This is a genomic window from Oceanobacillus luteolus, assembly GCF_023715655.1.
GTDB lineage: Bacteria > Bacillota > Bacilli > Bacillales > Amphibacillaceae > Oceanobacillus > Oceanobacillus luteolus.
Map to the genome: position 1 here is coordinate 1 of NZ_JAMBON010000027.1, position 49,309 is coordinate 49,309.

Consider the following 49,309-nt stretch of genomic DNA (forward strand, 5'->3'; position numbering starts at 1 on the left):
CTCAAGTCTAATTGTATATTGTAAAAAAAATGAATGGAGCCACCTTTAGTTGGGTATTTACTTTTTTGGCTCTAATAGAAAAAAGATTAAAACTGAAAATTCTGGTATTATTTATGCAACGCTAGTGGTATCACATATATTAAATGGAATCAAAGTGCCCTAAAGCCACACTTGTGTCAATAAGTAACTTTACCACCAAAGTAAAAATCAGTTTGCACCAAACCAAATGTTGTTTGGCACAAACTGATTTTGTTTCCTAACCCAGCTACGATGAAGGTTCATACCCTATCCATAAAAGATTGTACCTCTGATAGACTAGGTAATGCTTGTATCGCCCCTTCTTTTGTAGCCACGATTGCCGCAGTAGCATGTGCAAATTTACCAATCTCCATTAATTGTTCTTTCGTAAGTTGAGAGATATGCTTATCGAGTTTCGACAAACGAGATAAGAAGGCTCCGACAAAAGAATCTCCTGCTCCAGTAGTATCGATTGCTTTTACTTCATATCCCTCTACAAAAACCTCTAAATCTTTCTTATAAAAAGTAGCACCCTGCTTTCCACGAGTCACAATGAGCAAGGAGATCGGTTGCTCCAAAAGGTACTGTATCGCTGCTTCTTCCGATTCCAATCCCGTTATAAAGGCAAGTTCATCATCACTTACCTTCAGCAGGTCTGAATAAGGAAGGAACTGCTGGATGGTCTGTTGATAAGCAGCCAAATCATCCCATAAACTTTTACGAACGTTAGGATCAAAAGAGACAATGCCCCCGGCTTTCTTAATTTTACGGATTACTTCGTGATGAGCATACTTTACGTCTGCTTCAACCAAATCGACCGAGCAGAAATGTAAGATATCCATTGGTTTAAATGAGATACCTTTCACATCTTCCGGACTCAACAACATATCAGCACTTGGTTTTCGATAAAATACAAACTCCCTCTCCCCATCATCCTTTAGTGCGACAAAGGCAAGTGCGGTATTTGCTTGATTTGTATGCTGCATATGACTTACATCTACCCCGATAGCAGCCAAGGTGCCCCTTAAATAATATCCAAAATGATCTTCACCAACTTGTCCGATAAAGCTGCTTTCTCCTCCAAGTTTAGCGACCGCAGCAGCAACGTTTGCTGGTGCCCCTCCTGGCATTTTTTTAAAACTGACAACCTCATCAATCGGTACGCCGATTTCATGAGGAATGAAATCTATAAGCGCTTCACCTATCGTATAGACTTTTCTCATATCTACTTTCAACATCCATTCCTTAATTATTTTCTAACGAAGAGGATTTCTTGTTCTCCCGCTTTCACTTGCTTTTCGGATTTCTTCTCTATTTCACTCATTTCATCACTGTTGGTAATAATAATTGGAGTGATTGCGCTACTGGCTTTTTCTTCAATTATATTCAAATCCACCTGCATAAGCGGATCTCCCTGTTTCACCCTATCACCTTTTGCCACATTTACCGTAAAGCCTTCTCCTTGCAAACTTACCGTTTCAATTCCAATGTGTATTAATATTTGTGCATCATTGTCACCAAGTATTCCAATTGCATGTTTTGTTGGAAACACTTGAATGATTTCTCCATTCACAGGTGATACAACTGTTCCATCCGTCGGTATTACCGCTATACCATCCCCCATCATTTTTTGTGAAAATACTGGGTCTGGAACTTCCTCTAATGAGATAACCTCTCCACTCATTGGTGTGACAAGGGAGATTTCTTTGACTTCTTGTTTCTTAAATAATCTTCCAAACATCCTTTCACCCTCTCATTAATATTCTGTTACTTTCTTTAAATTCCATTTCGTTACATCGAGTTTAACTTGCCCTTCCTCTGCATGAAAGTATATCTCTTCTCTATTCAAGTCATGGAAAACACGCGAAGTGAAGACTTCTTCCCCATCATTAAGAAAAATCTCAACAGACGAGGTGTCCTTGAAGATGCGAATCGATTCCAGTTCTTCCAAGGTGCATTGCCTTATCTCTTTACCTTCTCCGGAAAATTTCAATCGAGTAAACGTTGCAATCTTTTTTTCTATATTATAATGAAAACTACTTTCTCCAAAATGAATGGAAAACTCTTTTGCTTGAAATGCATGGACGTCTACTTTGACTTCAAATACGCTACCATGCACTTTTGGGAGAAGCAGTTCATCCTCTGTCACGACGACCGCCACGTGTCGGACTTCTTCTTGACGTAATTTCTCCAGTTCCTTAACAGGTTTTTGTATTAATCTCCCACTTTTCCATTCCAGTACTCTAGGAAGAGTAAGGCAGTGAATCCACCCATTATTTTCAGTAGGTTGTATACTCCCGATTTCTTCTGCGTTTCCCATCCATCCAACTAATAGTCTTCTACCATCTGGAGCTTCCGTCGTCTGGGCAGCATAAAAATCAAAGCCACGGTCCATTTCCACAAAGTCTCCATGAGAGAATGTATGCTGCTTCCAATCAACCTCTCCTGCAAAGTATCCTGACTGAAAAATATTTTGATACAACATACCTTGAGGTGACAAGCCTTGCGGACATACTAGCAACAAATCTGCTCCATTCAGTTGAAACAAATCGGGGCATTCCCACATATATCCGAAGTCGTAAAGCTCGCCAACATCACTGCCGGCAATGGGCCCTTGAAAATTCCACTCTCTTAAATCAGGGGAAGTATATAATACTACTTGCCCTTTCTTTTCCATTGTTTGTGCGCCGAGCACCATATACCATGTATTATCCTTCCTAAAGACTTTCGGGTCACGAAAATGTCCCGTATAACCATTTGGCACATGAATGATTGGTCCTTGCTTTTCAAAATGTATACCATCCTCTGAGATTGCCAAACATTGATAAGACTCTCGTTCTCCTTGCTCATTTTTTACATTCCCCGTATAAAACAAATATAATTTTTCTTTATTGACGATAGCACTGCCTGAATAACATCCGTTCTTGTCGTACCATTGATCTGGTGCCAAGGCAATTTCAGCCTGGTGCCAATGAACGAGATCCTTCGAAAATACATGCCCCCAAAACTTTGCCCCATGAGTGGTAGCGAAAGGATTCCACTGATAGAATAAGTGATAATATCCATTAAAATATACAAATCCATTTGGATCGTTCAATAATCCGACAGGCGGCATGATATGATAATCGAGTCGATAAGGATCATTCGCAACTAATAATTTCATCTCGTTGATTTTCTCTTTTGCTTGTTGTATTAATGCTTGTGATGATGATTTCATTTCCATCTCCTATGAAACATGTTCTTTTTCCGTAATTTTATCTGAGTAGCCAAACATCCAAGTTAACGCAAATGCAACTGCGATTGCTGTAAGGTTCACTAAAATGTAAAGGAAAAGTTGGCCATCTAAATATAATAATGTTCCTGGAATAACTGTAATCGCCATCCCAGAACCCGCAAGATTAAGGATAGATGCTAGGAATCCACCTACACCTCCACCGATCAATCCCATTAAGAATGGCTTACCGTATCTTAAGTTAACACCAAAGATAGCTGGTTCAGTAATTCCTAAAAACGCAGAAAACGACGATGGCATGGCTAATGCTTTTAACTTTTTATGCTTTGTTTTCAAACCTACTGCCAGCGCTGCTCCACCTTGAGCCGCTACTGCTGATGTCACAATTGCGTTGTACGGATTGCTTCTTAAACTCTCCAATAATTGAATCTCCAATAAATTAAAGATATGATGTACACCTGTAATTACAATAATTTGGTTAAAGAACCCGAGCAGAATTCCCGCCAATCCAAACGGAAGTTCTAATACAAATAATGTGATATCCAAGATGTAACTCTCCACACTGTGGAAAATCGGTCCAATGATAAACAGAGCAGCTATACTCATAAAGAGTAAGGTAAGAAATGGAGTTAAAATTAAATCCAGCGTCTCTGGAACACGCTTACGAATGGCCCGTTCTAATTTCGCTCCAATGATCCCAGCGATAAATGCCGGTAATACTGCTCCTTGATATCCTACAACTGGAATAAAACCAAAGAACACTAGCGGGTCTGCACCAGAAGCTACACCCCATGCATTGGGCAGTTCCGGACTAACGAGCATCAACCCTAATACAATTCCGATAATTGGAGTACCGCCAAACACTCTAAATGTCGACCAAGCAATTAATGCCGGCAGAAAAATAAATGCCGTATCCGTTAAGATCTCTGTATAAAGTAAAAAATTGCTGGATATATCATCTACCGTCAAACCAAAGATAGCTAAGACTTGTTCCTGCATCACGAGGCCGCGCAGCCCCATAAATAAACCTGTTGCAACGAGTACTGGAATAATTGGAACGAACACATCACCAAACGTGCGTATCGCCCGTTGGAATTTACTTCCCTTCTTCGCCGCTTCTTTTGTTTGTTCCGATTTGCTAGCAGTTTTTAAGTTCATTTTTTCTATTTCCTCATAGATACGATTTACTGTACCTGTACCAAATATAACTTGATACTGTCCCGAATTGAAAAAAGCACCCTTCACTTTGTCGATCTCTTCAACTTGTTCTTTATCCACCTTGTCTTCATCTCTAATTATAAATCGCATTCGAGTGGCGCAGTGGGTAACCGATTCGATATTATCCGACCCACCGACTGCTTCAATCAATTCTTCTGCAATCCGTTTGTTCTCTGCCATTTCTCTACACTCTCCTTTTTAGGGAATCGATTCCACATGAGGGGAAAAATATGAAATCGATTCCACATTGTTGTTATTTTTTTGTGTAATCGCTTTCTCGTTAAGGAATATTATACACTTTCACGAATTATTAGTCTATAGTCCATTACAATTTTTTTCGCAACTTGCTGTGAATCCATTGAAGCCAATAGTTGTTTGGCAACTTCCTCCCCTGCTTTTTCATTCTCATAATCAATCGTCGTTAAGGGTGGATTCAAGTGCTGAGACATTTCAGAATTACCAATTCCTGAGATAGCCATATCGGTAGGAATGTTGAAACCTACTTCCCTTAAATAACTCATCGCACCGATTGCCAACCGATCCGTTACAGCAAGCGTTGCTGTTGGTTTATTATTTGTCTCCAATATTTTTTGCATAGCCTCATAGCCAGAATGAATATTAAATACTCCCTTTTGAACCCATGACTGCTCCACACTTAATCCATTAGCAGCCATTTCATCAAGATAACCTCGTTTACGCTCATAACCAACAGCCCTGTCGGATTCATCTACACCAATAAAAGCAATTTTTCTATGGCCTTTGTCAATGAAATATTTTGTCAACTCCCTTGCAGATTGATAATCATCATAAGTTACACATAGTAAACCTTCTACTTCCTGTCCGACCACAACTACAGGAATATTTAATTTCTTTATGGCCTCTATCAGTTTTTTATCGGTATTAGTTGCTAATAGTACAATCCCATCCACTTGATGGATTTTCAAAACTTGTAAGTACTCCATTTCCTTTTCCTTTTGATGATCCGTATTGGCCAAAAGTATTTGATAACCATGTTTAGAAAGTTCACGTCCCAATCCTGTTACAATTCTGCTAGGCGTTTCCGTTTGAATTGTCGGCAGAATCACGCCGATCACTTTCGACTTTTTTGTTCGTAAGGCCTTTGCATTCGTACTAGGGACATAACCTGTGTCTTTTATAACTTGTTCAACACGCTTCCTCGCATCCTCACTAACATAACCTGAATTATTCAATACTCTAGACACGGTTGACCTTGAAACATTCGCCATTTCTGCTATATCCTTAATCGTTATCATTCCAAGCCCTCTTCTCCGTACAAATCGTTCATTTTCAAACCATATTATAGCATGAAACCCTCTCTGTTTATAGAATATTACATCTACTGTATGAATTATAGTAGTAGATTTACTAAACTTAACCAAAAGAAAAGCACCTCTAAATCATAGATAATATCTATAATATAGGGTGCAGTTCAGCTCTGATTGTCTCTCTTCTTTATTTTTCGGCTGCATGCAACGAACTTGGATCCATCTTTGTGAGTTTCGCGTGAACTACGAATCTACCTTTATGTTTATCCAGTTGATAATCACAAGTGGATAGGGTGAGTATGTGATCATCGGCACTTACTTCTACATCAGTCTCATAAAGTGCGCGCTCATCAATTTCATCCAGTAACAGCTCAAAATTTTCATCGCCGGTAAAATCCGTTTGTATATAGTTGAAATCGGTCGTTGTATTATAAACAGCGAAAATTTCCGCTTCATAACTTTCGTATAACGTATCAAAGGTAAATGTTTTATGTTCCTCGTAAAATTCCTTATCTTCGAAATACGTTAATCCTTCAAACATGGATTGATCCTTCGTGCGATGGCCGTAAACAATCGTATTACGTCCTAAAGAAGTTACATCATTCCGGAAATCCATAAAGATGCTGCCGAGGATATTATAATCCTTGTAAAAGTCACGTCGTAAGTAATCATTATTATTTTCTGCTTGTAAAATTGGATAATCAATCTTCGTTCCATCGATTGTTATCCAACCAACAAGTTCATCATTTTCACCAAGTAAAATATCGAAACCAGAACGCACTTTCAGCTCATCACCATCATTATCGGCAAATTCTGTGACACCTCCCCCTTGGTAGAAGGTTTCTTGTAGATCATTCATCGTTTGTTTATTGTTCTGGTAATCAAGAAATGTACTGATTAAACCATGTGCTGCATATACGAAAACACCGACACAAACTAAAGTAAACACAACGGATAGTACGCGTTTTATTTTGTTCTTCATCCACTTCACCCCATCCAAGTTCCTATATACCTATTGGCACCATATACATTCCAAGTTCTGGATCTTGTTTTATAACAACATTCACATTATAAACTTCCTGCATTAATTGAACTGTAATGATTTCTTCCGGTACGCCATGTGCAATGATTTCTCCATCTTTCATCGTGATAATCTCATGACTATATTGAATCGCCTGGTTGATATCATGAAGCACCATGACGATGGTTAAGTTCTCTTCCTCACAGAGCTCCTTCACTAACTCCATAATTTCATATTGGTAAAATATATCCAAGTTCGAGGTTGGTTCATCTAAAAATAGATATGGTGTATCTTGCGCTAATGCCATCGCAATCCATACCCGCTGCTGCTGTCCACCAGAGAGAGCATCCATTGGAGTATGGCGCCTTTCATAAAGTCCAACCCGTTCCAATGCCCATTTAACTTTTGCATCGTCCTCTTCTCCATGTTGATTGAATGGTTTCTTATGAGGCAAACGGCCATAATAGACGAGTTTTTCAACCGTCATATCATGTGGTGCGCTATTTTGCTGGTGAACAACACCAAGTTTTTTCGCAAGTTCCTTTGGCTTATACTTGTCAATGGTTTTTCCTTCAAGAATGACACTTCCCTGTTGTGGTGCCAAATTATTCGTCAAAACACCTAACAATGTGGATTTACCAGAACCATTTGGACCGAGTATCGTTGTTATTTTCCCAATCGCAATCTCTGCAGCAATGTTGTGCAATCTTTTTATGTTGTCTTGGTAAGCAAAGGTTATATCTTTAATTTCCATAAATGCGATCACTCTTTCTAAGTAGGAATATCAAGAAAGGTCCACCTATGACTGCCATAATAATCGATGCAGGTATTTCGATTGGTGAGAGAATCGTTCTTCCTATTGTATCTGCCACTAGTACAAGCAGCGCTCCAGCAATTGCAGAAAATGGAATCAGGAGTTTATGGTCGTTACCTACAAGAATCCTACCGATGTGCGGAATAATAAGTCCGACGAACGCAAACATACCAGCCACCGCAGTCGCAACCGATGCAAGTAAAACAGCAATGAGTGAAATGACAAGTCGTGCACGATTGACTTGAAATCCTAGATTGCGTAATGTTTTATCCCTTAACCCGAGATGGTTGCACCAGGAATACACGAGCAAACTTAGTAGAAGACCAATCGAACCATATAGCAAAATAATCTGGACGTCATTCCATGTTTTCATCGTAAGAGTCGAGGTCGTAACCGATATTCCCGACATCATACTGCTTGCATTCATTGAAGAGAGTAATTGGCTCAGCCCTGTAAAGATCGCATTGACTGCCACCCCGATTAAAATCATTCGTAAAGGATCAAGGCCGGATTTCCAGGCAAACATGTAGACTAGTAAAAAGGCTACCGCACCACCGAAGAATGAAAATAACGGTGTGTAGAAAAAGAGCGTTGGAAAAAATGTAATCATTAGTATGGAAGCAAACCCTGCACCAGATGCCACACCAATAATACCTGGCTCCGCTAGTGGATTGCGCATTACCGCTTGCAGAAGGACACCAGAAACAGAAAGACATGCACCAGCAAATAACGCAATGATGATCCTTGGTAAACGCAGGTCTTTTATAATTTCCACATTTTCATTTATACCTGTAAATAATCCTGCAATCAGCTCTCCCATACCTACTTCAATACTTCCAGTAATCATTGAATAAAGACTTACGAAAAGAAGTAAGATAGTGACTGCTATGAAACTAAGTAACTTTTTTGTCATCTGTACAACCTCTTTCGTAATTCTAATGAGCTAATTCCGGATAAAGGATTCCAACGAGCTCATCAAGGGCCTCAACAGCAGCTAGATTCGCAGTCGTCCCAAAGCGTGTCTCTTCCAAGTCATAGACTCGGTCATTTTGTACAGCTTTGAAATGACTCCAAATATCATTTGTTTGAAACTCTTGGTCAAACATTGCCACTACTTCTTCCGGCATACCGTGGGCCATACGTAAAATAATATCTGCATCTGTTTGTTGCAACGTTTCTGTATTGGCAGAAATATATTCTAAATCACTGTCAATCGCATTTGTGCCCCCAGCACGGCGTACTAAGTCACCGACATAGGAATTCTCCGTTGCAACTAAATAACTTCCCGGAACTCCTAAAAGGATAAGTACCTTTGGAGATTCTTGATCATCAATTTCCGCTTCTATTTCAGAAAGCTTTGCTTCAAAGTCTACCACTAATGCTTCCGCTTGTTCATTTCGGTCGTATCTTTCTCCAAGAGAGCGGATTTCTTCGTACATGCTCTCCACACTTTCCAGGTTCATATACGTTGCCGGGATATCAGCTTCAGTAAACGGTTCTTCCACATAATCCGTAAGCGTCGTAACCGTAAGAACCTCCGTTGGTTTCAAAGAACGGATCATCTCCAAATCTGGACTCATAGCCATACCAACTTCTGGCAGTCCATGATAACGTTCCGGCAAATCCTTGTAACTGGATGGCACACCGACGAGATCTAGCTCTAATGCATCCGCTATTTCTACTAATGCTACAGTCGTCGCGATGATATTCCCGTCTGTTTCGAGTGCTGTTACTTCTATATCGCTCGCCTCTTCTGATGTTTCAGATTCAGAGTCTGTAGCAGCTGCATCAGTGGAACTATCATCTGAGCCACAAGCCGCTAATATAAGTAATAAAATTAGGATGGATAATACAAATAATTTATTTTTCATGTTATTACACCTCTTTAGTAAAGTTGCGCTACTTTTTGTCATTATGTATGTAATAGAAAGGAGATAAAATCTGAAGCGCTAATTGAAGGGGAAAAGAAAAAAACAAGGAGGGACGATTCAGAGCAAGCTTGCATGCCAGACTCTGAATGTCCCGTCTTGCTGGAGGCAGTCTGGGATTTTCCCTCTGCCCACTACATGATCAGGACTAGATTGTCCTGTTTCTATGCAAAGTGTCTTTTTGCTTTAATTGCTAGTGGAATTGCGGATGCAATTAGCAGCAGCACGTAAAGCATGATGTTTGTATTTTCGCCTGTTTTAGGGTTTAGACCTGCTGTGTTTTTGGTTTGATCTTTACCTATATCAGAAGTACCGTTTGCTGAATCGCCAAAGTCTGGTTTAGGTGGCGTATTCTCATCTAAATCATTATTACCACCACTAGATAAAGGTACAGTAGAAATCTTCGTTTCAAAATCAACTTCATTTACTGATTTAAACTCTTGAACAGTGCTTTCATCAAAAACTAAACGGGCCTCAAATTCTTTGTTATCATACCCAGGTAAAAACGGTACAGTAATTACCATATCGAATAGAATCGTATCATATAGCTTATAGTTACTAGGTAATTTCAATTCGTAAATTGCAGATCCATCTTCGTTTTCTTTAATTTTCTTCATCTCTAATCTCAAATCACCGAATTTTGCAATGAGAGAATTGATAAACTCTGGATTAGTTGAAGTAATTTGAAGATACTTTTCACCATTTTTTTCAATAATTACTGCTGGGTTTTTAAAGAATCCGTCAGCAGCTGAACGCTTATTTTCTTTTTCATGGTAGAAGGTGAAGTTTACTGTAGTAACTTTGTCCGCTTCTGTTGGTATTTCAATTTTATCTGATTTATTTGTATCCCGGTCGGTTTTATCGTTATTTGCAGTTTTTTCCTCTTTATCAACTTCTTCTTTAACTTCAAAACCTGGTTTATCAGATTGGTCTGCTTGTTGTAGACTTTCTTCATTCAAAACAATTCGGAAATTAGCACTACTATTCATGACCATTCCTAGATAATGTGCCTCATATTCAACGAAACCATTAAGCAAAGTTGATAAATCATCAATAGCAAAAGTATAGTAATGTGTATCGCCATCAATTTTACTTTCAATTGGTTCTAGGCCATTAACTTTCATAGAAGTAACAAGACCGTTATCACGTACATAACTTGTAAATGTTACTTCAGCTTTTCCATCATTTATTGAAAGGAATATGGATTCACCTAAATAGGAAGCCATTGCAGATGGTCGTTCTTGCTCACTATGAAGATAGCTCGCACCAATTGTGTAATAACCATCATTCAATCTGAGCTTTTGATCAGATTCCACTTTATCTTCAGTACCATTTTCGTCTGTTCCTGGATCTGAGCTTTCTTCATCTGTGCCTGAGTTCGATGTCTCTTCTTCTGTTCCATTCTCGTCTATTCCTGAGTCCGATTTCTCTTCATCTATTCCATTCTCATCTGTGCCTGGTTCTGTTGTCTGTTCATCTCCACCATTCTCATTTGTTCCTGGTTCTGTTGTCTCTCCATCTCCACCATTCTCATCTGTGCCTGATCCTGGTTGTTCTCCATTTATTGCTTCTTTGAAGTTTTCTACCCCTTCCTTATCAAGAGTCATTGTCCCTGAATAAGGCACTGGGCTATAGCGTAAAGTACTTGTAAACTCAAATGACCCATCTAAGTTATCATCAACTCTAACTTTATAAGTTCTAAGATCATTTTCGTTGTCCTCATTTAGGATTTCAACAACAACTCCATTTAAAGTATCAACAGATACCAGATGATCAATCCCGGAGTGTGAAAATTCAAGATAGATTTCCCCATTTTCAACCGTTAAGATAGCTGGTTTAGAGAAGAAACTTACAAAACTACCAAATCCATCTAGATCAAAACTATCAATTTTTACCTCAAACCCTTTAGAGTTATCATTCTCTTCCTCCGCAAACACCGCACTTCCAAACATCGGTAATGCCAATAATACGGCCAATAAACTAATAAACCATTTTTTCATCTTTGTCTCTCCCTCGTTCCTTCTATTAGTCACGTGCAGGTCGTAATTTACGGATTGCTACTAATCCAATGATAGATGCAACTAATAAAGCAGCATAAAGTGCGATGGATGAGTTTTCTCCAGTTTTAGGATTTTCCACTACTTCCCCTTCACCACTTGCAACAGCTTCTCCTGATGTATTAGCTTCCGTACTAGTGTTGCTACCTGCTTCAGGCAAGCCCGATGTATTAATAACCATACGTGCAGTGTGCGTCTGATCATATAAATCAGGAACTATAATATGCATACCCATATTAATGGGTTGAGAAAGATCACCGTCCACACGGAATTTTACCGTTCTTGTTTCATTTGCCTCGTTTTCACTAACTACTGTAACTGGTCCGGATGGTGCATTTAATGACTGGATATAATTGCTCCCAGTTACCGTAAGCGTAATAGTTTGCACACCGTTCTCCACAGTTAGTGTCGCAGGACTTTGAAAATATCCATCAGCAATCGATGTATTGTCACTGCTTTTTTCTTTCATTTCATAATGCACTTGATATGTACCATCTGCGATTTGCGCAGAAACTGGTGCCGCGATAATAATTAAAATAAGTGCAGCTAGCACCATAACAAGTGGAAATCTAAACTTCATGCTTTTTCCTCCTTATTATTCTCAATTATAAATAGTAGTTAGTAGTTTAGGAGATTCCACACAAAGAAAACCTAGCGGAATAACTAGTCTAAACGCTATTTATAATTATTATAGTTTTATATCATATATAATGTATCAATAGTCGATAACTATATCAATAGATAAGCTGTGAACGAAATATGACTAAATTTCGAAACTTGAATGTTCGTAATAGATTAAAGTGGAATTTTTTCTCAGAATCTGAACGTGTAAGATAAAAAAAAGCACCGCCTCAATCAAGAGGTGGTGCATCAAAACTACTTCCAATTTATCGTATTGTCATCTTCAATAATTCCTAATACTACATCGGCAATTTCTGGACGATGAAGCAATGTATTTTTTATACGGAGTTTGATATCATCTGCTTCGTTTAAACTGAGGCCTTTTCGTAATTCAATCGTACCTTCCACATGATATAGACGACCCTCCTGCATAATTCGCAATCGTTGGATATCAACTACATCCTCATCATCCAATAGAACCTTTGTTATTTTTTCTTCGACATCTGCCGGGGCCGCAACACCGATTAAACCAACCATGTTATCAAAACCGACTCGATATGCAACATAAAGCATTAAAAGTCCAATGATAATGGATGCGATACCATCTGCTTTCAGGACATTGAAAAATTGAGCGAGAACAATTCCGACAATTGCGAGGACCGCACTGAATGTTGCCACCAAATCCTCGTAAAAAACAAGACGGGTTGCCGGTGCTGCTTTTCTCACTTGTTTGAATGCAGTCGTAAAGAGTCCACCTTGCTCAGTGGCTCCGGTTTCACTTTTAATTTCCTTCATAGCTTTTATTAATATAAAGCCATCAACGAAAAATGCAATTAATAAAATAATGAGATTAAGGAAAAAGTTCGTTGCTTCCGTTGGGTGTTGAAGCAAATGCCAGCCTTCCTTGATGGTTTCATAAGCCATAATGGTAACAACCACAACCGCAATCATACAAAAGATATTAATTACACGACCAAATCCCGTAGGAAATCGTTTGGATGGTGGTAATTCAGCTAATACACTTCCAAAAAATACAAACCCTTGGTTAATTGAATCTGCCAAGGAATGCATAGCTGATGCAAACATCGTCCCACTTCCACTGATTGAAGCAGCCACTGCTTTAATACCCGCAAGGAATATATTACCTAATGCGGCCACGCCAGATGACGTGTTCCCCTTTTTAATTTTCTCAATCAAACTCATCCTCTTGCCTCCAGTCTGTAATTATAGATCACAGGTCAGAGACTCTGTCCAACCTGTGACCCAGCTTATGTTGCGACTTTTTTCTTTGTCGTCCTTCGTTTCGCCTGTTTTGGCTTTGGTTTGTCCTTCTTTGCCCGCTCCAATGATGCTTGCAGGGCATCCATCAAGTTCGTCACATTATCCGGCGCAGGTTTGTCCTTCGCTGTAGTAGTTTGAGCATTGTTTTTCTTTTCTTCAATGAGCTCCAACAATGCCGTCCGATAATCATCCTGATATTTCTCTGGCTCAAAACTTGCCGTCAGCTGATTAATCAACATTTTAGCAACATCCAATTCTTTCTTTGCCACTTCCACTTGTTCCGGGACGTTTGGAACATCCGCAACATTCCTCACTTCATCCGGATAATGAATCGTTTCTACAACGAGTGTATTTTTATATACCCGAATTACAGCAAGTTGCTCCTTTTGCCGGATAATAATTTTTGCAACACCGATTTTACCCGTATCTTCCAGTGCTTGACGTAGTAAACCATAAGCTTTACCGCCGCCTTCGTTTGGAGATAAATAATAACTTTTTTCAAAGTAAATGGGGTCGATGTCTTCCAGTTTGACAAAGTCAAGGATTTCAACGGCTTTATCCTCCTGCTCTTTACGCAGGTTTTCCAACTCTTCCTCATCCAACACAACGAATTTATTCTTCGCATATTCGTACGCTTTTACAATATCTTCATTCTTAATCTCAACCTCACATACTGGACAAACTTTCTCGTATTTGACAGGAGACTGACACTCCTTGTGCAGTTGCCTGAGTTTCACATCTTTGTTTTCTGTTGCTGCATGCATTTTCACAGGGATACTTACTAGTCCAAAGCTGATTGTGCCTTTCCACATCGTGTGCACGATAATCCCTCCTTTTACAGTAGTTTGCTGTGACAAGAACTATTTTATTCAAGTACACTTTGGAAAATAAAAAAGCCGAAAGTAAACTTCTTTTTAAGTACTGGATACCATACTTTATCTAATATCAGAAAACTATTTATTCATTTAATATAAAGAATAGATAGTTGACTTAGGTTAAGGTTCTTTCTATAATCGATATAAATTTTAAGGGCTTACATTTTTTCATTACAACTTCAGAGGGGTGATTAAATGAATGACAAAAAGTTAAGAAGAGTGCTTGTCGCCAGTTTAGTCGGTAGTACAATTGAATGGTTTGATTACTTTCTATATGGTACTGTTGCGGCCCTCGTCTTCAACCAATTATTTTTTGTAACAGAAGATCCGGCATTTGGAACACTCTATGCTTTTGCTGCCTTTGCCCTTGCATTTTTGATCCGTCCATTCGGAGGAATCATATTTAGTCATATTGGAGACCGAATCGGAAGAAAAAGAACATTAGTACTTACACTTAGCTTAATGGGGCTTGCGACTTTTCTGATGGGGGTCCTCCCTACCTATCAGGCAATTGGGATTTGGGCGCCAGTGTTACTCATCCTGTTACGCCTGATACAAGGTCTCGGTCTTGGAGGTGAATGGGGTGGTGCTTTGCTCCTAGCTGTAGAATATGCACCAAAAGAAAAACGCGGACTATTCGGAAGTATCCCCCAGATGGGCGTGACTTTGGGGATGCTGATGGGCACCCTTGCTCTGTCAGTAATGACACTTCTCCCTGATGACGCTTTTCTGTCATGGGGATGGCGGGTTCCTTTTATTCTTAGTGCTTTGCTTGTAGTATTTGGCCTTTGGATTCGTAAAGGCATTGATGAAACGCCGTCATTCAAGAAAATTAAAGAAAAAGGAGAAGTTCCGAAGTTACCAATTGCGGATACATTTCGATATCATTGGAGAGAAGTTCTAATTGCCATTGGAGCAAAAGTTGTTGAAACAGCACCTTTTTATATTTTCGGTACATTCATCGTTTCCTATGCGACCCAAAATTTAAATTTCTCAGAAAGAAATGCCCTTCTTGCCGTTACAATTGCTACCATTGTTACAACGATTATGATGCCGATTATGGGAGCGTTTTCGGATAAAATCGGAAGAAAGCCATTGTATGTGACAGGAACGATTTTCATGGCTGTGTACGCATTCCCGTATTTCTGGCTTCTCCATCAAGGGTCTGTTGCTTTGTTATTCATTGCAACGGTAATTGGATTAGGTGTAATCTGGGCTCCTATTACTGCCGTACTTGGAACAATGTTCTCTGAAATTTTCAGCGCTAAAGTGCGGTATACTGGGATTTCATTAGGCTACCAGATTGGAGCTGCATTGGCTGGTGGTACAGCTCCACTTGTTGCCACAGCACTGCTTATCCGTTTCAACAATTCTTATGTACCTGTTGCTCTCTATATTATTTTCACTGCCATCATCTCTTTAATTGCCGTAATCGCTGTAAAGGATAAAGTAGCGAAAGAACTGGATGCAGATGATCCTCTCGTCCAAACAAAGCGAGCATAACAACATTTCAAGGGGGATTACATGCTTATATTAACCGAAAAAGACATTAAAAATCATTATACTATGAAGGATGCCATTGAGGATATTTCACTAGGTCTTACAGCTAAAAAGGTCGGAAATATCTCAAATCCACATCGCACCGTACTTTCTTTCCCCGACGTGGAAGGATCAGCGTTATACATGCCAAGTGCTGATGTCGAAAATGAAATTGCTGCTGTCAAAGTAGTATCGATATTTCCGCAAAACCCAAGTATCGGTAAAGCGACTACACAAGGAGTACTAATGTTAACCGATGGTAAAACAGGTGAGCATATTTGCATGATGGATGCATCCTACTTAACGAGACTTCGAACTGGAGCTTTAAGTGCAATTGCTACCAAACGTTTTGCAAGAGTAAATTCTAAAGTACTTGGAGTCATCGGTACTGGAGGAATGGCCTTTGAGCAAGTACTTGGGGTCACCGCTGTCAGAGATATTGAACAAATTAAATTATATAATCGGACAAGAGAAAAAGCTGAATATTTTCGCGAGAAGCTCATTGATTTTGGTATTCAAGCTGAGATAGAAGTCGTTAACAGCAGTAATGAAGCAGTAGAACAAGCCGATATCATTAATTGTGCCACACGTTCGTTGGACCCGGTATTTGACGGCAATTTATTAAAGCCCGGAACACATATCAACGGTGTCGGTTCCTTCTTGCCGACGATGCGGGAAGTCGATCAAACAACCATTGACCGGGCAAGTAAAATCATTGTCGATGACCTGGAAGGTGTCAAAGAAGAAGCGGGTGAACTTATCCATGCAGATATACATTCCAAGTGGAAGTTTACAGATGTACATGGTGAATTAAGTGATTTTGCAGGAGGAAATCATCTACTCCGTAACACCGACGAAGAAATTTCGTTTTTCAAGTCGGTTGGAGCAGCATACTTCGATCTTGTTGCCGCTGCCGGCGTTTATCGTAAATTAAAAGTAAAAGATATTGGAGTTCAAATTGAATTATAAGGAAAGATAGACCATGGAAGCATGGTCTATCTTTTTTTGGTAAAAGTAAAACTATTAATGAAGTTTATGTGGGGTGTTCAGCAATGCAAATTATGAAACCAATCTACCGGGACGACGTACCAGTTGGCGAAGAATGGCTTTACGAAATAAAATATGATGGTTTCCGGGCATTGCTATCGATATCAGCTGATGGCAAAGTTACATTAAAAAGCAGGAATAATCATGATCTGACAGACAAGTTTCCAGAAGTTGTCCGAAGCTGCGTGCACTTATTACCGGCAATAAAAGGATTCCTGCCACTCGTCCTCGATGGGGAGCTAGTAGTATTAAACAACAAATACCAAGCGAACTTTTCAGAACTGCAAAAGCGAGGAAGGATGCGTAATCTTACCAAGATAGAAAAAGCAGCACAAGTACGTCCTGCCAGCTTTATTGCTTTTGATATACTTGAAGTAAAAGGTAAAATCTATGATAAACAAAGACTTTCTACACGAAATAAAATATTGGAGGATGTGTTTAAAAAAGTTCAGGGCGAGAGATTACAGCTTATTGAAGTATTTCAAGACTTACAGGACATTAAAAAGATTGTTTTCGATTTTAAAGGTGAGGGTTTTGTCGCCAAGAGGAAAAATAGTATCTATTTGAACGGGAAAAAACATCAGGATTGGTTTAAAATAAAAAATTGGCGTTTAATTCATGGTATATTATCTTCTTTTGATATCGAGAATGGATATTTTGATGTGGCTGTAACGAATGGTCAGGAATTACGTCCAATTGGTAAGTGTAAGCACGGACTGGATGCTGAAACTTTTCAGACGTTAAGGGATTTCTTCACGAAAAACGGTGAAAGAAACGGTAATAAGTTTACCGTTCCCCCTGCCATTTGCGCAGCGATCCACACGCTCGATTTATACGATCAAGAATTACGGGAACCTGAATTTGCTGCAGTGTTACCTACAATGAAAATGGAAGAATGTACAATTGAAAAGTTAAAGCTTGATCTGGCGATGCTGCCTGAAGAGGTTGAACTGACAAATACAGATAAACTTTTATGGAATCAGCCAGGGTTTAGTAAAGGAAACCTGCTTACTTACATCCGCGAAATTTCACCTTATATGCTGCCATTTATAAGAGATCGTTTACTCACAGTCATTCGTGCGCCTGACGGTGTTGAAGCCGAACAGTTTTTTCAAAAACATCTGCCGAGTTACGCACCAGATTTTGTGACAGCTGTACCCCAACAAGGTGAAACCTTCTGCAGTTGCGATAATTTGGAATCGCTTGTATGGTTTGCCAATCACGGTGCAGTGGAATACCATGTCCCGTTTCAACGAAGTGGGAGTGTGATGCCACTTGAAATTGTATTTGACCTGGACCCCCCAGACCGCGAACATTTTCAACTCTCCGTTCAAGCTGCTCAGTTAGTAAAGGTACTGTTGGATGAACTTTCATTACAGTCTTTCGTGAAGACATCGGGGAATAAAGGATTGCAAATTCACATCCCAATCCGTGAAGGAAGTATGACCTATGAGGAAACGGCAATTTTTACTCAAGCTATTGCATTTACAATAGAAAAAAGTTATCCAGATAAATTTACGACGGAACGGATGAAAAATAAACGGAACGGCAGGCTGTATATCGATTATGTGCAGCACGGGAAAGATAAAACGATTATTGCCCCCTACTCTCCTCGAAAGACCATGGAAGGCACTGTTGCCACCCCCCTGTTTTGGGAGGAGGTCGATAGCGATTTGGACCCGACGATTTTCACCATCGACACGGTTGTGGAACGAGTAAAACAATATGGGTGCCCCTTTGGAGAATTTGAAAAAGCTCGTGTAAAACAAAACATGAAAAATTTACTGAACATGGTGCGCAACAGTTGATGAAATAACAAAAACTAGTTTTGGTAAAGTAAATCATAAGGTCATAAAAAGAAAGGACGTGGAGCGTGCTTGTGTAATAGCACTATGCCACGTCCTTTCTTTTCCAATTATCCAGCTTCTCATCATTAAACGCGATTTCAATCAATGCTAGGATGAAAGCTAATATCCATTCGGTATGTAAAGCTAATGATATACTTCCCATAAATTCATCTACTGTAAACAGTACAAGCCAGTTTTTAAATGTTTCAACCAAGATGCTTAAGATTAGCAGGGTTGAATTGTTATTGATTTTCGGAATGAGAATGACATAAATCACTAAAAAGCAGAAATCAGCAATGATTCCAAGAAAAAAGACACTGATTACGAATATCGCAAGTGAAAGCAGCGAATCATACTTTACACCAAAAATATTAAATAAACCAGCCATTCCAAAGAAATATATTCCAAATAAAATACCCGCTGCCATGGTAAGTAGGGCTGTAATGATAATTACCGTCGTTATTTTTTGTTTACGGTTCATTTCACGGAAAGGAATTTCGTCATCCTCTCGTCGTGATGTCGGATCATTCATGTTATTTGACATGCAAAAACTCCCTTAGAAAAGATGAGTAACTATTATACGGATATATCCAAATCAGGTTTCATTTGATTTTAAAACAAAAATAGTTTGAGGAGAGCTCTCTGGCCCACTCTAAGATATGTTATAGTGGATAATGGTGATTGAATTGATAATATTACTATTTATTCTATTATATATCGGTTTAATTTCGTATATATTGAAACATCAAATATACATCCATACGTCTACGATGGCTTCCATTATGGCTTTTGGAATTGTTCTCCAAGGGGTAATGAATTTGTTCTTTGGCGACGGATTTTTTCATACTAACTTTGCAAAGATTCTAATTACATTTATCGTAGCGCTATGGGTAAGTTTTTGGTCATCTATTTTTATTTCTTTAATAAAGAGAAAATGGAAATCACTTCATTACAAGAACCCTGTCAACCGGTTCGGTATAGGGACTTGGATCGCTGCTTCTTCCATTTGTGGTGTATTACTAGCCAATCACTTTTTTACTCCATTGGTTAGAGGGCTTAGCTTCCTCAATGCTGCACTGTGGATTTTTTATTGTTGGATAAGTGTTAAGGCGATAATGACTATCTTCCGGTTACGTATCGTACAAGTGCATGGAATTCTTCTTTTAACAACCGTAAGTACGCAATCGCTGATTATCCTCTTCCACAACGTTTATACAAATGTACCGAAACAACTAACATATAGTTTACTAACAGTAGGTTTTTGTTTTTACATCCTAGGTACTTTCCTGATTGTGAAAAGATATACGGAACATTCGTGGAGTGTCGAAACAGATTGGAATAATACGAATTGTATTCTTCATGGCGCGTTATCAATTTCTGGTGTTGCTAGTATAGTGAGTGGTGCTTTTAATGAACAAAGTTTATTCGTTCTCTGGGGGTTGACCGTAACTATCTTTCTAATAGTGGAGGGTATTGAGATTTATCGGTTGATCAGATTAGTGAAGGAATCGGGATGGAAAAGGGCAGTCTTTGTGTACAACGTCAGCCAATGGAGCAGAATCTTTACATTTTCCATGTTTTATACATTCACTGGGTTTCTCCCTGTGCAAAGACCAATTATATCCTCAATTCAGGAGGTCGTTATAAACGTTGGTTTTTGGGTAATAATAGCACTTGTTTTAATCGAACTCATTTTAGTACTGCAACTTATGTTTAGACAGAAAGAGACCAAACAGCAATTACAAGAATCTGCTTAAGATAAAAAAAGGTATGAAGACTTCTTGAATTTAAAGCTCATCATAAAAAGCTAGAACTGCCAGCTTCCTGACAGTTCTAGCTTTTATAGCATATAATTAGTAATTAGACTTTTTTAACAGTAACCACTTCTTTAATACGATCAATAGCAGCAGGATCTTCAAGGCCAGTCACATCACCGGCAACTTCACCAGTTACTTGTAATTCTTTTAATAGCCTGCGCATAATTTTTCCGCTGACCGTTTTTGGCATGGCCTCAACTATAAAGATATCCCGAGGACGGGCGATTTGACCAATACTATTTACGATACTCTCTTCCACTTTCTGTCGCAATCCCTCATCCCCATCATATCCCTCTGCTACAGTCACAAAAACAACTGGAACTTCACCTTTAATCTTATCTGGTGCTCCAATGACCGCCGCTTCTGACACTCCAGGCACTTCGAGAACAGCACTTTCCATTTCCATTGTACTTAGTCTATGTCCAGAAACATTGAATGCGTCATCGGAACGGCCGACGACCCAGAAGTAGCCATCTTCATCTACTAGAGCAATGTCACTTGCATAATAGTTTCCTTCTACTTGGCTGAAATATTGTTCATAGTAGCGTTGTGGTTCTTTCCATAACGTACGGCATAACATTGGGAAAGGCTTGCGGATGACAAGGTTGCCTAATGTCCCTGGAGGAACTGGCTCCCCTGCAGCATCGACTACCGCAGCATCAATCCCTAAAAAGGCCACCCCTGCAGAGCCTGGTTTCATCGGCGTAAGCCATGCTGCTCCAGCAAGTGGTGTTCCAGCTGTTTCGGTTTGTCCCCATGTATTATTAACATTGATTTTACCTCGACCTAATACATCTCTCGTCCAATGCCAGGTTTCCGGGTCAAATGGCTCGCCAACTAGTGATATGACATCAAGGCAAGATAAATCATAAGATTCGAGTGCTTTCTCCCCTAGACTCTTAAGCATCCGTAATGCAGTTGGTGCGGTAAACAGCTTGTTAACCCGGTATTTTTCAATAATTTGATAAAAACGGTCTTGCTCCGGATAATTCGGTGCACCTTCATAGACGACTGTAGTCACACCATTTGCCAAAGAACCTGCGACACCCCATATATGCATCGTCAGCCAGCCGACGTCTGCTGTACACCAGAACACATCATCCGGCTGATGGTTCATATGATATTTTCCATAAATATAATTTTGTACGACGAAAGCAATTCCTGAATGAACGACACCCTTTGGTTTACCAGTTGTCCCGCTCGTATAAAAAACTATTCCAGGTTCATTTGCCTCAATGGGAGTCGGCTCACAATGAATCGAAACACTTTTCCGCTCCTCATGCCACCAAACGTCTCTACCAATTTCCATGACAGGACTTATCCCTAATCGATCAACAACAATGACACCTTCTACAGTTGGAATATCTTGAATAACGATATCTACTTTTTCTTTCAAGGGTATTACTTTACCACGTCGTAAGCCCGCATCTGCAGTTACGACGACTTTTGGTTCAAATGCTTGGAGTCGATCACGTAAAGATTGTTCAGAAAAACCGGAGAAAATCGTGCTATACACTGCCCCAAGTCGGAAGCAGGCAAGGATGGCAATAAAAGATTCAGCGAGATTCGGCAAATATATTGCAACAGGATCACCTTTTTGTACACCAAACGACTTCAATACATTAGCAAAACGATTAACTTCAGCTAAAAGCATGTTATACGTATAGAAGCTCGAAGTACCGTCCTCACCTTCCCAGATAAGTGCGGTTCGGTTACCTGCACCATTTTCAATATGACGATCGATCAAGTTATAACAAGGATTACTGACGCCGCCTCTAAAAAACTCAAAGTCAGGCAGCTCACCGCTCATTGTTTCTTCCCAAGGTTCAAACCAGTGTAACTCATTAGCAACCTCTGCCCAAAATGTCTCTGAATCCTCTTGTGATTTCTTCAACAATGCTTGAAAAGCTTCACTATCCCCAAGATTAGTCTTCTTCTGTTCTCCTTTACTTGGATAAACAAGTTTACTTGCTTTTACAATGTCTTGAATACCACCAACATCACTATGCACCATGAATCTCCTCCTTCGAAATTAGGTAAACGCTTTCACATAAATCCGTCCTGTTTATTCTCGGTAGGTCATATTCACTTATTTAAATAATATATATATTCTGAAAGAAAAGTCAATGTTTGACTCGACATCCGCTTATATTGCAATTAACAGAAAATATTTTATTTAAAAATTAACTTTATTATTTACATTTATTTAAATAAATATATAATAGTTGATAAATAATTTTTTATAAAGGAGGACATGCTTTGAATGCAATATTAGTAGCAATAATTGGAATGATTGTATTAGCTTTAGGTTATCGTTATTATTCGAAATTTGTTGCTGAAAAGATTTTCAAATTAGATCCCAATTATAAAACGCCGGCACACAGATATAATGACGGCGTGGATTTTGTCCCTACAAACAAGTTTGTTCTATGGGGTCATCACTTTACGTCTGTGGCAGGTGCAGCACCAATTTTAGGTCCTGCAATAGCATTGTATTGGGGTTGGTTGCCTGCATTTTTATGGGTAATCCTCGGCACCGTCTTTGCAGCTGGTGTACATGATTTTGGTACGTTGGCGATTTCCGTGCGTAATAAAGGGCAATCTATTGGTACCATAGCTGAAAAATTAATTGGTAGACGCGGGAAATTATTGTTTTTATTTATCATCCTAACATTGGTATTAATGGTTAATGCAGTTTTTGCTTGGGTTATCGCTAATCTTTTCGTATCCTATCCTGCAAGTGTGTTACCAGTATTTATTCAAATCCCTCTTGCGGTATGGATAGGATTTGCAGTTTATAAACGGAAAGCGAAAATGCTTGTCCCGTCTTTAATTGCTCTTGCTGTCATGTATGCAGCGGCAATATTTGCTGCGCAATATGAATTCTTACAGATTGATCTCGTCAAATATATGGGTGGCGAAGATGCAGCTGGTCTCTTTGGTTTAGGCACGGTTGGAACAGCATTTATGATTTGGATTGCAATCTTAATGATTTATGTTTACATTGCATCAACATTACCAGTTTGGATGCTTCTACAACCGAGGGATTTCATCAACTCACACCAACTAGTAGTAGGACTAGGAATTCTATATTTAGGTCTATTATTTACAAACCCGACTATTACAGCACCGGCAACAAATCCTAATCCGGATACGTCATGGTTGCCACTATTATTTATCACGATTGCTTGTGGAGCCATATCAGGTTTCCATGGTCTTGTTTCATCTGGTACTTCCGCCAAACAGCTGAATAAAGAAACAGATGCCCGATTTGTTGGATATTTAGGTGCTGTTGGTGAAGGAGTTTTGGCATTAATTTCTATCCTTGCAGTTGCAACGCTATTCAGCAGTACAGATGCCTTTACGCAAGCCTATTCTAGCTTCACTGCTGCAAATGCCGGTGGACTCGGGAATTTTGTAGAAGGGGCATCTATCCTAGCTGGTGGATTAGGTATTCCAGCACATGTATCTGTTACAATCGTCTCCATAATTGTTGTTAGTTTTGCTGCTACAACATTAGATACTGCTGTACGACTCATGCGCTACATTATTGCTGAAATTGGAACAGAATACAATGTTCAACCACTTACTAAGAAGCACGTCGCTACATCAGTTGCAGTCCTATCAAGTGCTGCACTGGCAATCCTGCCTGAAGGACCAAACGGATTCGGTTCTGGAGGATACTTGATCTGGCCATTATTTGGTACATCGAACCAGTTATTAGCTGGAATCAGTTTACTTCTCATCTCCATTTGGCTGAAACGAAGAGGTGTAAACTATGTCGTTACCCTGGTGCCAATGATATTCGTCATGTTTATGACATTATATGCGATGTTCCAGCAAGTATTTTTCCAATGGATCTGGTTTGGAGAACAAGCAAGTACACTGCTTTTCGTACTAGGTTCCATCATCTTCGTGTTTACTGCATGGATTTGCTTAACTGCAATACAAGTATTCAGAGGAAAATTTGACGACTTAGGAAAAATCGACGACGAAAAAATAGGATAATAAATCAAAAGGGATCATGTACATGATCCCTTTCTATACATATCTAGAAAAAGAAGGTGTTCTCATGCTAGAGCGTGTAAAACAACTAGTTAAGTTATACGAAGAAATCCTCAGCATGCCACATCGTACAGAGATTGCGAGAGAATTACGGGAAGAAGATGATTTGTTTCTCTTGATGCTCTACTCTGAGATGATCGGCATTCCTAACCCGGTTTATTATTACACATTAGAGCTATATCCTTACATGATTGAACGGTTCCATGACTGGCATCTTCGAATGGGTATGGAGAAGTCCCCCCTTTCTGGAATCCGTTGTTGCTAATAGACAAAAAGGAGAATCCATATGATAGAACAGAGTAAGAAAACGTTATTTATCGGAGGTAAGGGAGGAGTCGGAAAATCTACTTCAGCGGCCGCCATCGCTTGGAAGCTTGCTAAATCCGGTAAAAAAACATTACTGATATCCACCGATCCAGCACATAATTTGGGAGATATTTTTTCTAAAAAAATTGGTGGTGAGCCAAAGAAATTGAATACAAATCTGTATGGTTTGGAAATTGACGCTGCACTTGAAACAACGAAATACATAAACTCGGTAAAAGATAATATTAAAGGCATCGTTAATCCAGGGATGAGGGACGAAGTTTACCGTCAATTAGATACCGCAAAAGCATCTCCCGGAGCGGATGAAGCGGCATTATTTGACAAGCTCATCTCTATTATTCTGGAAGAAGGGGAAGATTATGATCATCTCGTTTTTGATACAGCCCCCACTGGCCATACCATTAGGCTATTAACATTGCCCGAGTTAATGGGAGTATGGATAGAAGGTATGTTGCGTAAACGCAAGAAAACTAATGAAAACTATGTACAACTTCTGAATGATGGTGAGCCAATCGAAGATCCTATTTATGAAGTGTTGCTTGAAAGGAAAAACCGTTTTGCCAAGGCACGTGAAATTCTCTTAAGCGAAGATAAGACAGGATTTATTTTCGTGCTGAATCCTGAGAGACTTCCGATATTAGAAACTAAAAAAGCAATTGATTTACTTCATAAATACGAATTACATGTTAAAACAATCATTGTAAATAAAATATTACCCGAAGAGGCGGACGGAGAATTCTTGAAACAACGAAAGATACATGAGGAACAATATTTAAAACAAATCAACAACACATTCCGTAAACAAAAATTGATTCATGTCCCTCTTCTCTCGCATGATATTACAAATCTAGAGCAACTTGATGTATTTAGTGACTATTATTAATATAAAATGGGTCAGAGCCTGTATGTAAAATCAGACTCTGACCCGTTTATATTTACTCACCCATTAACAATCGTTCCACCATTAATATGAATAGTTTGTCCAGTTACATAACTGGAATCGTCACTTGCCAAGTAAACGTAGGCAGGAGCTAATTCTTTCGGTTGTCCGGGACGTTTCATCGGTGTATTCCCTCCAAACTCTCCTACTTTCTCTTTATCGAAAGTTGCAGGAATCAATGGAGTCCAGATTGGCCCTGGCGCCACCGAATTTACTCGAATTCCCTTATCTACTAATGAACCTGATAGAGATCTGGTGAAAGAAGTGATTGCACCTTTTGTAGCAGAATAATCAATCAACGTGACATTCCCTTTATATGCTGTTATTGAGGACGTATTAATAATGGAACTCCCCTCTTTCAGATTTGGAAGCACTGCCTTCGTCATATAAAACATGCTAAACACATTCGTGCGGAACGTTTTTTCTAATTGTTCGCTTGTAATGTCCATAAAATCATCTTGAGGATGTTGTTCTGCAGCATTATTAACTAGAATATCAATTTTATTAAAAGCCTCCAACACTTGAGTCACCGCAGACTCACAGAAGGACTGGCTGCCAATATCTCCACTAACAAGGAGACATTTTTGTCCCGCTTGTTCCACAAGCCGCTTCGTATCTTCAGCATCATTGTGTTCATTCAAATAAATGATTGCTACATCTGCACCTTCTTTAGCAAAGTATACACTCACTGCTCTTCCGATACCACTATCTCCTCCCGTGACAATCGCGACTTTGCCTTGCAGCTTATTGCTTCCTTGATAATCAGGGTTCAAATACTCCGGTTCGGGATGCATCTTTTCTTCAATTCCCGGCTGCTCATCCTGTTGCTGAGCTGGTGGTGTGATTTTACCGTTGTTTTGTTCCATATTCATTTATAAATCTCCTCCTAATTTACACGTGAAAAATATAGCACTCTGATGTACTTTTCCCAATTTGAATAGGAGTTAATCCATCTCTGTAATTTGACAGTTGATTATAAGGTAAATAACCGATATTATATGTAAGGTTGATGAATGGATATCGATTCAATAAGAAAATAGCATGACCATCATGCGGATCGGAATTCTTCATAATAAATTTAGAAAGAATGGTGTTTATGTTAGAGAAATTCTTCAAGTTTAAAGAAAATAACACTACCATCCAAACCGAGTTCACTGCTGGAATGACAACATTCCTTACGATGGCATATATCGTTGTAGTGAACCCAGCAATTTTACATGGTGCTGGTGTACCATTCGACCAAGTGTTTATGGCTACCGTAATTGCCGCAATAGTAGGATCATTACTGATGGGATTATTCGCAAAGTATCCAATTGCCATTGCACCTGGCATGGGATTAAATGCCTATTTCGCTTCCGTTGTTGCAACCCAAGATTTATCCTATCAGGTTGTGTTTGGAACTGTTTTTATTGCTGGGATACTATTTTTACTTCTTAGTCTGACAAATCTTCGCGAAACTTTAATCAATGAGATTCCTGACAGTTTGAAATTTGGAATTACGGCGGGGATTGGATTATTCATCGCATTCGTCGGATTGAAAAACGCCGGCCTCGTTGTCCCTAATGAAGTCAACATTACCGGAATGGGTGATTTGACTGATCCAATGGTAATGCTGACGATTTTCGGTTTATTTTTGACTTTGATTTTATACGTATTACATATAAAAGGCGCATTGTTCTTAGGTATGATTGCCACTGGAATTATCGCCTATTTTACAGGGATGATCCAGTTCGATGGAATCATCTCCACCCCGCCGGCACCTGTATTCTTTGATTTGGATATTACTGGAGTATTCACACATGGGCTTTACACTGTCGTCATTGCATTTTTACTTGTCACGTTATTCGATACAACTGGTACAATGATTGGTGTTGCTGAGCAAGGTGGATTTATGAAAAATGGACACCTGCCCCGTTCGAAGCAGGCTCTGCTAGCAGACGCGACTGCCACAACGGTTGGTTCCATGTTCGGAACAAGTCCTTCCACTGCTTATATAGAATCCACTTCAGGCGTTGCAGCAGGTGGCCGAACAGGTTTCACCGCCGTAGTGGTGGCTATACTGTTTGCTATATCCATATTCTTTACTCCAATTATCAGCGTTGTAGCAAGTGTTCCCGCTATTACATCACCTGTACTGATTATTGTGGGGTCATTCATGATGCAAGGCTTAGCAAGAATTGACTGGAAATCATTTGATGAAGCTTTCCCTACGTTCATTACGATGCTTGCCATGCCATTTACATCCAGTATTGCAACTGGAATTGCAGTCGGCTTCATTACTTATCCGTTGATGAAATTAGCACACGGAAAAGGCAAAGATGTACATTGGCTGATTTACCTATTTGCTGTGTTGTTTCTATTACAATTAGTTTTCTTTCCAATGGGATAAGTTATGAAGTATGGAAATGTTGTCGTGTGGATGATTTTCTTTTCATACATGATTAGCTTACTAGATTTGGAGAAAATCTGATTCTAGCCGTATCAAGCGTGTTAGGCATCTTATATTTAGTTGAGAGAAAAGAAAAAAGATAATCGGGTCGTTCAAGAGTTCACTCTCTTGTTCAACCCGATTTTTCTTATGCCTTTGAGGCTTTCTTTCGTTGAATAAAGTATAATGTGCAACTTGCTGCAATGAGCAATACACCAATCAATATCCAATTAAATATATCTGTTGCCGTTTTGGGCAATTGTTTGCCGGTGGTATTTGCTTTTGAATTGTTGTCTCCGGATTTTCCGCCTTTATTTGTTGAACTAGCAGCGACATTTTCGTCATCCTTAGAGTTTCCTGGCGGGTTTTTACCTTCCTCATCGGTTTTCTTTTCTACTTCAATAACTGCGAAGGTGCTGAAGTGATCCGTAAATGCCACAGCCATACCTTCTTCGTAGAATGTCTCCAATGCTTCCCACTCATCATCTTCATTTAAATGTGCTACTCTTAGAGCTTCTTTATTGGTTACTTCCTCTTCATTTAAGACGAAGATCATCTCGATGGCATGATTAAATTCAGTAATTTCCTTTTCACCATCTTTAATCGTGAAATCATACACCGCACTAATTGGATTTTCCATATTTAATCGTTCTAACCCAACGGATAATTCATTGTTCTTTGCAAATTCAATGGCTGGGATGACTAATGATACTTCACCTTTTCGCATAATAACAATTGTCGCTTGCTTTTCAACGAGTTCACGCAATTGCTCTTCAGTAAAGTGAACAGTGATTTTTGCTATATCTGACGGTAATTCAATAATTAATGTTCCTTTGTCTGCAAGTCTGGCAATTGATGCATCTGCAACGGTCACCAATCCATCTTTAACTTTGATTTCAGCTTGGACTACTTGATCAGACGGTTCGGAGATTTTAATCCTTGAACCTTCTTCATAATCGATTGGACCATCATGTTTTTTCACAAAATCCACGACTGACTTCCAAACTGGACCAAAATTAGAGCCAACAGTTTCTGTTCCAATGTTATAAAATGGAGCACCGTGCATGTAGTCATTATACGCAACAACATATTCAGCATTTAAATCTAGAGGTGAACCGTCTGGTAATGTTAAGTACACATCAATGAACTTTCCATTTTCCTCAATCAATGAATAATGGAAACCGGAAACTTGGATGTCTACCTGGTTAGCATACTGTGATTGGGTTAGAATCATTTCTTTTAATTTTTTACCCGTCGTTTTTACTGCTACAATCTCATTACCATGACGATCTAAAGCCTCAATTTGTTTATCTAAAATATCACCTGCAGGGATTGAACCTGTTACTGAGGACCCATTAAGAATTGCAAAGTCAGCATCTGTCCAAGCTCGTACAGCATCCGTATACAGATTTCCTAATCCTGTATCGCCTTGCTCTTTATTTTTGGAAGACAAACCATTATTGGTCGAACCAATTACTTCTCCCTCAACTGGTGCACCATCATCTACCTCAATAGCTATTCTTCCTTCATTATAAAAATCGACTTTTTCTCCTTGTTCTGTTAGATACTTTGCATAATTGATCATTGCTTCTGTCATTTTGCCTGTTAACGGTTCAACTACTTCACCGACAAAGTTATACCCGCTGCCGCCGCTTGCGAGAAAATCACTGACTGCAAGCACGAACGTTTCGTCATCCTTGACCGGCTTCCCATCCTTCTCTAAACGCGCATCCAGATATTGTCCATTACGATCGGTAATGATGGTATAGTGGAGTCCTGACGTTTGCAAATCGATTTGATTACGACCATCTCGTGTATAAGAATAATGAATGACATCCTTCAGTGCTGCACCCGTTATCTCCATCGTCATGATTTCATTTTCAAACGGCTCAACTGTGTAGATATCGCGGACCGTCAGTGTACCAGGTGCAATGTCAGCACGGATTCCCCCAGTATTAGTGAATGCGATATCCGCCCCTGTATGATGGCGCATCGCATCGGTCCAAAAATTTCCTAGAGAACTATCCGTCTCATGAAAATTGTTTCTATCCAGTCCTGTCGATGTTTCCCCAATCTCTTCGGATAGTATCTCATCCATTTCTCCATTATATTTATCAACTAATCCTTGAATCTCGGAATCTATTTCCGTTAAATCTTCTACCGGTTGGAGGAAACCATCTACACCGATAACTTCATCTGCTTCGGAATCATAAGTAACAGTTACGTTCCCTATATTCTGAGCATTGGATCCTGTCTGTACAATCGGTGTTCCGTTTACGATAGCCGGCTCCGTCAATGTAGTATGAGTATGTGCCCCAATAATCACATCAAAAAAGTCGACTTCCTCAGCCAATTCTCTATCTTCTGGATAACCGATGTGCGTTAAGGCAATCAGGATATCTGTTTCGTCCGCCAAACGCTCATATTCCTTCGCAACTTCAATAGGGTCGCCAAATTCTATGCCTACAATATTAGCAGGCCCCGTAGCTGGTGGTGCTTGAGTTAATGCAAATACACCAACCGTCACTCCGTTCACTTCAAAGATTTCGTACGGTTTCGGTTTTGGAAATGGAACCATCGTATCACCGGTGACATATGTATTAGCGCTCAACCAAGGAAAATTCGATTGTTCCATTCTTTTAACTGTTTCTGCTTGTCCATAATCAAACTCATGATTTCCAATTGTCATTGCATCTACTTCCATATTGTTTAATAGTTCAATTATCGGTGAACCATATTGCAGGTCGACAACGGGGTTTCCACTGAAAATATCCCCCGCATCTAAATACAGCGAGTGATCTGCACTTTCTCTCTCTGCATCAATGTAAGCGGCGATTTTTCCAAATTCATCAATTTTTGCATGCAGATCATTCGTATGCAAAACTTTCAATCTAACAAGATCATCATCTTCTCCATAGACTGTTCCCGCTATCGCGAAAAACATAATACAGAATGTAATAATAAATCCCAGACTTCTTCTTAAGACTGCCCTCTCCATTAACTTTCCCCCTTCTATTGTTGACATCAGCACGATTGTACCAACAAATCGAACGAAATGAGTTAATTTTTTGTAAAAAGTTTCTCTATTCAAAAAAATGATTATATACTAATAGGTAGTTAAGAGTGTAGGTTTCACTCAAAGCAAACCTAAAGAACTACACAAAATCAAAAAGATGGAACAGAACAACAGCCTGTCCCATCTTTTTATCAATCCTTCTTTTTGCTCTTTTCTTTTTCAGCTAGCTTTTCAATGCGCTCATAACGTCTTATATCTTTTCTCGATATTGGAATCAATTCCTTCTTCAGCATCTTGAAGATCGAAGCGAGCATAATCAGCAAGATTACCGTAAACGGTACTGCTGCAACTAATGAAGCGGTCTGAAGCGCATCCAATCCTCCAGCAATTAATAATACTGCTGCTATACCTGACATCAGGACTCCCCAAACTATCTTCTTATATGTTGGGGGAACTAAACTTCCCTTCGTCGTCATACTTGCCAATATATAAGAAGCTGAATCTGCTGATGTAATTAAAAATGTAAAAATCAACAAGATAGCGAGTACCGACATGATAAATGACATCGGGAGGCTATCAAATACTTGGAATAACGCCACTGTTATATCGTTATTAACTGCCTCAGCAATACCTGCGTTTTCATTCAAATCTTTATACAATGCTGTTCCACCGAATGTGGCAATCCAGAAGCAAGCAATGGCTGGGGGAACGACCATCACTCCAGCGATAAATTCACGGATTGTCCGTCCTCTTGAAACCCGAGCAACAAATGCACCAACAAACGGGGACCAAGAGATTGCCCAAGCCCAGTAGAAAATCGTCCAATCACGTACCCATGTTCCGCCAACGTACGGTTCAAGCCGTAGACTATATTGAATAAAATTTGTAATATAATCTCCAAGTCCTAAGGTGAATGCATTCAAAATGAACACGGTTGGCCCCATTAAAAACACAAAGATTAATAATAGAAAGCATAGAGCTAGATTCAAGTTACTCAAATAGCGGATTCCTTTATTTAGTCCAGTCGTAGCAGATGCCGTATAAGCAATAAAAATCACAGCAATGATGGCAATCTGTACCCAAATAGCTGAAGATACATCAAAAACCGCACTTAATCCTCCATGGATTTGCAGGACTCCTAACCCGACGGAGGTAGCTACTCCCATTACCGTGGCGATGACCGCCAATGAATCAATACTTGTCTTCACTACCTTTTTATTCCCAGTTATAGGTTCCATGGATTTAGAGATCAACCCACTTTCCCTCTTCCTGAATTGCATAAAAGCAATCGCCAAGCCTACAATAGCAAATACCGACCACTGACTGATCCCCCAGTGAAAAAAGGAGTACCCCATGGCTACACGTGCAGCTGTCTCTGTCTGCCCTTCCATCGATGCAAAAGGAGTCTCAAAGAAATGGGACATCGGCTCAGCTACTCCCCAGAATACTAACCCGGCTCCGAATCCTGTGGAAAAGAGCATACCTATCCATGTAAAGAAAGGAAACTCCGGCTTTTCATTTTCACCGCCCAATCGAATTCTGCCATATTTACTGATGGATATCCCAATTAAAAATAGAATAATAGCAAAAACCGCAATCAAGTAAAACCAGCCGAAATTCGTCGTTGTAAATAAAAATAAGCGTTGTGCCACTTCACCAAAGCGGCCAGGGAGAATTGCTCCGATAACAACTAATATAGAAATAACTGAAGCTGAGATGAGAAAAACTGGATTTTTTAAATGTTGCTTCTTCATGACTTCCTCCTATACTATTGGTCTATCCTGACTTTTCCCTTTCTCAGAATTTATATACCTGTTTAAAGCAAGTTTTAAAGGTGAATAAAAACCACTACTAAAACCGTGCGATAACAATTTGCTTCAATTGTTATCGCACGGTTTGGGATTAGAACATAAATTATCCAGCATGTTATATGGACAAATTGAAATACATTAGAATTCCTCATAGCTGGCTCATGTACAGAGCATACTAATGGCCTTTACTGCTCAAGATGACTAGTTATTTCTATACCAGCAAGCGCTTGTGTTGCTAAATGATCTGCCTCACGATTCATTTTTCTTGAGACCACTTCATAAGATGGAGTAATCCCAAGCTTTTCTATCTTATTCTCAATACGATCAAGCCAGCTTGACAACTCTGATTCGTAGACAGGCCACTCGTCATTCAATTGATTAACAACCACCTTCGAATCCCCAATGAAGCTAACGGGCAAATGATGGACCTCTAAAAATTCCAATTCAGTCAGCCCAAGATGAAGTGCAGCGTACTCTGCCTCATTATTACTAACCAAACCTTCTACTGATGCATTTCTTCTGATTCGATAAGATTTTTCATTTTGTTCATAGTAAATCACACATCCTAATCCAGCTTTTCGGGTTTCCCGGTCAAATCCCCCATCAAAATACACAGTGATATGATAAGGCTCTGTTTTTACTTCTTCCAGAAATTTTCTCAACTGCTTTAATGTCCAGCTTGCATCATGTTCATCGAGAAGAGTTAAATGTTTGACCCGGCCAGTTTTCTCAAGATCTTCAGCAAGTTCAAGTGCCGCCTTAGTAGACATCTCATCCGAGCTAAAATTGGTTTTTATCCCTTTTTTCGTGACGTAGGTGATTTCCATCCGCAGCTGCAAGAGTAATCCTCCCATCCTATTATTAACTTAATGTATATTTTCCCCCTTGGGAGTAAATAAATTCATTAACTATAAGATTATGCTTGTTCCCATTCTTTTCTAAATAATTGTTATTGTAATGCAGGTTTTATTATGGAAAAAAGAGGAAATAGTAACAGTAAAAGGAGGTATCCTTCGCATGATGGATCAGTCAAAAAAATACCTTGATGAAACTTTGTTCCAAGCTAGGAGATTTGGGCTTCAATCTAATTACATCCAAAAGCTCGAGTCAGAACGAAAGGAACGATTAGAAAAAGAAAAAGCATTACAGACGGAAGTGTATAATCATAGTCTTCATAACTGAAGTCTATTTTAAAGCACCCTAATTAATTAGGTGCTTTTTTGTGGCTTTTTCTAATGTATCCCCATATTCTCAACTTCCCTTAAACAAAAGGTTCTTCTTTATTAGACCACCCTATGATATAAGGCAGTATTTCAATTACGATTGTAGATATTACAAGGATAAGTACATAGTTTCTACTTTCTTTTCTAATTATTACCTTTTAAAGCACTAGCGATTTTTTCATGCCACTCGGTATAGTTTGTAAGAATGGCCAGTTGAAAATCAGATAAACTAGTGGAGAGTTTAACTGTTTCGTAACCATGAACATCCTCAAAAAAGACTGCTATCTCTGTTTTATTTCCTTGTTTATCCTCCGCGAATAATGCAAATGTCACAATCTCGGCTGTTGACCCTCCCTTACCTCCAAGATGTAGAAATCTATCTTGATTACTAGAGTTTTTCATCGGCCATTCCATAATTGCTTGCAGTTGATCAATCACTTCCTGTGAAAAAAAGGAAGTGTTATTGATCTTTTGTACAATCGAGACATATTCTGATGTGGTAGCCCTTACAAGCTTTCTAGAAGCAATTTGGTCAAACCCTAAATTATGCCATGCCGCCAAGTTTGCTTGTTCTTTATACTTGCCGTCACTGTCTTGACTTAATATGGCATGAATACGATTCGCTTCATTTTTATATGCCTCCTTGGACATTTCCTTAACTAGACTCAGCACTTTTTTCGCTTGGTTCCTATCAAAGATATCTAGATGATGAGCTTTTGCAACTTCATAAGGAATAAGAAGATAGGATACAATCGGAAAAATCTCTTCATGCATAGATAATTGAAGTTTCTCTAAATTAGAATTGATACGTTCAAGCCCCAACCGCCACATTAAATATTCCGTGTTGGCATTCGAACTAAAAGCAATCATTCCATTTGCAACCTCGCTCAAGGGCACTTTACCCTCCGTTAGAAGATCTAATGAATGTAACCACTCTTGATGGGCACCACCGTCCGTTCCTGGGATATAAAAACGGTTTAAGTCTTTTACATCAATTAGCTCACTTGAATCAATATCTTTAGTAGCTGCTTGTTGAGCGAATTCGATTGCTAGAATAATCTTAACCGTACTCGCAAGCGGACGTAATTGTTGTCCTTGATAATTAATATGTAACTTTCCGTTTTTTACAATGGTTAACGAAGATCTGTTTGGATTTTTGGCAATAAAATTTAATACATATTCCGGATCAGGTTTCTGTATCCATTTACGCAGCCAAAGGAATCCTATTACTAATAGCAAAATAACTCCAACTAATACTAGAATGATAGTAAATATCAATGTAAATGCTCCCTGCTTCATAAATTTAATTAATCATACGTTTAATCTTTACAAGAAGTTTCAAAATAAAAAAGTGCTTTTCTTTTTTTTAAAAAGAATGCACTCACTTCATGGTAAAACAATCAACTATTTTTTAATTTTCATCTGGATTTCTCTATTTAAACTCCAAAACATATTCAAAACATAACCAAAAGCTAAGGAGCAAAAAATAACGCTAATTATAGATAACTCCTTTGTAAAACCGAAGGACCAAAACATCAAAAATACAAAGAAACTACAAATACCAATTTTGATTAAATTTACCATCGATAAACCTCAATTCTTAAATAAAACTTGAACTCTGTCCATACCGTTATTATCGTATGGGTTAATTTTGATTGCAAACTATTCCTTTAATCGTATCAATTATCAAATCAGGATTCTCCAAATGAATGGAGTGATTATTGTTCGTCTTAATTTGTATTGTTTTCTTGGTTAATCTACTAAGCTGATTTTGATATTCTACCCAAGTCGGATCTTGATTATTGGAGCTGATAACGATTGCTGGTAAATCTTCTCTTAATTTTACTGCATTTTTAACTAGTAATGCTGACCTCTCACTATACAGAAATTCTTTATATACTGCTTCATAAGACTTAGGAAGATACCCAACATAATCGGCATATTTTTGGTAAGGTTCTGGCAGATATTTTCTTCCAACCGGTTGTTTCAAAAGTTTAGGAATTCCAATTCCGGAAGTAATGTAACCAAATCGAAAGAGGTTTAAATTTTTACGATAGGACTTTTTACGATTGGTATCCCAAACATCACTCATATATCTATTTTCGTGCACGGCATCGATTAGAATTAATGATGTAACTTTCTCTGGAAATTTACTTGCAAAAAGCCTCATATTCAATCCGCCAAAGGAATGCCCAACTAATACATATGGTGGTTTTAGTTCTAACTCATCTAATACATATATTAAGTCATCTACCACATCTTCACTTGTATATGGGAGATTGCTTCGTGAACTCCATCCATAGCCTGCACGATCAAATGAGAGGACTTTTGTAAACTTAGATAATTCTGGCTGTATATGATACCAATCTAAAGAACAACAGCTTAATCCAGCGTCTAAAATCACACTAAATTCCGCATCCTCTATACCAGAGACGACGACATGAATATTCCTATCTTTAATCCTAACCTTTTGACCTATTTCCTTCACTTTGTTTTTCCTATTAAGATAGAGGTTTGTTAAAGTAAAAGGGAAACCAATTACGTCAATCATTGTCTTAACCCATTTCATCTTATTCCTCCCAGGCACACTAATTTCTCAATTTACTGCATGATTAACGGTGGGAGTCCTCCCTCACCAATAAAGTAAGCAAAGACGGTAAAACCTAAAATGAGAATGGAAATAACGATGATCATCAAAGCCAGAACTATATTTTGTCGTGATATTATTGATTTAATTCCTATAATTAAACTTAATAACCCAATCACAGAACTTATCATCGCACCTAATATATTATTCATATTCGCTAACATCGCGCTGAAAAATAATATAAAGAATACTACTTGTAAACTGATTCCAATTCGTAAAGATTGCAACACAATCTTACCTCCTAAATATGTTTCATTCTATCTAAGGGGAAATAATATCCCTTATAATTAAATATGTTAGTGAAACCTATTTTTTCTGCAACTGCAATGGAAGGATTATTATCTTCCATACAATCCCAATATGGAGTAAAGTCATTCTCCAAACAATCTCTTGCAAATACGTGGGCTAACTTTTGCGCCAACTTGTTTCCACGGTATGCCTTCAACGTTTCAATATCAACAGCGTGCACATCATCAATAACAAAACCAGAAAAACAAATACTAATGATATTGTTAGGATTCTTTATGCAATAACCAGTTCCTAGTCTAAAAAATTGTTCCGTTGAAGACCAATACTCTAAAATTTTAGAATGCAGAAGATCAATATTATGAAGGGTATTACTATAATAAAGCTCCTCATCGATCTTTATGACTTCAAATTCTTGTCCTATGACAGGTTCATCCTCAGCGTAAAAATTCTCTTTTTGTAGTGTATAGACTTTTTGGTTCCAGCTTTCCAGTTTCCGATGTGCAAACAGCTTCTCAATAACCACATCCCATTTTTGATGATTGCCCATTGCTTCAAACCACTTCAATCCTACTTTTTCTGCTTCTGCTTGAATCATCGTATCAATAAAATGATTAATTTGGCTATTAAATTCCTCATTTGATTCATTGCCAATAAATAAAAACCCATCATTGTTCCCAAGCCAAACAAGTCCGGCGTCCGGAGAATAGATATTGTCTACAAATATTCGTCCAGGATTAATTCCTTCGACTACAGCTTTCACCTCAATTTGCCCCTGCTGGTTAATTAAATTCTTACATTTATAAAAATCAGTTTGATTCAGCTCAGAAATCATCGAATACCTCATTCCATAACCATAATGAGTTAAACTTTATTTGTTCTATATTCCTCAACGTATTCTTCATAATCCAGAACTTCAATTACACTTGACCAATGCAAAACGGTCCCTACAAAATCACGAATGTCCAAACCTTCCATTTCATATGTAGTTCCGTCATTGACCGTTCCTGTAGCGTCCTCAATAAACGTAACTTTATACCCTCTATCATATGCTGCAATTGCCGTAAACTGGCAACAAAACTCGGTATTGAAACCTGTGATGAAAATATGGTCCACACCAAACTGTTTTAGCTTTTCATCCAGTTCTGTTTGGTAAAATGAGCTTGGTGTCTTCTTTTCTACTACGATTTCTGCATATTTTTTCAAGGAATCATGAATTTCAGAGCCCGCCGAATTTTTGTGGAATGAACTTTTTTCGTCATCGTCCAAATTTCGAATAAAAATAACTTGGTCTCCATTTTCTTTGAAATCTGTAATCATCGTTTCGATCATACCGATTTCTTGGTGAAAGTCTTTAAAGTCAACAATTGTCTTTTGTGCATCAATGACCAATAATGCTCTCATTTTTTTATCTCTCCTATTTCTTCTTTCTATCTTTATATAGATTCAACAAAGAGATGCTTTCTCCTTCTTTGTTTTTAACTCGCTTATCGTATACCATTCATAGATTGCTATCTTAAAAAATCGACAAGCACTTAATAAGCACTTGTCGATTACTTCGTTACTTCTCGTTAACATCGATATCTTCTTCTGCAGGAGCTTCCGGCAGTTCTGGTACATCATCTATCATTGGCGGAGGATCAGGTGGTCCGTGAACATTATTACTTACTCGTATTTCCACAGTATACTTCAATGGTACAAACTCATTGAATTTACTCATTCCGACCACTGTCCCTTTTACTTCAGGGGCCCAGACATATTTAATCATATATTTAATATCTGCACCTTTGGATTGGAATTCTTCAAAGAATATTCTCGGCAGTTCACCCTCTGATTGCCCACGATAATCACCTAAGTATGGCTTCCCTAACGAATAAGTAACAGTAACACGTTTGTCGTCATTATCCGTTAACTTCGTATCTGCAGCAACGGATTGTGAAATCAGTCTTCCGTAAGCAACATCTGCGTGATAAACCTGTTTCACCATCACTTCCAAATCTGGGAAACTAACAGCAGCTTCCTCTGCAGTAAGTCCAGCAAAATTAGGAACAATTGTAGCTTTACCTAGAGATACAACAACTTCCATCTTATCTCTTTTGGCAATTTTCTCTTCTGGAGTTTCACTTTGACTAATGATAAACCCAGCTTCAACCGTATCAGAATCCGCTTCTTCATAGGTCATATCAATTTCATTTGTTTCAGCCCATTTCACAACTTCTTCTTTGGCAACTCCCGTGAAATTAGGTATCGTAATATTCTTTTCAAATACTTCTTCACCTTTAGAATAGTAGACAGCTGCACTATGTTTACGTTGATAGCCTGTTTCGTCAACATCATCATCTCTAATGGTGAGCTTAATGAATTCGCCTTCTTCAACATCATCACTGTACTCCGCTACAATTTGCAGATTTTCTGCTTTGTTCTCTTCAATCCAACTTCGTGCTTCCTCTTGACTCATGACAGAAAAATCAGGCAGCAGAATAACCTCTTCCGGATCCGGTCCTAAACTGCTTGTTAGCTGTAGTGTGTTCCCTTTTCGGATTTTCTCTCCAGCAGGAACACTTTGAGAAATAACTTGATTTGCATCATATTCCTTATTATGTTCTTGTATTAATTCGATTTCTACATCATTTTCATTAGCCCATGCACGTGCTTCAGATACAGGTTGTCCAACAAAATCTTCCACCTTCACATGAACGAGTATGTAGTAAATGAAAAAAATTAACACACAAGCTAGAACAGATCCAGCAATGATCAGCCACAACCGACGACGTTTTTTCCGTTGATAGTCCGGATCAATCTCCACATCTTCTTCGGAGTCACGACGATAGCTGCTTCTAGTAGAAACAGGATTGGACTCAGTAGAACTCTCGGGCTCAGGAACTCTTTCTTCCATTTCCGCAGCAGAAGCTTGCTCTTCCTGCTTCTGCTGCGAATCTATTTGTTCCTGTGTTTCAACTGGTTCATCATTTTTGGATTTCGATTGTTTTTCTTCGTCTTGCTCACTCAACAAATCCTGGTACTTATCTTTATTAAATTTGGATAGAAAATCACTCATAAGCAGTCAGTACACCTTTCCTCAAAAGGAAAGCCTGATCGGATTGCAATGCAATTTCATTGGAGTGCGTAACTACGACGACGCATTTATCGTGTTCATGCGCCAGTCGTTTGAAGATATCAATGATTTCCTGCTCCATTTCTTCATCCAGGTTTCCTGTCGGTTCATCTGCCAGAATCAATTCCACATTCGTCGCAAGCGCACGGGCAATTGCCACCCGTTGTTGCTCTCCCCCCGAGAGCTTATTGACTGGACGGTCTGCTTTACTTTTTACAATCCCAATGTAGTCGAGTAAATTGTACGCCACTGTCTTGGCATCTTCCGGGACATCATTCTCTGTGATCGTCATTGGAATGAGTACATTTTCGACTGCAGTAAAGGTCGGAATCAAGTTATAACTTTGAAAAATAATCCCCACATTATTACGTCGGTACTTTTCATAACCAATCTTCTTAATATCTTCATTGTTGAAAAGAACGGTACCGCTATGTGGTGAATCAAGCGCACTGAGTAAGGAAAGCAGGGTGGTTTTCCCGGAACCGGATTGCCCTAAAATTGTATAGAATTTCCCCTTTTCAAATGAAATGGATGTATCTTTTAATATATAACGACGCTGTTCACCATCTTGGTAAAAGTAATTTAAATCTTTCGCCTCTAATATCATTGTTTCACCTCTCATCACATCAATATTTTCTTAGGATTTAGTCTTAAAATATAAATCAGCGGAATGACTGTTGAAATGAGAATCGTCAACAACCCAATTCCAAAGAATGCTAGAACAAAGCTTGAATTAAGGCTGACCTCATAAGAATCCAAAACATCTTGTGTCGTTAAATGAGTTTGGATGGCCCCGCCATAATACATATAATCATCTTGATACGATTGATCATCTGCATTGATCATCGTTTCTGATACCTGTCCAGCGATGAGATTACCGGTGAATAATGATAATGAAATGGCAATTAACGCAATAACCATTACTTCAATTAAAATTTGTCCAATAACACGGCCACGTTTCTCCCCTAGTGATAAATAGATACCTAATTCACGTTTTCTATCTCTTAGGAATAATAAGACTACTAAACCAATAATAAGCACAGTTGCACCTATAGCCGCATATAAAACGTACCTTGATAAATTGGACATCGACTCTACTGGGCCTGCGATGCTATCATATTGATCGGTAGCGCTATGGACCTTATAGAGATTCGGTAGTAACGGCGCAACTTCTTCCGCAAATGCTTCACTATCTTCAGGATTATTCAGAACATACAATGGTGTATAATATTCGAATGATGCTTCTTCTCCCTCGGCCGCAACCATTTCTGCATATTCTTCGTCCGCTTTCAAATACTCCTCATATTGGTATTTCATTTCATCCACAATAATTGGGTTTGGTACATATACGGTATTTTGGAATTCTATATCCATGAAATCCATCATGCCGCCCATTTCGGAACTACCCTCTGAATCATCTTGCTTAATAGTTTGTGATTCGAATATTCCTATAATCTCTAAGACGACATCCCGTGAAGTGACTAAATTATCTTCTCCCGTTTCTTCATCCCAAGTATAAACCTCGTTTACCAACGTAAAGGTATCCCCAACGTTAAGGTTATTTTTTTCTGCCAATTTATTAGAAATGATAGCTACAGAGGTGCCATTATCGACTTCTTCTTGGGTAAAGACACGACCATCGACTAATTTTGCCTTCTGTTCTTCAATATCAAGAACAGGTGCATAATTAATTCCCTTCAACATAAAGTCCATGCTGGGACCATGGTGTACAACTTCACCCTCCATATCACCTTGGTAACTATCGATACTCTCTGAGCCTAACCAATGCATTATATTAAAGTCATAGTACTTTACATAAGAAAGTTCACCAATCTGTTTCATCAAATCAACACTAAGGTCTTCAATCACAGTATTTTCCCAGTCTGCTTCACTAAGCTTATCCATTTCTTCATAATCAAGCTCTACAGTAGCAGTAGCACCTAGTCTCTCTTTAATGTTTGCTTCCACATTTGTAGTGGCTTGCTGAATTGAAATGGCTCCTGAGATCAAATTCCCCAGAATAAATATTACTGCTAATAAAATTAAAGACTTTCCCTTTTTCCTAGTAATTCCTAGAAATCCCCGCTTAATAAAATTCATTACAAACCCCCTCATTAAAAAAATTCTCTTCTCTTGTAATTTTCTAAAAATTTAACGTATATTTGTATTATATACGAGCGCCCCATGTTATCCAAGCTATTCTTGGATACGATTTCACCTCTTTCACGATTAAATTCTATACTGTATTAATAACTTAATACGACATATACTTGTATTATATTTGTAATAGTGTAGAAATACAACTGTTATTTTTCCTATATCTGGAAGAAGTTTTTATTTGCGATATTTTTTAAATATTTTTGTTCGCACAATTACGAAACAAGACACTCTCAAGTACGTATAAATTATCACTAACACTCATAAAATTTATCTATTAAGATAAAATATTCGAGGTAGTCTATTCAATAGATTGATAATGAATGCTATATCATTTCATCGTTCCATATAGTTGTTTTGACGTTAATATTGATTCTGTCCAATGTAAAATTGGCTTACCCGATTCGGATAAGCCAATTTTTATTCTCTAAAACTATTTTGATAATGCAATCTTTATATGTTCCAAGTGATGTTCTTCATGCCAAGCTAATTTTGCAATTTTTGTTGCAACACTGATTTCCCCATTGTTTTCATGAGTGAAGATACGGCTCAACTCTTCCTCTGTTACACTATTCCCTAAAGCTACAATACGCTCATTGATGCCTTCCAGCATCTTAATCGAACTTTCTACTGGGAGTTCTGTATCTGGTTGAACAGCCCATTTATCCTGAACAAAGTTAGGTACCTTAGGGTTTTCATCTGTCAATGCCAGCTTCAAACGTTGAAACATATTCATCTGGGAGTCGGCAATATGATGAACTAATTGACGGACGTTCCAACTGCCATCGCGGTATGTTTTGCTTAACTGCTCCTCATTTAATGAATCGACCGTTTCTCGCAACCTAGTAGTGTATGTTTCAATTTGCTTCAACCATTCCTGTACATGTTCCAGCGTCACCTGCTCTGGAACTTTCAATTCACCAATCGGAAATTTTACATCCATTTCAATCGATCCCCTCTTCCCTATAATATTTATTTCGCTGTTAATCTCTACTATAGCCAATCTACTTTAGGATTGTAAACTAAATGACATATGACTAGAATCGTTGAAGTAACATCGTGACTTAAACTTGAAGTCTTATTGGCCAAGGAACAAACCAATGGGTGACTTGTTAATGTAACCAATTAAAATAAGTGCTCCCTATTTAAGAAAGCACCCATTTAATAAGATTTAATTTGATATACTTCTATTTACGCCAAATAAATTCCGCAGACCGAAGATGATGAACACAATGATCACTGATAATGATAAAACGAATAAAAAGCTCGTTGTTGGATCGTATTTAAATGCATAAATATATTTATCAATGGTATAGATTTGCCCTGGATCAGTAACATGCGACGGGGTGAACACCAAATGACTTCGCCAACTTGTTTCAAATGGCATATAGGAAGCAGTCCATGAAGTTGCCGAGTAACTATAGACAAATACAAACAGAACGAGAAGAACGCCTAGTAGTTTTTTCATATTATTACTCCCCTTTCCGCATAGGATATTTCCTTTATATGGTAATCATACCGTTATATACTTCTACAAAAAAACTTAATATCCTTCTTGGATTTGCAATCTTTTCGACTATTTAACGCAAATGAATCGATTCTCGTAGAAAGTTTAGAATTGAATACATCCCATCTCCACCTTCTACGGGATATCGGAATGTAATTTCCAGGACATCATCACCAACTTCATAAGCAATAAACCCTTTATCCACTCGATTTTGACTAAAGTACTGCATTTTCCCCGCAAATCCATTTTCCTCTGAGGATACGCTCTCAAGTTCAAACTCTTCATCATATCCTTCTGCTTCAAATCTTTCTTGCAGGTTTGATATAGATTGATCAAGATTGGTGTCTTCGATAATTGCTAAAGTTATCGTATATTCATCATCTATTGAATACTGTATTTCGTTTTCATACACTTCAGGTGCTCCGAATACCTTATCCAATTGATATGCAATTTTATAAGGTTGTATTAGATAGTTGATGACTTCAACTTCTTGGTCCATCCCTTCATTCTTTCTCGTTACAGCTTCCACAGAGCCAGTATGAATCTCCAGGGCCGCCTCATCGGTTTCAACCGAATCATCAGACGTCACTTTTACTTCGGGGTTATGGTTATCTACTATTTGGCTATCTTCGCTGCGAGTTATACTTGCTTCATCATGGTACGTGATACTGTCCGTATAAAAGGTATAACCGAAAAACAATACGATAGCGAGGATTCCGATACTTGAAGCAAATTTTAATACAGCAACTAATCTCATTTTTTTCCTGCTACTATTCATGGAAAATAAAATGCTTTTCTCCAGTTTATTTTTTCTTGATTCTTTCCAAATGATATCTTTATCCAATTGTTTCAATTGACTGTCGAAATAAGAACTATCATTATATTGATTTCTCATGCGGATACCCCTCCTTTAGCAATTCCTTCTCTAAAGCGGGAATTGCTCGATAAAGTGTCGTTTTCACTTTTCCTTCCGACCAATTTAAAATCTCACTTGTTTCTCTAATACTGAATTCTTTTATTTTCCGGAGGATGATGACTTCACGATAGGAGGATTTCAACTTACTTAACGCACGATACAACTGGATTGAACTTTCACGAATTTCTACAATATCATCCGGTGAAGGCACAGAAGTCTTCTTTGCAGTAAATATCTCTTGAAGAATTCTCAATGGCTTTTGTTTTCGTATATAATCTATAGTGAGATTATGTGCAATACTGAATAGCCAAGTTTTAGGTTGTGCCTTATGTTGAAAGGTATGATGATTTTTATAAGCTTTAATAAACGTATCATGGGTCAAGTCTTCCGCCATTTGATAATCATGTATCATCATCAAAATATACTTAAAAATCGACTCACTATATAAATGATACCAATCGGTAATTTCCTCTTTCGTTTGATCCGGCAATTAACTCACCCTTTCATGCACTTGTTTATTGTTTTAGACGTATTAAAAAAGATTAAGTCACATATTTGTTTTCGCCAAACATTATTTCAACAAAAAAGGCGTATCCCCTGCTTCTTTAGAGATACACCGACTAATCCAGATAACAAGCTTCCTATTAATTTTTTATGAATCTACCCATATGTAGATTGCAGTAGTTAGCAATTACAAATCATTACAACATTACCATCCGGATCTTTTATATTAAACCAGGCAGTATTGTCTACCCATTCTATTTCCCTAACAACTTCAATATTCTTAGCTTTTATATACTTATATGCTTCTTCGATTTCTGGGGCGAATAAATTAAATATAGGGTTAGGACTGACATGGTATTTAAATGCAGGATCGAAGGTGTGATCGTCTAACGTTAGAGATGTGGAGCCTGTGATAGGGATATTATAAACAGGTGAAGCTATCTTTTCTAAATCAACATCGAGCCCTAGTAAATCTGAATACCACTTTACTGACTCCTTCAAATTCGTTACATGAACAAACACGCCATTCATTTGGTTTTTGATTGGTATTACTTTCTCCATTTTTTCAAGTCCTCCCTTATAATTCTTCCTCTAGTATCCATTCAACGAAAAGATTGGGATTCCTGCATAAAGTATGTACTTTCCTTAATCTCGCTTATATAATTTTGTATAAAAGTTTTTAATTTTTCATCACTAATGTATTAATCCGCTGTTTTTCTTCCTCTTTATCCAAGTATTCAAAGAAACCTAAACGATTTCCCCATGGATCGGAAAATGTACCCCATTTTACCGGAACTTCTTCTCTTGAATATATTACAAAATCATCGATCTTCAATTCTTTTACAAGTCTCTCTCTTTCACCTTCTATATCTGTCACACCAAGTCGTAAAGGACCACTTGTAATCGCCGGTTTTCCTTCAGCAACCTGCAACCAACAACCAGGGATAATCTCCCATTCAACAAATCCTTCATGGGGTATGAAATCTGGTGTCCGGTTAAGCATAGTCTGATACCATTTACGACCTTCTCTGATATCTTCTACACGAACTTGTATCGTCATTTCAAATACCAATCGAATCCCCTCCATTCATAGCTATTCGTAATAAGACATCTTATTAATAGAATTCCACAAGAAAGGGTGTTTCTCCTCCCTTGAAGGAAAAACACCCTTTTACTTAATCAAAATCCATTTTTAATCATTGAATAGTATTTTAGTTATTTGCCTCAACTTTAGACTTTACATCGTCTTTTGCGGATAATAATTCATCCTTTGCCTCAACTGCGTCATCTTTTACATCGGCTAACTCACCTTTTGCATCTTGGACGGAAGACATTACATCTTTAGACTCTTCCACCACATGTTGAGTTGTATCTTTAATATCTTTTACTTGCGTATCCAAGATTGCCTGTATCTTTTCAATTGCGTCTTTGGAAATCTCTGTTGCATTCTGAATACGCGTGATTATCGCTTCTTTCGTACCATTGGGATCTTCTTTGATTGTTGTTGCATATTTACTTACTGTATTCTTCATATTCTTGGAAGTATCTTTTACCTTCTCTCGCGCATTGCTGTTTAAAAGTACCAATGAAGAAGCTCCTGCAATCACTCCAGCTACGATTAAACCTTTTTTTGCTTTTTTCTGTTTGTTCATTGTCATACTCATGCAGATCTTCCTTCCTCTAATTATTTATTGATATTGTTTAGATTCCCGAGGTCGAACATCTTAAACATTTCCCCGCAAAGATGTGACATTTTTCCTATATGCAAACCATCAAAGAATCAGCTTGGAAATTTATTGTAACTTCTGTGTAACTCATTTTTGTTAGTTTACGCATAATTAAAAACGCTGTATAAGCGTTAAAAAAAAGGAGTGAATAAATGTTTCAAGGGACATCTCGGTTGTTGATTGTGTTGTCTTGTCTCACTGTTTTATGTTTGTTTCTTAAGGTGGATAGCGATCAGGTGGCTGCAGCTAGTTTTGAAGATGGTGAGTATAATGGAAAACCGTACAAACTTTATGTACCCTCAGATTATGATGAAGATGCTGAAATCCCTTTAGTCGTAATGTTACATGGCTGTACCCAGAATGCAGCTGATTTTGCAGCTGGTACCGAAATGAATGCAGTGGCGGAACAAGAGGGGTTTATGGTGCTCTATCCGGAGCAGCCTCGCAGTGGAAACTTTAATTATTGTTGGAATTGGTTCGAACCAGCACATCAAGCAAGGGAATCTGGAGAACCTGCTACGATTGCAGGAATGGTAGGTAAAGTGAAAGACGACTATGTAATTGATGATGACCGTGTCTACGTTACTGGATTGTCTGCAGGTGGTGCCATGTCAGTCATCATGGGGGCAACCTATCCAGATGTATTTACAGCAATTGGAGTAGGTTCAGGACTTGAGTATAAAGCAGCCACAAATCTGATCGAGGCAAATATGGCGATGCAGAACGGTGGTCCAAATCCGGCCATTCAAGGTGAACGGGCATTTGAAGCAATGGGTGAGCATGCTAGAATTGTTCCTGTCATCGTTTTCCACGGTAGTGATGATTGGACCGTCCGCCCTATCAACGGAGATCAAGTCACAGAACAATGGATTGAAACGAATAACTTAATTTACAGTGACAGTGATCACATTAGCAAATCACCATCTGAAACCATTCAACATGACAATCCCAACGGCAAAAACTATACCCAATATCTTTACAAAAATTCAAAAGGTGAATCCATCGTAGAGAAATATATCGTACAAGGCATGGGGCACGCATGGTCTGGTGGAAGTCTACAAGGGAGTCATACAGACCCACAAGGCCCTAGTGCAAGTGAAATAATGTGGAACTTCTTTAAGTCAAAATCAAAAGAGATTATACCAGATGATGATGCACCTTCTACTGTTGCAACTCCACCAGGTGGTAAATATACCACTAGTGTAACTGTAGAATTAAACGCAGACCGAGAAGGAACAACATATTATACGATTGATGGTTCGGAACCAACAACAAACTCTACTGTATATTCCGCACCGATTGTAATTGAAGAATCGACAGAACTTAAGTTTTTCACGATAGCTGTAAACGACAAGAAAGAAAATGTTAAAACAGAGAGTTATGTGATAAATAAAGACGATGACCCTGAAAACGATTTAGAAAGATTAGAAATACAACAAAATGAAAGCGGTTACGTAGGTCGTCTTATTGCTGACGGCTTAAGCAACAAAGAGTTTAGACTCGGCGATAAAGGGATGTATAATACAGACACTTATCGAACTATCCTTTCCTTTGATACATCTGTTTTAGACAATCAAACCATCAACTCTGCGAAATTAATTTTACTCACAAAATCAAGTACCGGAACCATTAATAATATATCGGTTGATGTTAAGAATGGTTATTTTGGTTCCAGTCCAACCCTTGAACGTAACGACTTTTTAGCTAGCGCAACCACAAATTCCATAACAACAATTGAGAATGTCCCTGCAACTAACGTGGAACGAATTGAGATAGAAATACCGTTGGAGAACCTTAATCGAGACGGACTCACACAATTTAGACTTAAAGCACAAACAACTGCCGGATTGAATCGTAATTTACTTGAACTATACAAAGAGGATGACCCGGAGTATACCCCTCACCTTGAAATTGATGTGAGTAACTGATTTGGTTGAAATATCAATTAGAAAGAGGCTGGGACAAAACCCCAGTAAATAGAAAATAGCTTCGCGCTTTTTGCGCGAAGCTATTTTCTATTTATCATAATTTTAGTAAACAAAAAGGACACCTTTTGATAAAATTAAAGTTACCAGACAA

44 protein-coding genes are annotated in these 49,309 nt (G+C 38.5%); 10 read left to right on the forward strand and 34 right to left on the reverse strand.

The features are described 5' to 3' along the window. Positions 1–278: 278 nt before the first annotated feature. The 13 genes from M3210_RS14015 to ku all read right to left on the reverse strand — a co-directional run bounded on the left by M3210_RS14015 (position 279) and on the right by ku (position 14,297). Positions 279–1,241, reverse strand: a complete 963-nt coding sequence (locus M3210_RS14015; protein ID WP_251515623.1) for a carbohydrate kinase family protein — start codon at positions 1,239–1,241, stop codon at positions 279–281. A gap of 26 nt (positions 1,242–1,267) precedes the next feature. Further along, positions 1,268–1,759 (reverse strand): PTS sugar transporter subunit IIA, encoded by a 492-nt coding sequence (locus tag M3210_RS14020; RefSeq protein WP_251515625.1) that lies wholly within the window; start codon positions 1,757–1,759, stop codon positions 1,268–1,270. A gap of 15 nt (positions 1,760–1,774) precedes the next feature. Continuing rightward, entirely contained in the window at positions 1,775–3,235 is a 1,461-nt protein-coding gene (locus tag M3210_RS14025) for a glycoside hydrolase family 32 protein (RefSeq protein WP_251515627.1), read from the reverse strand. A 9-nt stretch (positions 3,236–3,244) separates the two neighbouring features. Beyond that, positions 3,245–4,648 (reverse strand): sucrose-specific PTS transporter subunit IIBC, encoded by a 1,404-nt coding sequence (locus M3210_RS14030; RefSeq protein ID WP_251515629.1) that lies wholly within the window; start codon positions 4,646–4,648, stop codon positions 3,245–3,247. Positions 4,649–4,758: 110 nt separating this feature from the next. Then, a complete protein-coding gene (locus M3210_RS14035; protein ID WP_251515631.1) occupies positions 4,759–5,742 on the reverse strand; it encodes a LacI family DNA-binding transcriptional regulator in 984 nt (327 codons plus the stop codon). Positions 5,743–5,941: 199 nt separating this feature from the next. Next, a complete protein-coding gene (gene srtB / locus M3210_RS14040; protein WP_251515633.1) occupies positions 5,942–6,736 on the reverse strand; it encodes a class B sortase in 795 nt (264 codons plus the stop codon). Positions 6,737–6,758: 22 nt separating this feature from the next. Next, positions 6,759–7,529 carry an ABC transporter ATP-binding protein gene (locus M3210_RS14045; RefSeq protein WP_251515635.1) on the reverse strand — a complete coding sequence of 257 codons (771 nt, stop codon included), beginning with the start codon at positions 7,527–7,529 and terminating at the stop codon, positions 6,759–6,761. Continuing rightward, on the reverse strand, positions 7,519–8,502 hold the full coding sequence (locus tag M3210_RS14050; protein ID WP_251515637.1) for a FecCD family ABC transporter permease: 984 nt from the start codon (positions 8,500–8,502) through the stop codon (positions 7,519–7,521). The genes M3210_RS14045 and M3210_RS14050 overlap by 11 nt, the downstream gene beginning before the upstream one ends. A 22-nt stretch (positions 8,503–8,524) precedes the next feature. Beyond that, entirely contained in the window at positions 8,525–9,460 is a 936-nt protein-coding gene (gene isdE, locus M3210_RS14055) for a heme ABC transporter substrate-binding protein IsdE (RefSeq protein ID WP_251515639.1), read from the reverse strand. A 221-nt stretch (positions 9,461–9,681) separates the two neighbouring features. Beyond that, complete coding sequence (locus M3210_RS14060; RefSeq protein ID WP_251515641.1) at positions 9,682–11,517, reverse strand: NEAT domain-containing protein; 1,836 nt, start codon at positions 11,515–11,517, stop codon at positions 9,682–9,684. A gap of 25 nt (positions 11,518–11,542) precedes the next feature. Beyond that, on the reverse strand, positions 11,543–12,154 hold the full coding sequence (locus M3210_RS14065; protein WP_251515643.1) for an NEAT domain-containing protein: 612 nt from the start codon (positions 12,152–12,154) through the stop codon (positions 11,543–11,545). Positions 12,155–12,450: 296 nt separating this feature from the next. Next, positions 12,451–13,398: a cation diffusion facilitator family transporter gene (locus M3210_RS14070; RefSeq protein WP_251515645.1), complete on the reverse strand. Its 948-nt coding sequence runs from the start codon at positions 13,396–13,398 to the stop codon at positions 12,451–12,453. Between the two features lie 65 nt (positions 13,399–13,463). Further along, positions 13,464–14,297 (reverse strand): non-homologous end joining protein Ku, encoded by an 834-nt coding sequence (gene ku / locus M3210_RS14075; RefSeq protein WP_251515647.1) that lies wholly within the window; start codon positions 14,295–14,297, stop codon positions 13,464–13,466. A 249-nt stretch (positions 14,298–14,546) separates the two neighbouring features. On the opposite strand from ku, the gene M3210_RS14080 reads away from it, so the two are divergent. From M3210_RS14080 to M3210_RS14090, 3 genes are all read left to right on the forward strand, one after another. Next, the gene (locus M3210_RS14080) at positions 14,547–15,854 is read left to right on the forward strand and encodes an MFS transporter (RefSeq protein WP_251515649.1); all 1,308 of its coding nucleotides are present in this window, start codon (positions 14,547–14,549) and stop codon (positions 15,852–15,854) included. A gap of 21 nt (positions 15,855–15,875) precedes the next feature. Beyond that, entirely contained in the window at positions 15,876–16,859 is a 984-nt protein-coding gene (locus M3210_RS14085) for an ornithine cyclodeaminase family protein (RefSeq protein WP_251515651.1), read from the forward strand. Between the two features lie 83 nt (positions 16,860–16,942). After that, entirely contained in the window at positions 16,943–18,745 is a 1,803-nt protein-coding gene (locus M3210_RS14090) for a DNA ligase D (protein WP_251515653.1), read from the forward strand. A gap of 82 nt (positions 18,746–18,827) precedes the next feature. Here M3210_RS14090 and M3210_RS14095 read toward each other — a convergent pair whose 3' ends face one another. Then, the gene (locus M3210_RS14095) at positions 18,828–19,328 is read right to left on the reverse strand and encodes a regulatory YrvL family protein (RefSeq protein WP_251515655.1); all 501 of its coding nucleotides are present in this window, start codon (positions 19,326–19,328) and stop codon (positions 18,828–18,830) included. A gap of 133 nt (positions 19,329–19,461) precedes the next feature. Between M3210_RS14095 and M3210_RS14100 the strand changes: the two genes are divergently transcribed. Beyond that, a complete protein-coding gene (locus M3210_RS14100) occupies positions 19,462–20,541 on the forward strand; it encodes a TDT family transporter (protein WP_251515657.1) in 1,080 nt (359 codons plus the stop codon). A 103-nt stretch (positions 20,542–20,644) separates the two neighbouring features. On the opposite strand, the gene acs is transcribed toward M3210_RS14100, so the two are convergent. Beyond that, entirely contained in the window at positions 20,645–22,615 is a 1,971-nt protein-coding gene (gene acs / locus M3210_RS14105; protein WP_251515659.1) for an acetate--CoA ligase, read from the reverse strand. 245 nt (positions 22,616–22,860) lie between these two features. Here acs and M3210_RS14110 point away from each other — a divergent pair, with 245 nt between their 5' ends. From M3210_RS14110 to M3210_RS14120, 3 genes are all read left to right on the forward strand, one after another. Further along, the gene (locus tag M3210_RS14110; RefSeq protein ID WP_251515661.1) at positions 22,861–24,609 is read left to right on the forward strand and encodes a carbon starvation CstA family protein; all 1,749 of its coding nucleotides are present in this window, start codon (positions 22,861–22,863) and stop codon (positions 24,607–24,609) included. A 64-nt stretch (positions 24,610–24,673) separates the two neighbouring features. Continuing rightward, complete coding sequence (locus tag M3210_RS14115; protein ID WP_251515663.1) at positions 24,674–24,931, forward strand: cory-CC-star protein; 258 nt, start codon at positions 24,674–24,676, stop codon at positions 24,929–24,931. Positions 24,932–24,952: 21 nt separating this feature from the next. Then, entirely contained in the window at positions 24,953–25,876 is a 924-nt protein-coding gene (locus M3210_RS14120) for an ArsA family ATPase (protein ID WP_251515665.1), read from the forward strand. Between the two features lie 56 nt (positions 25,877–25,932). Here M3210_RS14120 and M3210_RS14125 read toward each other — a convergent pair whose 3' ends face one another. After that, positions 25,933–26,805 (reverse strand): SDR family oxidoreductase, encoded by an 873-nt coding sequence (locus M3210_RS14125; protein ID WP_251515667.1) that lies wholly within the window; start codon positions 26,803–26,805, stop codon positions 25,933–25,935. A 224-nt stretch (positions 26,806–27,029) separates the two neighbouring features. Here M3210_RS14125 and M3210_RS14130 point away from each other — a divergent pair, with 224 nt between their 5' ends. After that, positions 27,030–28,322: an NCS2 family permease gene (locus M3210_RS14130; protein ID WP_251515669.1), complete on the forward strand. Its 1,293-nt coding sequence runs from the start codon at positions 27,030–27,032 to the stop codon at positions 28,320–28,322. Positions 28,323–28,509: 187 nt separating this feature from the next. Here M3210_RS14130 and M3210_RS14135 read toward each other — a convergent pair whose 3' ends face one another. The 3 genes from M3210_RS14135 to M3210_RS14145 all read right to left on the reverse strand — a co-directional run bounded on the left by M3210_RS14135 (position 28,510) and on the right by M3210_RS14145 (position 34,027). Continuing rightward, positions 28,510–31,359, reverse strand: a complete 2,850-nt coding sequence (locus M3210_RS14135) for a 5'-nucleotidase C-terminal domain-containing protein (RefSeq protein WP_251515671.1) — start codon at positions 31,357–31,359, stop codon at positions 28,510–28,512. Between the two features lie 209 nt (positions 31,360–31,568). Further along, entirely contained in the window at positions 31,569–33,131 is a 1,563-nt protein-coding gene (locus M3210_RS14140) for a BCCT family transporter (RefSeq protein ID WP_251515673.1), read from the reverse strand. Positions 33,132–33,373: 242 nt separating this feature from the next. Continuing rightward, positions 33,374–34,027, reverse strand: coding sequence for a ribonuclease H family protein (locus tag M3210_RS14145; protein ID WP_251515675.1), 654 nt, complete (start codon positions 34,025–34,027; stop codon positions 33,374–33,376). A gap of 178 nt (positions 34,028–34,205) precedes the next feature. Between M3210_RS14145 and M3210_RS14150 the strand changes: the two genes are divergently transcribed. Then, a complete protein-coding gene (locus M3210_RS14150) occupies positions 34,206–34,370 on the forward strand; it encodes a hypothetical protein (protein ID WP_251515677.1) in 165 nt (54 codons plus the stop codon). Positions 34,371–34,555: 185 nt separating this feature from the next. On the opposite strand, the gene M3210_RS14155 is transcribed toward M3210_RS14150, so the two are convergent. The 15 genes from M3210_RS14155 to M3210_RS14225 form a co-directional block, all read right to left on the reverse strand. Further along, complete coding sequence (locus M3210_RS14155; RefSeq protein WP_251515679.1) at positions 34,556–35,689, reverse strand: serine hydrolase; 1,134 nt, start codon at positions 35,687–35,689, stop codon at positions 34,556–34,558. Between the two features lie 367 nt (positions 35,690–36,056). Continuing rightward, on the reverse strand, positions 36,057–36,980 hold the full coding sequence (locus tag M3210_RS14160) for an alpha/beta hydrolase (protein ID WP_251515681.1): 924 nt from the start codon (positions 36,978–36,980) through the stop codon (positions 36,057–36,059). 32 nt (positions 36,981–37,012) lie between these two features. Further along, positions 37,013–37,288 (reverse strand): hypothetical protein, encoded by a 276-nt coding sequence (locus M3210_RS14165; RefSeq protein ID WP_251515683.1) that lies wholly within the window; start codon positions 37,286–37,288, stop codon positions 37,013–37,015. Positions 37,289–37,299: 11 nt separating this feature from the next. Continuing rightward, positions 37,300–38,139, reverse strand: coding sequence for a GNAT family N-acetyltransferase (locus M3210_RS14170; protein ID WP_251515685.1), 840 nt, complete (start codon positions 38,137–38,139; stop codon positions 37,300–37,302). A 29-nt stretch (positions 38,140–38,168) separates the two neighbouring features. Further along, positions 38,169–38,708, reverse strand: a complete 540-nt coding sequence (locus tag M3210_RS14175; protein WP_251515686.1) for an isochorismatase family protein — start codon at positions 38,706–38,708, stop codon at positions 38,169–38,171. A gap of 157 nt (positions 38,709–38,865) precedes the next feature. After that, positions 38,866–40,362 carry a PASTA domain-containing protein gene (locus M3210_RS14180; protein WP_251515688.1) on the reverse strand — a complete coding sequence of 499 codons (1,497 nt, stop codon included), beginning with the start codon at positions 40,360–40,362 and terminating at the stop codon, positions 38,866–38,868. Then, positions 40,355–41,026, reverse strand: a complete 672-nt coding sequence (locus tag M3210_RS14185) for an ABC transporter ATP-binding protein (RefSeq protein ID WP_251515690.1) — start codon at positions 41,024–41,026, stop codon at positions 40,355–40,357. The genes M3210_RS14180 and M3210_RS14185 overlap by 8 nt, the downstream gene beginning before the upstream one ends. A gap of 14 nt (positions 41,027–41,040) precedes the next feature. Next, positions 41,041–42,519, reverse strand: coding sequence for an ABC transporter permease (locus M3210_RS14190; RefSeq protein WP_251515692.1), 1,479 nt, complete (start codon positions 42,517–42,519; stop codon positions 41,041–41,043). Between the two features lie 490 nt (positions 42,520–43,009). Next, the gene (locus M3210_RS14195; protein ID WP_251515695.1) at positions 43,010–43,519 is read right to left on the reverse strand and encodes a YfiT family bacillithiol transferase; all 510 of its coding nucleotides are present in this window, start codon (positions 43,517–43,519) and stop codon (positions 43,010–43,012) included. A 228-nt stretch (positions 43,520–43,747) separates the two neighbouring features. Further along, positions 43,748–44,044: a DUF4306 domain-containing protein gene (locus M3210_RS14200; RefSeq protein WP_251515697.1), complete on the reverse strand. Its 297-nt coding sequence runs from the start codon at positions 44,042–44,044 to the stop codon at positions 43,748–43,750. 112 nt (positions 44,045–44,156) lie between these two features. Beyond that, positions 44,157–44,978, reverse strand: coding sequence for a hypothetical protein (locus M3210_RS14205; protein ID WP_251515699.1), 822 nt, complete (start codon positions 44,976–44,978; stop codon positions 44,157–44,159). Beyond that, complete coding sequence (locus M3210_RS14210; protein WP_251515701.1) at positions 44,962–45,489, reverse strand: RNA polymerase sigma factor; 528 nt, start codon at positions 45,487–45,489, stop codon at positions 44,962–44,964. Before M3210_RS14210 ends, M3210_RS14205 begins: the two co-directional genes overlap by 17 nt. Before the next feature lie 194 nt (positions 45,490–45,683). Beyond that, positions 45,684–46,064 (reverse strand): VOC family protein, encoded by a 381-nt coding sequence (locus M3210_RS14215; protein WP_251515703.1) that lies wholly within the window; start codon positions 46,062–46,064, stop codon positions 45,684–45,686. Between the two features lie 118 nt (positions 46,065–46,182). Further along, positions 46,183–46,575, reverse strand: coding sequence for a VOC family protein (locus M3210_RS14220; protein WP_251515705.1), 393 nt, complete (start codon positions 46,573–46,575; stop codon positions 46,183–46,185). A 139-nt stretch (positions 46,576–46,714) separates the two neighbouring features. Then, positions 46,715–47,167, reverse strand: coding sequence for a hypothetical protein (locus tag M3210_RS14225; RefSeq protein WP_251515706.1), 453 nt, complete (start codon positions 47,165–47,167; stop codon positions 46,715–46,717). 215 nt (positions 47,168–47,382) lie between these two features. On the opposite strand from M3210_RS14225, the gene M3210_RS14230 reads away from it, so the two are divergent. Continuing rightward, positions 47,383–49,158, forward strand: a complete 1,776-nt coding sequence (locus tag M3210_RS14230) for an extracellular catalytic domain type 1 short-chain-length polyhydroxyalkanoate depolymerase (protein WP_251515708.1) — start codon at positions 47,383–47,385, stop codon at positions 49,156–49,158. Positions 49,159–49,309: the final 151 nt, after the last annotated feature.

Bases quoted from the DNA above. Each gene is read 5' to 3' on its own strand.
- M3210_RS14015 (WP_251515623.1), bottom strand. From the start codon at position 1,241: ATGAGAAAAGTCTATACGATAGGTGAAGCGCTTATAGATTTCATTCCT.
- M3210_RS14020 (WP_251515625.1), bottom strand. From the start codon at position 1,759: ATGTTTGGAAGATTATTTAAGAAACAAGAAGTCAAAGAAATCTCCCTT.
- M3210_RS14025 (WP_251515627.1), bottom strand. From the start codon at position 3,235: ATGAAATCATCATCACAAGCATTAATACAACAAGCAAAAGAGAAAATC.
- M3210_RS14030 (WP_251515629.1), bottom strand. From the start codon at position 4,648: ATGGCAGAGAACAAACGGATTGCAGAAGAATTGATTGAAGCAGTCGGT.
- M3210_RS14035 (WP_251515631.1), bottom strand. From the start codon at position 5,742: ATGATAACGATTAAGGATATAGCAGAAATGGCGAATGTTTCAAGGTCA.
- srtB (WP_251515633.1), bottom strand. From the start codon at position 6,736: ATGAAGAACAAAATAAAACGCGTACTATCCGTTGTGTTTACTTTAGTT.
- M3210_RS14045 (WP_251515635.1), bottom strand. From the start codon at position 7,529: ATGGAAATTAAAGATATAACCTTTGCTTACCAAGACAACATAAAAAGA.
- M3210_RS14050 (WP_251515637.1), bottom strand. From the start codon at position 8,502: ATGACAAAAAAGTTACTTAGTTTCATAGCAGTCACTATCTTACTTCTT.
- isdE (WP_251515639.1), bottom strand. From the start codon at position 9,460: ATGAAAAATAAATTATTTGTATTATCCATCCTAATTTTATTACTTATA.
- M3210_RS14060 (WP_251515641.1), bottom strand. From the start codon at position 11,517: ATGAAAAAATGGTTTATTAGTTTATTGGCCGTATTATTGGCATTACCG.
- M3210_RS14065 (WP_251515643.1), bottom strand. From the start codon at position 12,154: ATGAAGTTTAGATTTCCACTTGTTATGGTGCTAGCTGCACTTATTTTA.
- M3210_RS14070 (WP_251515645.1), bottom strand. From the start codon at position 13,398: ATGAGTTTGATTGAGAAAATTAAAAAGGGGAACACGTCATCTGGCGTG.
- M3210_RS14080 (WP_251515649.1), top strand. From the start codon at position 14,547: ATGAATGACAAAAAGTTAAGAAGAGTGCTTGTCGCCAGTTTAGTCGGT.
- M3210_RS14085 (WP_251515651.1), top strand. From the start codon at position 15,876: ATGCTTATATTAACCGAAAAAGACATTAAAAATCATTATACTATGAAG.
- M3210_RS14090 (WP_251515653.1), top strand. From the start codon at position 16,943: ATGCAAATTATGAAACCAATCTACCGGGACGACGTACCAGTTGGCGAA.
- M3210_RS14095 (WP_251515655.1), bottom strand. From the start codon at position 19,328: ATGTCAAATAACATGAATGATCCGACATCACGACGAGAGGATGACGAA.
- acs (WP_251515659.1), bottom strand. From the start codon at position 22,615: ATGGTGCATAGTGATGTTGGTGGTATTCAAGACATTGTAAAAGCAAGT.
- M3210_RS14115 (WP_251515663.1), top strand. From the start codon at position 24,674: ATGCTAGAGCGTGTAAAACAACTAGTTAAGTTATACGAAGAAATCCTC.
- M3210_RS14120 (WP_251515665.1), top strand. From the start codon at position 24,953: ATGATAGAACAGAGTAAGAAAACGTTATTTATCGGAGGTAAGGGAGGA.
- M3210_RS14125 (WP_251515667.1), bottom strand. From the start codon at position 26,805: ATGAATATGGAACAAAACAACGGTAAAATCACACCACCAGCTCAGCAA.
- M3210_RS14130 (WP_251515669.1), top strand. From the start codon at position 27,030: ATGTTAGAGAAATTCTTCAAGTTTAAAGAAAATAACACTACCATCCAA.
- M3210_RS14135 (WP_251515671.1), bottom strand. From the start codon at position 31,359: ATGGAGAGGGCAGTCTTAAGAAGAAGTCTGGGATTTATTATTACATTC.
- M3210_RS14140 (WP_251515673.1), bottom strand. From the start codon at position 33,131: ATGAAGAAGCAACATTTAAAAAATCCAGTTTTTCTCATCTCAGCTTCA.
- M3210_RS14150 (WP_251515677.1), top strand. From the start codon at position 34,206: ATGATGGATCAGTCAAAAAAATACCTTGATGAAACTTTGTTCCAAGCT.
- M3210_RS14160 (WP_251515681.1), bottom strand. From the start codon at position 36,980: ATGAAATGGGTTAAGACAATGATTGACGTAATTGGTTTCCCTTTTACT.
- M3210_RS14170 (WP_251515685.1), bottom strand. From the start codon at position 38,139: ATGATTTCTGAGCTGAATCAAACTGATTTTTATAAATGTAAGAATTTA.
- M3210_RS14175 (WP_251515686.1), bottom strand. From the start codon at position 38,708: ATGAGAGCATTATTGGTCATTGATGCACAAAAGACAATTGTTGACTTT.
- M3210_RS14180 (WP_251515688.1), bottom strand. From the start codon at position 40,362: ATGAGTGATTTTCTATCCAAATTTAATAAAGATAAGTACCAGGATTTG.
- M3210_RS14185 (WP_251515690.1), bottom strand. From the start codon at position 41,026: ATGATATTAGAGGCGAAAGATTTAAATTACTTTTACCAAGATGGTGAA.
- M3210_RS14190 (WP_251515692.1), bottom strand. From the start codon at position 42,519: ATGAATTTTATTAAGCGGGGATTTCTAGGAATTACTAGGAAAAAGGGA.
- M3210_RS14195 (WP_251515695.1), bottom strand. From the start codon at position 43,519: ATGGATGTAAAATTTCCGATTGGTGAATTGAAAGTTCCAGAGCAGGTG.
- M3210_RS14200 (WP_251515697.1), bottom strand. From the start codon at position 44,044: ATGAAAAAACTACTAGGCGTTCTTCTCGTTCTGTTTGTATTTGTCTAT.
- M3210_RS14205 (WP_251515699.1), bottom strand. From the start codon at position 44,978: ATGAGAAATCAATATAATGATAGTTCTTATTTCGACAGTCAATTGAAA.
- M3210_RS14215 (WP_251515703.1), bottom strand. From the start codon at position 46,064: ATGGAGAAAGTAATACCAATCAAAAACCAAATGAATGGCGTGTTTGTT.
- M3210_RS14225 (WP_251515706.1), bottom strand. From the start codon at position 47,167: ATGAGTATGACAATGAACAAACAGAAAAAAGCAAAAAAAGGTTTAATC.
- M3210_RS14230 (WP_251515708.1), top strand. From the start codon at position 47,383: ATGTTTCAAGGGACATCTCGGTTGTTGATTGTGTTGTCTTGTCTCACT.